Annotated in this window: 39 protein-coding genes and 3 pseudogenes (1 of these 42 running past the window's edge); 34 read left to right on the top strand and 8 right to left on the bottom strand. The window is 57.9% G+C overall.

Annotation, left to right across the window (positions count from 1 at the left end):
• The 7 genes in view from MHN28_RS09350 to MHN28_RS09320 are tightly spaced (at most 17 nt apart) and all read left to right on the top strand, a layout consistent with a single transcriptional unit that may run on beyond the window.
• Positions 1 to 763, top strand: partial view of an aldo/keto reductase gene (locus MHN28_RS09350; protein WP_239338294.1) — the 3' portion only. The gene continues 290 nt to the left of window position 1, outside the view; only the last 763 of its 1,053 coding nucleotides appear in the window; its start codon lies beyond the left edge, outside the window; its stop codon occupies positions 761 to 763.
• A complete protein-coding gene (locus MHN28_RS09345) occupies positions 753 to 1,181 on the top strand; it encodes an RbsD/FucU family protein (protein WP_239338292.1) in 429 nt (142 codons plus the stop codon). Before MHN28_RS09350 ends, MHN28_RS09345 begins: the two co-directional genes overlap by 11 nt.
• Positions 1,178 to 2,008 (top strand): amidohydrolase, encoded by an 831-nt coding sequence (locus tag MHN28_RS09340; protein WP_239338290.1) that lies wholly within the window; start codon positions 1,178 to 1,180, stop codon positions 2,006 to 2,008. Before MHN28_RS09345 ends, MHN28_RS09340 begins: the two co-directional genes overlap by 4 nt.
• Position 2,009: 1 nt before the next feature.
• Positions 2,010 to 3,122, top strand: coding sequence for a fumarylacetoacetate hydrolase family protein (locus MHN28_RS09335; protein ID WP_239338288.1), 1,113 nt, complete (start codon positions 2,010 to 2,012; stop codon positions 3,120 to 3,122).
• Positions 3,123 to 3,134: 12 nt separating this feature from the next.
• Positions 3,135 to 4,637, top strand: coding sequence for an aldehyde dehydrogenase (NADP(+)) (locus MHN28_RS09330; protein WP_239338286.1), 1,503 nt, complete (start codon positions 3,135 to 3,137; stop codon positions 4,635 to 4,637).
• 8 nt (positions 4,638 to 4,645) lie between these two features.
• On the top strand, positions 4,646 to 5,401 hold the full coding sequence (locus MHN28_RS09325; protein WP_239338284.1) for an SDR family oxidoreductase: 756 nt from the start codon (positions 4,646 to 4,648) through the stop codon (positions 5,399 to 5,401).
• A gap of 17 nt (positions 5,402 to 5,418) precedes the next feature.
• Positions 5,419 to 6,261 carry a fumarylacetoacetate hydrolase family protein gene (locus MHN28_RS09320; RefSeq protein WP_239338282.1) on the top strand — a complete coding sequence of 281 codons (843 nt, stop codon included), beginning with the start codon at positions 5,419 to 5,421 and terminating at the stop codon, positions 6,259 to 6,261.
• 24 nt (positions 6,262 to 6,285) lie between these two features.
• On the opposite strand, the gene phnY is transcribed toward MHN28_RS09320, so the two are convergent.
• Together phnY and MHN28_RS09310 are read right to left on the bottom strand one after the other, a co-directional pair.
• A complete protein-coding gene (gene phnY, locus MHN28_RS09315) occupies positions 6,286 to 7,734 on the bottom strand; it encodes a phosphonoacetaldehyde dehydrogenase (protein WP_239338280.1) in 1,449 nt (482 codons plus the stop codon).
• A gap of 14 nt (positions 7,735 to 7,748) precedes the next feature.
• On the bottom strand, positions 7,749 to 7,952 hold the full coding sequence (locus MHN28_RS09310) for a hypothetical protein (RefSeq protein WP_239338278.1): 204 nt from the start codon (positions 7,950 to 7,952) through the stop codon (positions 7,749 to 7,751).
• 84 nt (positions 7,953 to 8,036) lie between these two features.
• Here MHN28_RS09310 and MHN28_RS09305 point away from each other — a divergent pair.
• Positions 8,037 to 8,743 (top strand): annotated as a pseudogene (locus tag MHN28_RS09305) (IS6 family transposase); the annotation flags it as partial.
• A gap of 83 nt (positions 8,744 to 8,826) precedes the next feature.
• On the opposite strand, the gene MHN28_RS09300 reads toward MHN28_RS09305, so the two are convergent.
• Together MHN28_RS09300 and MHN28_RS09295 are read right to left on the bottom strand one after the other, a co-directional pair.
• Positions 8,827 to 11,703: a condensation domain-containing protein gene (locus MHN28_RS09300; RefSeq protein ID WP_239338276.1), complete on the bottom strand. Its 2,877-nt coding sequence runs from the start codon at positions 11,701 to 11,703 to the stop codon at positions 8,827 to 8,829.
• Between the two features lie 345 nt (positions 11,704 to 12,048).
• Positions 12,049 to 12,873 carry an IclR family transcriptional regulator gene (locus MHN28_RS09295; protein WP_239338274.1) on the bottom strand — a complete coding sequence of 275 codons (825 nt, stop codon included), beginning with the start codon at positions 12,871 to 12,873 and terminating at the stop codon, positions 12,049 to 12,051.
• 307 nt (positions 12,874 to 13,180) lie between these two features.
• On the opposite strand from MHN28_RS09295, the gene MHN28_RS09290 reads away from it, so the two are divergent.
• The gene (locus tag MHN28_RS09290; RefSeq protein ID WP_239338272.1) at positions 13,181 to 15,268 is read left to right on the top strand and encodes a TonB-dependent receptor; all 2,088 of its coding nucleotides are present in this window, start codon (positions 13,181 to 13,183) and stop codon (positions 15,266 to 15,268) included.
• 186 nt (positions 15,269 to 15,454) lie between these two features.
• Here MHN28_RS09290 and MHN28_RS24985 read toward each other — a convergent pair.
• Positions 15,455 to 15,967 (bottom strand): annotated as a pseudogene (locus MHN28_RS24985) (hypothetical protein).
• A 342-nt stretch (positions 15,968 to 16,309) separates the two neighbouring features.
• Here MHN28_RS24985 and MHN28_RS09275 point away from each other — a divergent pair.
• The 14 genes from MHN28_RS09275 (at position 16,310) to MHN28_RS09210 (ending at position 35,275) form a co-directional block, all read left to right on the top strand.
• A complete protein-coding gene (locus tag MHN28_RS09275; protein ID WP_239338268.1) occupies positions 16,310 to 17,254 on the top strand; it encodes a sigma-54-dependent Fis family transcriptional regulator in 945 nt (314 codons plus the stop codon).
• 167 nt (positions 17,255 to 17,421) lie between these two features.
• Complete coding sequence (locus tag MHN28_RS09270) at positions 17,422 to 17,796, top strand: DUF3467 domain-containing protein (protein ID WP_239338266.1); 375 nt, start codon at positions 17,422 to 17,424, stop codon at positions 17,794 to 17,796.
• Between the two features lie 5 nt (positions 17,797 to 17,801).
• Positions 17,802 to 22,361: a papain-like cysteine protease family protein gene (locus tag MHN28_RS09265; protein ID WP_239338264.1), complete on the top strand. Its 4,560-nt coding sequence runs from the start codon at positions 17,802 to 17,804 to the stop codon at positions 22,359 to 22,361.
• A gap of 12 nt (positions 22,362 to 22,373) precedes the next feature.
• The gene (locus MHN28_RS09260) at positions 22,374 to 23,462 is read left to right on the top strand and encodes a hypothetical protein (RefSeq protein ID WP_239338262.1); all 1,089 of its coding nucleotides are present in this window, start codon (positions 22,374 to 22,376) and stop codon (positions 23,460 to 23,462) included.
• Positions 23,459 to 23,710: a hypothetical protein gene (locus MHN28_RS09255; protein WP_239338260.1), complete on the top strand. Its 252-nt coding sequence runs from the start codon at positions 23,459 to 23,461 to the stop codon at positions 23,708 to 23,710. The genes MHN28_RS09260 and MHN28_RS09255 overlap by 4 nt, the downstream gene beginning before the upstream one ends.
• Positions 23,707 to 24,543, top strand: coding sequence for a hypothetical protein (locus MHN28_RS09250; RefSeq protein ID WP_239338258.1), 837 nt, complete (start codon positions 23,707 to 23,709; stop codon positions 24,541 to 24,543). Before MHN28_RS09255 ends, MHN28_RS09250 begins: the two co-directional genes overlap by 4 nt.
• The gene (locus tag MHN28_RS09245; RefSeq protein WP_239338256.1) at positions 24,540 to 25,988 is read left to right on the top strand and encodes a S8 family serine peptidase; all 1,449 of its coding nucleotides are present in this window, start codon (positions 24,540 to 24,542) and stop codon (positions 25,986 to 25,988) included. The genes MHN28_RS09250 and MHN28_RS09245 overlap by 4 nt, the downstream gene beginning before the upstream one ends.
• Before the next feature lie 56 nt (positions 25,989 to 26,044).
• Positions 26,045 to 27,796, top strand: a complete 1,752-nt coding sequence (locus MHN28_RS09240) for a hypothetical protein (protein ID WP_239338253.1) — start codon at positions 26,045 to 26,047, stop codon at positions 27,794 to 27,796.
• Positions 27,797 to 27,822: 26 nt separating this feature from the next.
• Positions 27,823 to 28,854 (top strand): hypothetical protein, encoded by a 1,032-nt coding sequence (locus tag MHN28_RS09235; RefSeq protein WP_239338251.1) that lies wholly within the window; start codon positions 27,823 to 27,825, stop codon positions 28,852 to 28,854.
• 17 nt (positions 28,855 to 28,871) lie between these two features.
• The gene (locus MHN28_RS09230; RefSeq protein ID WP_239338249.1) at positions 28,872 to 30,275 is read left to right on the top strand and encodes a hypothetical protein; all 1,404 of its coding nucleotides are present in this window, start codon (positions 28,872 to 28,874) and stop codon (positions 30,273 to 30,275) included.
• A gap of 11 nt (positions 30,276 to 30,286) precedes the next feature.
• Entirely contained in the window at positions 30,287 to 31,510 is a 1,224-nt protein-coding gene (locus MHN28_RS09225) for a hypothetical protein (protein WP_239338247.1), read from the top strand.
• Positions 31,510 to 32,547, top strand: coding sequence for a hypothetical protein (locus MHN28_RS09220; RefSeq protein WP_239338245.1), 1,038 nt, complete (start codon positions 31,510 to 31,512; stop codon positions 32,545 to 32,547). The genes MHN28_RS09225 and MHN28_RS09220 overlap by 1 nt, the downstream gene beginning before the upstream one ends.
• A 4-nt stretch (positions 32,548 to 32,551) precedes the next feature.
• Positions 32,552 to 33,982 (top strand): hypothetical protein, encoded by a 1,431-nt coding sequence (locus MHN28_RS09215; protein ID WP_239338243.1) that lies wholly within the window; start codon positions 32,552 to 32,554, stop codon positions 33,980 to 33,982.
• Between the two features lie 57 nt (positions 33,983 to 34,039).
• Positions 34,040 to 35,275: an RNA polymerase sigma-54 factor gene (locus tag MHN28_RS09210; protein ID WP_255732388.1), complete on the top strand. Its 1,236-nt coding sequence runs from the start codon at positions 34,040 to 34,042 to the stop codon at positions 35,273 to 35,275.
• Between the two features lie 148 nt (positions 35,276 to 35,423).
• On the opposite strand, the gene MHN28_RS09205 is transcribed toward MHN28_RS09210, so the two are convergent.
• A complete protein-coding gene (locus MHN28_RS09205) occupies positions 35,424 to 35,837 on the bottom strand; it encodes a hypothetical protein (RefSeq protein WP_239338239.1) in 414 nt (137 codons plus the stop codon).
• Positions 35,838 to 36,075: 238 nt separating this feature from the next.
• Between MHN28_RS09205 and MHN28_RS09200 the strand changes: the two genes are divergently transcribed.
• The 11 genes and pseudogenes from MHN28_RS09200 to MHN28_RS09150 all read left to right on the top strand — a co-directional run bounded on the left by MHN28_RS09200 (position 36,076) and on the right by MHN28_RS09150 (position 53,501).
• Positions 36,076 to 37,233: an NnrS family protein gene (locus MHN28_RS09200; protein WP_239338237.1), complete on the top strand. Its 1,158-nt coding sequence runs from the start codon at positions 36,076 to 36,078 to the stop codon at positions 37,231 to 37,233.
• A gap of 225 nt (positions 37,234 to 37,458) precedes the next feature.
• On the top strand, positions 37,459 to 39,993 hold the full coding sequence (locus MHN28_RS09195; RefSeq protein WP_239338235.1) for a cation:proton antiporter: 2,535 nt from the start codon (positions 37,459 to 37,461) through the stop codon (positions 39,991 to 39,993).
• A 435-nt stretch (positions 39,994 to 40,428) separates the two neighbouring features.
• A pseudogene (locus tag MHN28_RS09190) lies at positions 40,429 to 41,307 on the top strand (IS110 family transposase).
• A 550-nt stretch (positions 41,308 to 41,857) separates the two neighbouring features.
• Complete coding sequence (locus MHN28_RS09185; protein WP_239338233.1) at positions 41,858 to 42,442, top strand: ANTAR domain-containing response regulator; 585 nt, start codon at positions 41,858 to 41,860, stop codon at positions 42,440 to 42,442.
• Positions 42,439 to 43,608, top strand: a complete 1,170-nt coding sequence (locus MHN28_RS09180; RefSeq protein ID WP_239338231.1) for a CmpA/NrtA family ABC transporter substrate-binding protein — start codon at positions 42,439 to 42,441, stop codon at positions 43,606 to 43,608. The genes MHN28_RS09185 and MHN28_RS09180 overlap by 4 nt, the downstream gene beginning before the upstream one ends.
• A 270-nt stretch (positions 43,609 to 43,878) precedes the next feature.
• Positions 43,879 to 45,243: a CmpA/NrtA family ABC transporter substrate-binding protein gene (locus MHN28_RS09175; RefSeq protein WP_239338229.1), complete on the top strand. Its 1,365-nt coding sequence runs from the start codon at positions 43,879 to 43,881 to the stop codon at positions 45,241 to 45,243.
• 73 nt (positions 45,244 to 45,316) lie between these two features.
• Positions 45,317 to 46,399, top strand: coding sequence for an ABC transporter permease (locus MHN28_RS09170; RefSeq protein WP_239338227.1), 1,083 nt, complete (start codon positions 45,317 to 45,319; stop codon positions 46,397 to 46,399).
• A 5-nt stretch (positions 46,400 to 46,404) separates the two neighbouring features.
• Positions 46,405 to 48,084, top strand: a complete 1,680-nt coding sequence (locus MHN28_RS09165; RefSeq protein ID WP_239338225.1) for an ABC transporter ATP-binding protein — start codon at positions 46,405 to 46,407, stop codon at positions 48,082 to 48,084.
• Between the two features lie 4 nt (positions 48,085 to 48,088).
• Positions 48,089 to 50,524, top strand: coding sequence for a nitrite reductase large subunit NirB (gene nirB / locus MHN28_RS09160; RefSeq protein ID WP_239338223.1), 2,436 nt, complete (start codon positions 48,089 to 48,091; stop codon positions 50,522 to 50,524).
• Positions 50,521 to 50,853 carry a nitrite reductase small subunit NirD gene (nirD, locus tag MHN28_RS09155; protein WP_239338221.1) on the top strand — a complete coding sequence of 111 codons (333 nt, stop codon included), beginning with the start codon at positions 50,521 to 50,523 and terminating at the stop codon, positions 50,851 to 50,853. Before nirB ends, nirD begins: the two co-directional genes overlap by 4 nt.
• Positions 50,853 to 53,501, top strand: a complete 2,649-nt coding sequence (locus tag MHN28_RS09150) for a nitrate reductase (RefSeq protein WP_239338218.1) — start codon at positions 50,853 to 50,855, stop codon at positions 53,499 to 53,501. Before nirD ends, MHN28_RS09150 begins: the two co-directional genes overlap by 1 nt.
• A 316-nt stretch (positions 53,502 to 53,817) precedes the next feature.
• Here the strand turns inward: MHN28_RS09150 and MHN28_RS09145 are convergent, their stop codons facing one another.
• Together MHN28_RS09145 and MHN28_RS09140 are read right to left on the bottom strand one after the other, a co-directional pair.
• Positions 53,818 to 55,167, bottom strand: coding sequence for an aspartate ammonia-lyase (locus MHN28_RS09145; protein ID WP_239338215.1), 1,350 nt, complete (start codon positions 55,165 to 55,167; stop codon positions 53,818 to 53,820).
• Between the two features lie 54 nt (positions 55,168 to 55,221).
• Positions 55,222 to 57,468, bottom strand: a complete 2,247-nt coding sequence (locus MHN28_RS09140) for a DUF3604 domain-containing protein (protein WP_239338212.1) — start codon at positions 57,466 to 57,468, stop codon at positions 55,222 to 55,224.
• Between the last annotated feature and the right edge of the window lie 203 nt (positions 57,469 to 57,671).

Genomic DNA, 57,671 nt, shown 5'->3' with positions numbered 1-57,671 from the left:
GCCGCATGAAATTACGCCCGAGGCATTTGTCGACGTGCCGCAGAAACGCATTGTATTCGACTACACCTATGACGGTGTCATGCGATCCTATGAGGCCAGCCGAGATCGGCTGGGTGTGACCAACGCCGACATCCTTCTGGTGCACGACGTCTGCGTGTTCAGTCAGGGCAGTCAGGAAATGTCGGACGCTAAAGTGCGCGAGTTGTTTGATGCCGGTGGCTACAAGGCGCTGGTCGAACTGCGTGACGCAGGTGAGATTGCCGCCATCGGCGCAGGGGTGAACGAATGGCAGGTTTGCGAACGGTTGCTTGGGCTGGGGGACTTCGATGGGTTCCTTTTGGCCGGGCGCTACACGCTGCTGGAACAGGCGGCATTGGACAGCTTTTTACCGCTTTGTAAAAAGCGGGATGTGGGGATCATCCTTGGTGGCCCCTATAACTCGGGCATTCTGGCGACCGGCGCAGTTCCGGGCGCCAAGTACAACTATTCCGATGCTCCGGAGGAGATTTTAGATCGCGTCCGCAAAATTGAAGCGGTCTGCAAATCGCATAAAACACCCCTGATTGCTGCGGCTCTGCAATTTGTTCTTGGGCATCCCAGCGTCAAGACAGTAGTGCCCGGTGCAGTCAATGCAACTGAGGTAAAGGCTAACGTCGCGCTTTTGGAACACAAGATTCCGCCGGGCCTTTGGTCAGATCTTCGGGGCGAAGGCCTGATCCGCCCCGATGCGCCACTGCCTCAGGAGGCGGCAAATGCTGCATAACTTAGACCCGATCCTTTCACCTGAACTGCTGTACGCATTGCGGGCAATGGGGCATGGAGACGAAATCGTGATTGCCGATGCGAACTTCCCGGGCTCCAGCTGCGGACCGGGCTGTATTCGCGCTGATGGCTCGACTGCCAGCGAAATCCTGCGGGCAATATTGTCCGTCATGCCTCTGGACACATTCGTTTCAGATCCGGCGCTGACTATGCAGATGGTCGAGGATCCGGATAACATTCCCGAGGCGGTTGCTGATTTTCAGAACATCATTAACCAAGTAGCTGACAACCCAGCACAGATACAGAGGGCGGAACGCTTTGGCTTTTACGAGCGCGCATCTAATGCCTTTGCCATCGTACAAACCGGCGAGCGCAGGCTTTACGGCAATATTATTCTCAAAAAAGGCGTCATTGGATGAGGATCGACGCCCATCAGCATTTCTGGGCTTTATCCCGTGGTGACTACGGCTGGCTAACACCGGAACTGGCCCCGATTTACCGCGACTTTGCACCCGATGATCTTGCGCCGCTGCTGGTAGCGGCCGGGATTGAGGGGTCAATTCTGGTCCAGGCCGCCCCAACAGTAGCCGAGACAGAATTCATGCTGTCGCTGGCGGATCACACCCCATTCATCAAAGGTGTCGTTGGATGGGCTGACTTCGAAGCCGCCGATGCCCCTACGCGGATTAGGAATTTGACCGCGCATCCGGCGCTGGTTGGGCTGCGACCTATGATTCAAGACATCGCCGATCCGGAATGGATGATCGGTGATGCTTTGACCCCAGCATTTGAAGCGATCCAACAACACGATTTGACATTTGACGCGCTGACGTTGCCTCAACATCTTGGCGCTCTGAGACAGCTTCTCACGCGTCATCCTCGGATGCGCGTTGTCATCGACCACGGGTCCAAACCCCTAATCCGCGATGGTTTGATCGATGGCTGGGCGGAGGACATGGCAGCGCTGGCCCGAGAGACAGACGCCTGGTGCAAACTGTCCGGATTGGTAACCGAAGCCGCCCCGGGCTGGACCCTTGAAGATCTGCGCCCATATGTCGACCACTTGCTAAACACATTCGCTCCGTCCCGCCTGATTTGGGGCAGTGACTGGCCGGTTTGCACGCTGGCCTGCACATACGAACGCTGGCTTGAAACCACTGATGCTTTGCTGCACGACTTGACCAAGCCTGAACGACAGGCGGTTTTGGGCGGCAACGCTGCCCGGGCCTATAAACTCAGGGATTGAAATGATTTATCCAAAACTGGACTGCGATGGGGTATGGCTCGGCCGCGTGGAACGTGCAGGAATAGGCCCCTGCGTTGTGACGCTGCGCGACGGTCAGGTTGTTGATATCACATCCAAGATTGCCCCGACCGTACGCGACGTCCTCGAACGAGAGGATGCTGCAGAGTTTATCCATAAAGTCGACGGAACCGAGATCGGTGGAGTCGATTCCGAGCACGATTGGCTGGCCCCTTGTGATTTGCAGGCCATCAAGGCGTGCGGCGTCACTTTCGCCGGGTCCATGGTCGAGCGGGTCATCGAAGAGAAAGCCGCCGGAGACCCCGGCAGGGCACAAGCAATCCGGGCCCGTATCGGGGACAAGATTGGTAGCAGCCTCTCAAACATTACTCCGGGTTCCGACGCCGCCGCACACGTCAAACAGGCCCTGATCGCGGAAGACCTGTGGAGCCAGTACCTTGAGGTCGGTATCGGACCGGATGCTGAAGTCTTCACAAAGGCGCAAGTCCTGTCTTCGGTCGGATTCGGCGCGGATGTCGGCCTGCACCCGATCTCAACCTGGAACAATCCTGAACCCGAGGTCGTTTTGGCCGTGACCTCAACGGGCGTGATCAAGGGCGCGACGCTGGGCAATGACGTCAACTTGCGAGATGTCGAGGGGCGCTCGGCGCTTTTGCTTGGCAAGGCCAAGGACAACAACGCATCCTGTGCCATCGGGCCCATGATCCGCTTGTTCGACGACACCTATACGCTTGAGGATGTGCGAACGGCCGAGTTGTCTCTGACCGTGACCGGAATGGATGGCTTTGTTCTGAGCGGGCATTCCTCAATGTCGCAAATCAGCCGCGATCCAGCTGATCTGGTCACGCAAACAATTGGACGACATCATCAATACCCGGACGGGCTCATGCTGTTTTTGGGAACCCTCTTCGCACCGACACAAGACCGGGATACTGCGGGCGGTGGGTTTACTCACAAACTGGGCGACATCGTCACGATTGCAAACGATAAACTGGGCACACTCACAAACAATGTGCGCCTTTCAACGGAATGTCCCGAATGGCGGTTCGGGGTTTCTCATCTTATGCGAAACCTGGCTCAACGCGGCCTGCTTTAAGAAAGAACGAAGATGTTAATCGGAAAACACCTGATCGCCGGTGAATGGGTTGAAGGTGACACCACATTTACCTCTGCACCTGCGCATGGGTCATGCCACGACTTCGCAACCGGGACCGCGGCGCATGTCGACGCCGCTGTGCAGGCTGCTGAAGAGGCCTTTGTCACATACGGTTGGTCCTCGCGTACTGAAAGGGCCGCGTTGCTGCGCAAAATCGCAGAGGAGATTGACACTCGCGGCGACGCGATCACCGAGATCGGCAGTCAGGAAACAGGTCTTCCCGAGGCCCGCCTCCAAGGCGAACGCGGACGCACCGTCGGCCAGTTGCGCCTGTTCGCCGACTACATCGAAAAAGGCGATTACCTCGACCAACGCCACGATCCCGCGATGCCCGACCGCGCGCCACTGCCCCGGCCGGATTTGCGCATGATCCAGCGACCTCTCGGTCCGGTCGCCGTGTTTGGCGCATCGAATTTCCCGCTGGCCTTTTCGGTTGCGGGTGGGGACACGGCCGCGGCCCTGGCTGCGGGCTGCCCGGTGGTGGTGAAAGGCCACCCGGCCCATCCCGGAACCGGAGAAATCGTCGCGCAAGCCATCGATGCGGCCCTGAAGGCAACTGGCACGCCTGCGGGCGTGTTCTCATTGATTCAAAGCGATGGGATCGAAGTCGGAACCGCCTTGGCCCGCCACCCCTTGATCCGGGCAGTGGGATTCACCGGATCTCAGCGGGCTGGCCGCGCTCTGTTTGATCTATGCGCCGCTCGCCCCGAGCCAATCCCGTTTTTCGGAGAGCTGGGCTCGGTGAACCCCATGTTCCTGCTACCCGCGGCGTTGTCCGAACGCGCAGCAGATATCGGGAAGGGTTGGGCGGGATCCCTCACCATGGGCGCAGGGCAGTTCTGCACCAACCCCGGAATTGCGGTCGTCATAGACGGGCCGGACGCAGATGCATTTCAATCCGCTACGCAAGGAGCATTGGAACAGGTAGACGGGCAAACCATGCTGACCGATGGGATCTCGGATGCTTATCGACGAGGCGTTGCTCAAGCCGCGGCGCAATCCGATGTCGCGCAGATTGTGGTCAAGGACAGTGCCTCGCGCGGTGCAGCTCCAAATCTGTTTGTGGTCTCGGGTGACGATTGGCTGGGCAACGCCGCCCTGCATGAAGAGGTCTTTGGACCGATGGGTATCATCGTCAGGGTCCGCGATGCCGACCAAATGCTGCAGCTTGCCCGCTCTATCGAAGGGCAACTGACCTGCACGTTACATCTGGCGGACGATGACGCAGCACTGGCCCGGCAACTGGTTCCGGTGCTGGAGCGCAAAGCAGGAAGGTTGCTGGCCAACGGCTTTCCAACCGGGGTGGAGGTTTGCGACAGCATGGTTCACGGAGGTCCCTACCCGGCCTCAACGAATTTTGGCGCGACCTCGGTTGGAACGCTTTCAATCCGGCGGTTTCTGCGCCCCGTTTGTTATCAGGACATCCCGGCAGGCTTGCTGCCGGAACAGGAGTGAGGCCGCACATGACATCCCCGGAAAACACAGGTCGCTTGACCGGCAAAACGGCGTTGATCACGGCAGCCGGGCAAGGGATCGGCCGCGCTACGGCCGAACTGTTTGCCGCCGAGGGCGCCAAGGTCATTGCAAGCGACATAAACTCAGATGCTTTGGCCAAGCTGGAGAATATTGAAGGCATAACAACACTGAAACTGAACGTTACTGACGCTGAAGCGGTCCAGGCCGCGGCGGCGGACCTGCCTGCGCTGGATGTGCTGTTCAATTGTGCTGGCTATGTGGCAAACGGATCTGTTCTGGACTGCGAGGAGCGTGATTGGGACTTTAGTTTCGATCTCAACGTGAAGGCCATGTACCGCCTGACCCGACTGACGCTGCCTGCGATGTTGGCCAATGGTGGCGGGTCGATCATCAACATGTCTTCGGTGGCGTCATCGATGAAAGGCGTGCCGAACCGGTTTGCCTATTGCGCCTCTAAGGCGGCAGTAATCGGACTGACCAAATCGATCGCAGCGGATTTTGTGACCCAGGGCGTTCGTTGCAACGCGATCTGTCCAGGCACAGTCGACAGCCCAAGCTTACATGACCGGTTGCGAGCCACTGGTGACTACGAACAGGCCATGACGGATTTCATTGCGCGCCAACCGATGGGACGGATCGGCACGGCTGAGGAAATCGCAGAATTGGCGCTGTATCTGGCCAGCGACGCAAGCAAGTACACATCGGGACAGCCCTTTGCCATTGATGGCGGCTGGACAATCTGAGCAGGAAGGAAAACGCAATGAAACTGCTACGTTATGGCCCCAAGGGCGCTGAAAAACCCGGTGTATTGGTTGCGGATGGTGCAATTCGTGATTTGTCAGGTGTGGTCGATGACATCGCGGGCGATACGCTGAGTGACGAAACGCTTGCACGTTTGAATTCATTGGACGTTGCAAACCTTCCTTTGGTGGACGGCGACCCCCGCATTGGCCCTTGCGTGGGCAAAGTCGGCAAGTTCGTCTGCATCGGTCTGAACTACGCCGATCATGCTGCCGAAAGCGGGATGGAATTGCCCGAGGAACCAGTGATCTTTTTCAAGGCGACATCTGCCATTGTTGGCCCAAATGACAAGGTTGAAATCCCGCGCGGGTCGGTCAAAACCGACTGGGAAGTTGAATTGGGCGTGGTTATTGGAAAAGAGGCCAAGTATGTCTCTGAAGCCGACGCCATGGATCATGTAGCAGGATACTGCGTCATAAACGATCTGTCTGAGCGCGATTTCCAACTGCACCGCTCGGGCCAATGGGTCAAAGGGAAATCGGCAGATACGTTCGGCCCGATCGGTCCGTGGCTCGTCACTCGGGACGAGGTGCCTGATCCGCAAAACCTGCCGATGTACCTTGAAGTGAACGGCCACCGCTATCAGGACGGTTCGACCAAAACGATGCATTTTGGCGTCGCGACCGTGATTTCTCACTTGTCGCAATTTATGTCGCTTCAACCGGGTGACGTGATTTCAACCGGGACACCGCCGGGGGTTGGCATGGGGCAAGATCCGCAAACCTACCTGAAGCCCGGTGACCGAATGGAACTGGGCATCGAAGGGTTGGGCGTTCAGCGTCAGGATGTTGTGCAGGGGTGACCTGCACTCTACCGCCAAAAGGAGTTATCCCGGCCAGGGCAGCGAGTAAGTTTTGACGTTGGTGAAGAACTTCATCGCTTCGATGACACCTTCCTTGACGCCATTGCCGCTGTCCTTGATGCCGCCAAAGGGGGACATTTCGATCCGATAGCCCGGTTGCTCCCAGATATTGCAAGTGCCCACGTTCAGGCCGTTGATGTAAGCTATCGCACGGTTGAGGTCGTTGGTGCACACGCCCGCAGACAAACCAAACGCTGTTCCGTTCGAGATTTCCATAACTCGTGTATCGTCATCCGGAACACGGACGATGGGCACGATAGGGCCAAAAGTCTCTTCCATGACCAGTTCGCTGTCATGGGGCACTTTGTCGATCACAATCGGAGGCAATAATGCGCCTTTCCGGCCAGGATGGTAAAGGATCTCTGCGCCCATTTCAGCAGCCATGAACACGCGCTTTTCGAATAATTCTGCAGCTTGCTCGTGGATAACGCACCCCAGCTGCGTTTCCGGATCCTGAGGGTCTCCGAACCGGATCGCTTTCGCTTTTTCCAGAACCAGCGGCACAAACTTCTCGGCAACGCTTTCCTGCACCAGAATGCGCTTGATCGCAGTACATCGTTGTCCTGAATTTCCGGTGGCACCTGCCACGGCTATGGCGGCGGCCTGCTCAAGATCATCGTCGCTCAGGTCGTTGAGAACGATCAGAGGATCATTCCCGCCTAACTCCAAAGCTTGCCGTTTGTAGCCTGCTTTGGACGCGATCATCTTGCCCACCGGAACCCCGCCGGTGAAGGTAATGATGTCGATGTTTTCATTGGTGATCATCTCATCGCCAATGTCCTGCGGCCAACCGGTGACGACCTGAAACATCTCGGGCGGCAGCCCTGCCTCGTACAGGATGTCGGCCAGCGTCAGCGCCGTGAGCGGGGTCAGCTCAGTGGGCTTGCACACCATGCAATTGTTGGTCGCAATCGACGGCGCAATCTTGTGACTGACCATATTTAAGGGATGGTTGAACGGTGTGATCGCGCTGATCGCTTTGACTGGCTCGCGTTTGGTGAAAATCTTACGCTCTTTGCCATTATGTGTCAGATCGCACGAGAAAATCTCACCGTCATCCTTCAACGCTTCTGCGGCGGCAAATTGGAACACGTCCTGCGCGCGCTTGGTTTCATAAATCGAATGCTGGCGGCAAATGCCCAGTTCCAGCGTCAGCCACTTCGCAAGATACTCACGTTTTTCGCCGATCAGTTCACCGGCGCGTTGCAGGATTTGGCTGCGCTCAAAGCGGGTTAGTTTGGAGGAATAACTCGCTGCAATCTCAAAGGCTTTACGCGCGTGTTCGGCGGTGCCGGCAGGCACTGTGCCGACGACTTCGTTTGTATAGGGGTAATGCACCGGAACGGTGGCTTCGGTAAAGACGATCTCTCCACCAATGCGCATGCCTTCGTTGCGGATATCGGATGTGTTCATTGTACCGTCCATTTTCAAAGGGCCGCCGCTGTGGTCCCGTAGTAGAATGCATCGAAATTGCGCAGCTTTGGTTGCGATGGCAAATCGATCACGCGGTTAACGATAAAGGGAACTTCCTGCTCGGTCTCGCCACCATGGCTACGCAGAGGTTCATCCAGCGCAGCCAGATCGTGCCGATCTTCGGAGGTGCCGATACAGGTGTTTTCGCCTGAAACCATAACAATAACTCCGATCCGATCGCCGGGCAATTCAAACGGCATCGCCAACTTGTTTGCGCGCCCTTAACTGGTTTCGCGTCACGCGTGAAGATACCGTACAAGACGCCGCGCTTGAAGTGCTTTCGTTTTCCGCGTGAGATCATTGTTTATGCCGCTTGGGTATACCACCGCTTTGCGCTCAGCACCGCCGATGTTGGATATCTGCCAGGTGAGCGCGGAGTTTCGGCAAGCCGTGAAGCTATCCGACAATGGGTCAACCGCTTTGGCCGCCAATTCGCAAATTGCATCACGCGAGACCGGCCAAGGGTGGCCGATAAATGGCATTTGGATGAAGTGGTCATCCCGATCAACGGTCGGAAATGCTGGTTCTGGCAGGCGGTGGATGCGAACGGAGATGCCCTTGATATTCTCGCCCAACCACGGCGGAATGCCAAGACAGCCCGACGTTTTCTTAAGCGGTTGATTTCCCAATTCGGCGCACCCCGTGTCATGATCGCGGACAAGTTGCGCAGCTATATCAAGCCGATCCGCAATCTTGCGCCCGGCGCGGAACGCCGAGCACATAAAGGGGTAAACAGTCGGATTAAAGGATCACACAGACCCACTCGAAAGCGTGAGAAGATGATGGGCGCTTCAAACCGCCCAACCAAGCACAAAGGTTCCTTACGGCTCACGATCAGATCAACACCGTCTTTCGCCCCCGCCGTCATCATCTCTCCGCCGTCTCATTCCGTCACGCCAGAACCGATGCTTTTGGCCTCTGGAACGGTTACGCCCTCGAAGTGACCGCTTGGCGGACGCAGATCAGCCCGTTTTCAGGCGCGCAGACAAGCCGGCAATGTCCAGCTAGGCACTACTTCGTTGATGTTCCAGTTTAGTTGGCGAGCTCTGATAAAGCGCGGGCAGCCATGTCCGGATCGGCGAAACAGGTGAAAACATCGCTGAGTTTAGCGCGAATTTGTTCAACCCGTTCCGGCCCGTATCGGTCTGCGCGATAACTCATCATGACCCGGATGCCACGTTTGTCGCCCACCGTTTCCTCAAGCACTTCGAACTGAAGGCCCAGCAGAGTTTCGGATTTGTCCGGGTCGATTTGCCGGAACGCGATATCCTGGCCCTGCGCGCCTTTAAGTCTTCCATTCAGTTTGTTCTGTGCGTGAATTTGAATGAACGCTTCGAACATCGTTTCCATCGCTGGTGCTTCGCCACCGGTCAGTCGACGACCAACCAGATCCAGTGGGATTTCGCTATGCGGCAGCGACTCGGCGACTTCATCCCGAACGGTCTGGATCAGCGATGCCGCGCTTGTATCTGCGGCGATCTGGACCCGGTGAGCAACGACGGTTGTAAAGTAACCGACTGTGTCAAAAAACTCGGCCCGATTGCGCCCCGATGCCGACGTTCCGATGACCAGGTCTTGTTGTCCACTCAGGTGGCTCAAGCTCGTGGCAACGGCGGCGTAGACAACATTGAAAAGCGATGCTTCTTGTTCTTTGGCCAGGGAATACAACCCTTCGGCAACGTCGGGGTCCAACACCAGTTCAACCCACCCACCTTTCGGGGACCGTGGGGCGTCTTCGTCGATATCTTGCGGGAACAACGGTATAGCGCGTGGCGCCCCTGTAAGTCTGTCTGACCAATAAGACACATGTTCTTCATTAAGTCCCGCATCATTCTGAATTTGTGTGAATCGGTGGAAGGGCACTGGCTCTGTAGACCACTCTGGTGCCCGCCCTTCGGCACGGCAGCGATATGCGATGGCCAGTTCATCCATCAACAGGTTGACCGACCATTCATCCAGCACGACGTGGTGAAACAACATCGACAGTATTTGTTCATCGCTGTCAGGATCCGTCACGAACCGCAGCCGCAACGGTAGTTCGCGACCGAGGTCAAAGACATAATGAGCCTCGGCATGGCGGTCCGTTTCGCGGCTGTCCTCGCTGGACCAGAACCAACGATAATCGTCCAACTGATCGACAGGAACTACTTGATGTACCGGCTCTCCGTTTTCATCAGAATGAAGCGCGCGCAGGATTGGATGCCGTTCCATCAGATCGCGGAAGGCCTGGTGAATTACCTGTTCATCCACGCGGTCCAGAAACCGCAATGCGAATGGAATGTTGAAGATCGCGCCCTTGCCAAAAGCAGCGTAAGCGCGCCACAGCGATTGCTGTGCAAGAGAAAGCGGAAACGGCCCCTGATCCTTGTCATCTTCCCTGAACCGGGGCTCGACCATCGGTTCGGCCTCTACTCGATGCGCCCTTTCGGCCAACCGTCTGGCCGAGGCATGGCTGAACAGATCGGCGAACCGGATTTCCAGCCCGTGCTGGCTCAGCAAGCGGCCAATGACCCGGGTCGCGACAAGTGAGTGACCGCCGTGGTCAAAAAAGTCGTCATCCTCACTCATATCCGGGCTGGCCAGAGCATCACGGAACTCTGCCAGGATGGTTTGTGCAACCTCGTCGGAGGAGGCCGACTTGGGTCTATCGAGCTGCGCTGAACTTGTCCCAACTTCGGGGATCGGCTGCCGCCCCTGAAGAATAGCGACCAGGCGCTCAAGAATAATGGTGCCAGCACTGTCCGAGATCGTGCGGCCGGTGATAAGTTCGATGGTCAGCCTCTGCACGTCATCCAATCGCACGCCCAACGTCAAGTCAGGCAACAGCGCGGTCGTCGGCAAGAGTAAGGGTTTACAATGATCTCCGCCCAAGACCATGCCGGCTGGCTGTTTGGGCCGCGTTGCGATCGCAATCGGGGCCGCTGTTGCAGCTTCGGTTGTGGCCATGTCCGGAGATGCCATGCCAATGCGGAGGCTTTCATCATCATCAATAGCGCTGCGCCAATTCAGGGGTAACCGCGGCGAGGACGCGGCGGCGTGACCAAGATCGAATGCAGCGGCACCTTGGGTCAGATAGTCGATTGTCACATCCTGTTTGTCACTCATTTGACACAGCATGCGCAGCAGGATGTTCGTGATCCGGGCCAATTGCGCAGTTTCATCTTGATGGTTCCCGATCATCAGCGGCGCCGAGGAAATCGGCAGCGATATTTGATGATGATGCGCCAACGCACCGCGCCAGACATCGCTTAGACGCGGTTCAGTTGCCGTTGATGAAACCCCGGTAATCCGCATGTCGGATTGCAGACGCAGCCAGTCCAGCGGCGACTCTGCGTCACTTTCGTCAATCGTGCCGACGGAGACAGGCGCATTAAGGGCCGCTGCAGCGGCCACAAAGTCCCGGTCGTCGTAAATCGCCGAGATAGCGTCGAAGAGCACTGAAAACGGCAACGCATCTTCGGATACCCGGTGCCGCAGAATTGCCAGTACACGGAGATCGGCACCCAGCAGCAATCGCGCTGCGACCGGAGGTTGCTGGCTCAGGTCCCATTCCGCAGATTGCGCGCGCAACAGGGTGTCGGACAGCGCATTCGCGTCTCCGACGTGGTCGCAAGCGATCGGTATCTGGCCAAGCGGTGATTTCACAAGCTGCCCACTGTCGTCAAAAAGATAGCCAAACCCGGCTTCAGGCAGCAGATCCGCCAGATTCCGGAGCGCGCCTAACAAACGTTGAGTATCGACGGTTTCCGGCAATTCAACGGCCGCGACCTGAACCAGAGTTTCCTCCGGGCATTGCTGTTGGCGCAGCCAGATATGCTCTTGGTGGGCGGTTGGTTCCTTTAACGCCGCTGAGGCATCAAGCTGATGGTGTTCTACTCGGTTGAGCAGATCCTGAGATTCATGTGGCATGGGGGGTCTCGTTGATTAAGTACGAAAATGGTCAAACGCGCCGGACGAAGGCAAATGAGCGACGCAGGGGTCTGATAGATGTACGGATTGTTGGGTGCGGCCTTGGGTCGCCAACCTATGCATTTGGTGGGGGCTGTTCTTCCCGCTACGCGGGAGGGTCTCGGCCGCAAACATTGGACCGGGAAATCCACTGAATAAGAGCATACTTTGCTGATCCATAGATGCGCCGCGTGAAGCGACCGGACAACATGGCCCGCGGGCCATGCCTGCCAGAGATTCGGCCTTGCCGTGAATCAGCTGGGTCTGGCAGATTGAGCGGAACTTAAAAACGCGCGCAATTGGTTGTCAAGCAATGTCGGGGCGCTGGGAAAATTCGGCCCATCTGGTCGTTCCGGTTGCTTTAGCGACCGCATACCCGGCCTCTGCCAAAGCGCCGTCCGCGCTGGGGCCAATTGTGCTGCCCAAGTCGGCAACGATGGTCATCGCACAAACGATCTCATTTTGCGCATCGAAAACCGGCACGGCCTGCCCGGTCACTTCGGTTATCAGGTGGCTGCTCAATTCCGCCAGACCCGATGATCGTATGTCCTGAAGCACCTCGCGGCGCGGCGGCTTGCCCCGCGTTCTGGATGGTTGATTGCGACGCGCGACCTTAACCATTGCGGGCGGGAGGAATGCCTGAAACGCCAGACCACAGGCCGAGTTGTCGATGGGCAGCACATCCCCCAGGCTTAGCGAACTGATCGAAAAGTACGCGCCGCGATACCACCGAACTACGGTAGGGCCGCGTTCTGTCCAAACGACCACTCCTGCGCTGGCGGCAACGCGGCCTGCAAGCTCTTTCATTTGCCGCGCCGCGACCTCAATCGGGTCCAGACGTTGTAGCGCGGCAAGGCCGATGCCAAGTGCCGCTGGTCCAAGGTCATAGTGACCTGTTCCGGCCTCCTGCGTCGCGAGACCTTCCTGTTGCAGCGAACTCAGATATCTATGAGCGGTCGAACTGCCCGTTTCAGCGCGCCGCGCTATTTCACCAAGCGCCAGCGGACCTTCGGAGTTTGCCAGTATGGAAAGAAATCTCGCCGCGATCGACACCGATTGGATCGTGCCTTTTCGCGAGGGTCCGGACTCCGATGTTTTGTCCTGAGTGCGACCAAATTTCCGGTTCGTCATTCCTTGCTGGGTCCTTTGTTCGGGTGACTTGCACGTTGGGTCGGCAAAACAGATGCGTCAAGAATCCCCGTCCGATCCACATGGAGTTGATTGCGTCTATTTGGCACAATCTTGGGGCTGTGTATCACTTTGGATTCTTATTGCAATGCGGAATACATTCTGCCATGTGGAAGGCTCTGGTGGTAGTTCGACTCGCCAGTCCGCGCCAGATTCCGACGCGGACAGCCATGCAGAAACCGGCCAAACAATTCATCGACTGCAGCAAGTCTCAACCAGCCGGACAGTCCAAAAATAAAGGGACAGAAGAATGAAACCGCGCACATTCGGGCGGCTGTTAAGTCGTGCGAGCATTGCCGCTCTGGCAACGTGCTCAAGCGTGTCAGCGCAGGCTCAGGAGAGTTCGGAGCCGACCGAAGACACAGAAGTTTTCGAACTTCAGGATATCATCATCACTGGTGAGAAGGTGGATCGGACCATCCGAGAAACCGCAAGTTCGGTCTCGGTGATAACTTCCGAAGATCTGGAAGCAAAGCCTTCCGTGGCCGATGTGCGTGAAGCAGTCGAAGGCACGCCGAACGTGATCTACCCGGCAACAGTCGGCGCGCCGGTTATCCGGGGTCAGGAAGCACAGGGTCCAAACACCGGGGCTGGTGCGTTCTTTGGCGGCACCGTTCCCCGCGCGACTGTAAATCTGGACGGTCACTACCTGAGCTACAACGAGCTGGTCTTTGGTGCCAACTCGGTTTGGGATGTGGGAACGATTGAGGTGTTCCGCGGCCCGCAGACAACGTCGCAGGGTGCAAACAGCATCGCCGGTGCAATTATCGTCAACACTAAAGATCCGACCTTCTATAAAGAAGGCGCCGCGCAGTTGCAGTTCGGCAGTGATAACAGGAAACGGGCGTCATTGGCTTACTCAGCGCCGCTTTCCGAGCAGTTCGCGGCCAGAATCGCGCTGGATTACTACTCGCGGGATACGTTCATCGACTATACTAACCCGCGTTTCGCACACGGCGCTACCAATCAGGATTTTGAAAGCAAGAATGCGCGTGTGAAATTCCTTTGGTCGCCGACGGATATCCCCGGCCTGACGGCGAAATTCACCTATTCGTACACCGATACCAATCGCCCGACCACCGAAGCCGCCGACTCGCCGTTCAACGAGCCGATCAGCACCACGGCAAGCAACCCCAGCTGGGGGCAGCGCACCAACACCGCGATCGCCGATATCGGCTACGAATTCGCAAACGGCATAGCGATCGTTAATCAGCTTCAGTACACTGATCTTGATGTGGACCGCGTCTCGGAACCCGCGAATTTCGGTTCAGCCCAGATTGATCAAACCAATCTGTCAAACGAACTGCGGCTGACATTCGGATCCGAAAAGTCCGCCATCGATGGTGTAGTTGGCATCTATGCGGCCAGAACGGATTCCGATGAAGCCTTGCAGTTACGCGGAGATTCGATCTTTGACGACCGCAAAGACAACCTGGGTATCTTCACCGACATCACTTACAGGTTCGCTGAGCGGTGGTCGCTGACTGGGGGGCTGCGGTTCCAACAAGATAAGATCAAGCGCACTGGCACATCTAACCTTGCAAGGGATGCACTGGATTACAACGAGACCTTTTCCGACTGGTTGCCCAGACTTTCGCTTGCGTATGATATCACCGACACAGCTACTGTCGGCGCTTTGATCAGCAAGGGTTACAATCCCGGCGGCGTTTCCCTGAACTTCCGTTCCGGCGAATATGTCCCGTTCGAAAAAGAAACCGTCTGGAACTATGAACTGTTCGGTCGTGCACAACTGCTGGACAACAGCCTGTTCCTGACCGGTAACCTGTTCTACAGCGACTTTACGGACGCACAGCGCTTTGTTGTTGTCTCCATTCCCGGTCTTGTCGGCCAGGCGATGACCGTTAACGCGGAAAAAGCCAAGTCTTATGGTCTTGAGGTTGGTCTGGATTATCGCCCCATCGATACGTTGCGTCTGACCGGTGGTCTGGGTTTGCTGCGCACCGAAGTGACCGAATTCACCTCAGCCTCGGTTGATTTTCTGGGCAACGAGTTCAGCAACTCACCAAGCTATATGCTGACGCTGGGGGCCGATTGGGACTTTGCGCCTGACTGGACCCTGGGTGGTACGGTTCGCTTCACCGACGGGTATTTCTCGACCGACGACAACGACCCACAGCTGGCCGTCAGCAGCTACACCGTTGCCGATCTGCGGCTCAGCTACCGCCCCCGTGACGACATCGAAGTCTTTGGCTACGTCAACAACCTGTTCGACGAGCGTGGGCCGACCCTCAAGAGGACCAACCGAACTATCGGCGGCGTCGAAGGTGAGCTTCTTGAGCCTCGTTACTTCGGTTTCGGCGTACGAAAAACCTTCTGATTGTAAGCGATCGGAATGGGCCATGTCTCAGGGACTTAGCCCATTCTGCTTTAGGCTCAGGACCGATTGACTTTGGGCAGTTGCGCGGTTCACGGCTCAAAAAACCGTCCGGTCAGCCTGTCTGATCTTCTCTGGGGCATTGCCGACTTGTTTGCACGCGTCTGAAAACGGGTTCATCTGCGTCCGTCAGGCGGTCACTTCGAGGGCGTAACCGTTCCAGAGGCCAAAGGCATCGGTTCTGGCGTGACGGTATGAGACGGCGGGGCGAAAGACGGTGTTGATCTGATCGTGAGCCGTAAGGAACCTTTGTGCTTGGTTTGGCGATTTGAAGCGCCTCATCATCTTCTCACGCTGTCGAGTGGGTCTGTGTGATCCTTCAATCCGACGGTTCCTGATCGACGGCGCGGTACAGGTAGAGCCGAATACCGGTAATTTTCACGATCACGTTTCGGCAGACCATTTCGATTTTGAGTACGCCCGCATTCGCTGAACCCGTTTCCGCCGGATTTCTGGCGCGAACACCGGACCAAATCGGTACCACCAGAACCGTACTGTTTCATGGCTAACCTCAACCCTGCGATCATGCAGCATGTCGTCCACGTTTCGAAGTGAAGAAAGAAACCGAACGGACAGAATGACGGCCAGACGAACAACCTCGGGACTGGTTTTGAACCACTTGAATGGTGATCGCTTATTCATGCGCCGAGGCTACGGAAGCCCCCTGCCAGTCTCAACAGAACCCCTTCTGACAAGGCCCGCGCCAGGGTCATTTAGCAAACCGAACGACGCGGTGGTGAAAAAGTTCGAAGGGACCATGTTGAGCGAAGCTTTGCTGATCGCCCCAATTCCTTCGGCGGATTTTCGGCATTCTGAAGTGTTCGTGTTAAACTAGAGTTTCAAACTTTTGTTAAACCAGCAGCCTGCACCGCGACGTCTGCACAAAGAACTCTATGCGGCTGTCTGAACGAGTGCACGCTTGAAGCCGCAATTGTTTTTGCAAGGCTTGCCCCTTGCCCCAAAATTAATTTTGGAACCAGAAATATGGATACGCTGGCGACCATTAAGGGGGAAAGTAAGTGGGTGAACGAGTTGCGGGCATATCTTCCCAAGGTTGCTCGCTGTCAGGCCCCGGTCCTGATTACGGGCGAAACGGGAACGGGCAAGGAACGGATCGCGCAGGCGATACATGATCTGAGTCCGCGTCAGAGCCAGGAGTTCGTGACAGTCAACTGCGCCGCCCTGCCCGAGGGTTTGGTCGAATCCGAACTTTTTGGACACGAACGTGGGGCTTTTACCGGGGCCGTGGGGTGCTACGAGGGCCGTGCTGCGCAAGCGCATCGAGGCACGTTGTTTCTGGACGAGATCGGGGAACTAAGTCTGTTGGGTCAGGCAAAAATTTTGCGCTTTTTGGAAACCGGACAAGTTGACAGGATCGGCGCGACACGTGAAATCCTGGTCGATGTCAGGATTGTCGCCGCAACAAATCAGCTGCTTGAAGACCTGGTGGCGTCGAACCGCTTCCGTGCGGATTTGTATTATCGGCTGAATGTTGCGCGGATCGAGGTTGAACCACTGCGCATGCGGCCCGATGACATCCGGGTTCTGGCCGAGAGCTTTATCGCAGAGCTGAACGCGCGAGACGGACGCAGGGTGAGTGGGCCGGACCGGCAACTGGCGCGGCTTTTTGAAACCTATGACTGGCCGGGCAACGTGCGGGAATTGCGCAATGTGATCGAAGCAGTGTTCATTGATCCGCCGGTAGGTGAGGTGAGGGTGGCGGATTTGCCGCCGGTGTTCCGGGCCCTGGTCTCGGGCCATCGCCGGGTGATCTCGACCGAAAAAGACGATCTGATCGAGGCGCTGAACCGCACCCAATGGAACAAGGCAGAAGCGGCGCGGCTTCTAAACATGTCGCGGATGAGCGTCTATCGGAAGATCGAAAAGTACCGGATCGCACGCAGCCCGTTGACCCCGGGCGAACGCTGATCATCCGACAACTCTAATTGACCCGCGTGTCACAGAAGCCATGTCACAATGTGACGGTGGGTTGTGACACATGTGACAGCCGAAGATCGTCTAAGCCATTGATGATGCTGGGGTAGGCCCGTGGCACGTTTCTTGCATGTATAGGGGTAACAGCGGGAGACTTGCCGATGGCTGACGGTCTTACGCCTGCAGGAGACGGGCGCACCCTGATCGCAGGATATGCCAACTATTTTGAAGTTGGGCACAATCCTTACGAATTCCTGATCGATTTCGGTCAGGTGGACCCCCAACGAGGCTCGGCCACGGTCAACAGCCGTCTGGCCCTTGGTCCGACACATGCAAAGCTGCTGATGCGGATGCTCAAACGGGCCGTTGAGCAGTTCGAACGTGATTTCGGAGCCATCGCGGACGTCCATGAAGACGACCCGCTGGCCTCGATCCTGGACATCTCCCCTGAATTTGAACGCCGGGCGGAAGCCGCCAGAAGTAAGCCCCGATCCCGCCGGTCCGACACTTTCCCAGACGATCCCAACGACAGGTGACCCTCATGCGCGCAGAAATCAGCCCAAACCGAATATCGATCAGCGACCGGTACCCAATGTTGGGGTTCACGATCCGCTCGCATGGGCAACCGCAACTGGCCGAAGTGACGTTGGTCACCGACCCTGCCTTGCTCTCTGACAAGTCACGACGATCAACGGGCAACTTCTTTTCGACCGCGTCGATGGGACCGCTGCAGATCGCGGATGGCGAGGCGGTCTATATCGTACCGGCGGAAGTGCTGGCGCGGTTTGTGGGAAGCGAACGGCTCTATTTCGCCCTTGCAACCAAGACCGTGGATGGGACCGGGCCATGGGAGGCGCAGGTTTGGCCCGATGCCGACAGCGTTTTCATATCGCTGCAAGGGCTGACGGGGCGTAGCCTACGCCGAGTGAGGATGTTCCCCAATCGCAACGCTATCCGGACGCCGGGCTATGGCGCGGCGGGCGAGGCAGGGCTGGGTTGGGCCGGTGACAGTTTGGAAGTGCCGGGCTCGGATCCAGTGAACGCGCCGCCGGACCAGACGCCGTCCAATGGCAACTCTGGCGACCAGGTGCAGAATCTATCACCTGAAGCCCCTGCAACGCCTCCGGTGCCTTACAATGACGGGTTTGGAGAGCTGCCGCCATTGCCACAGGATGAAGAACAAGACAGCAACGCGTCGTCACCCAACGCTGCTCGGTTAGAGCTGAATGACCCACGTGATGAAGTTGAAACAGACGAGATCGGCAGCGACGGCGCGAATATGGCGAAAGCTGATGCTGCAATAGCGGCTTCGCTCGGGGTTAACCAGCCTGCGGTAAGGAACGTTCGCATTGGTGAAATGACCAGCGCGCAGGCTCCGGATACGGACAGCATGGGTACCGCGATGCGGATCGCGCTGGATGCGCTGATCGCCACTAACCCTGCCCTGACGACCACCGTGGCTGCGATCCGGTTGGCCAATGCGCGGGGCCTCTCGGTTGGAATTGGCCCGTCGGTTTCCGGCGGCTTCGCTGCAGGTGGCTCGCTTGGTGCGGGCGTCATCTTTGCACCGGACAACAAGCTGGGCATCTATGGTGTCGGAGAACTGGATCTGGGTGCAATCTTCTCGCTGAGCGCCACCATTCAAATGACGATTCTGGACGGCGGCATCGACGCGTTCGAAGGGATCACATTCGTCGCCGGCTTCTCAGCCGGAGAAGGTATCGTTGGTGGTGGCGTCGCCATCTTCGACAGTCAATCCAATTTCATTGGTGTATCGGTCGAGATCGGTTTGGGCGTGGGATCGCCACTGGAAGTCTATGCAGGCGTGCAACGCGGTGTGGCGGAAAGCTTGGGCTTTGCAACCGCCTTTGGCCACGATCCGGTTCGCGCCGCATCTCTCTTGGGTGTTAACTCCGATCCTTATACGGTCGAAGTGAAGTACCGCATGTTTATCCCGTCGCCCGCGATCTCAGGGCCATTCAGCGATGACTATGGCGGAGACGGACGCGGTTTTTCCTATAGCAGCGGGTCGAGCCGGGGCGAGATTGTGGCTCAGGTGGAACTAACACCAGGTATGGGCATTGATCGGGTCCGGGTGCAGCGCCGTCATTGGGGAGAATCAAAGGCCTATGACAGTGATGACACCCATGCGGTGCAAGGCAAGCCCGGCTGGTGGCTGGGTCTGCGACAGGGCGCGACACCGACAGAAAGCAAAACCCTGAGGGCCACCAATGACAATTTCAATGTAGTCGTTGGCACTTCGGGTCGTTTTGCGATTCAAGCGGTCCTGGAGAACGCCTCAGTGGTTAGCGTTAAGGCAGAGGGCGCGATGCCGCTATCGCGTGTGGCGCCTGATATCGACGCGGATATTGCGATCTTCTTCCGCAAGCGTGGCGGGCAAATTCAGGTCAAAGCAGTTGGCCGCCATGACGGCTTCCCCTGTCATGAGCTTTATGTGAACCGCAAAGCGATCTATCGCTACGATCCCGTTCAGGCAGGCAATGGCCCAAGCTCACTTGCGGGCTGGGGCGATACCGAAGTTGCCACGAACTGGGTTAATGTTGCCTCGACCGGCGGTGCACAATCGCTCGGCATCAATGAGAGCTTCACCATCAACTGGGACGATGTACAGCAGATTGCGCAGCCCACCAGCATGAGCTGCTGGGCCGCGGCCGCGGCGATGGTCGTTGGCTGGCGCGACCAGATGAGTTTGTCGCCCAATGTAATTGCAGAAATCGTGGACCGCCCGATCCAGAAAGGCCTGAACCTTGATGATTTCGACGACCTTGCCGAGGGTCTGGGCCTGACGACAGTAGCAGGTCAAAGCTTTACCCATGAAGGTTTCCGTGACCTGCTGGAAGACAACGGGCCGCTTTGGGTCGGAGTAGCCTTGCCAAATTCGCTTCACGCGATCGTGGTGACCGGTCTTTACAATGATGAGAACGGGGATCTGATGGTCCGGGTCACCGATCCCTGGGATCGGATCGTCGGCACGCCTGGCACCCCGGGCTCGCACAAGCCGACCCACCAGACTGGCAGCCGGTACATCATGACCTGGGACGCATTCGAAGCTGAATATGCGCGGATGGGGGCTACGACGTCGGCCACATTCCAGATCTTGCACGCAGGCGGCACTCATGGTCATGAGCTGAATCGGGGCACACAAACGCCACCGCCTGGATATGCGGCTAGCCTTGGAATCAACGAGAGCTTCACAAGCAACTGGGACGACGTGCAGAAAATCGCGCAACCGACCAATGCCAGCTGCTGGGCAGCGGCGGCGGCGATGGTGGTCGGCTGGCGCGACAAGATCAGCTTGTCACCGCGCACTTTGGCGGAAATCGTGAACCGACCGGTTTCGCAAGGCCTGGACCCAGATGATATTGATGATCTGGGTCAGGCGCTTGGGCTGATACCAGTCGCCGGTCAGAGCTTCACTCATGCCGGGTTCCGGGCGCTTCTGGAAGATAACGGCCCGATTTGGGTGGGTGTCGCGCTGCCGGGGTCGCTGCACGCGATCGTGGTGACGGGGCTCTATACCGACGAGGATGGCGACCTGATGGTTCGCATCACCGATCCTTGGGATCGGATCGTCGGGACACCTGGCAGTCCGGGATCGCACAAATCGACCCATCGTACCGGCAGCCGGTATATTATGACTTGGGACGCCTTCGAAGCACAGTATGCGCGAATGGGTGCGTCAACCTCGTCGCATTTCCAGATCCTGCATGCAGGCGGCCCCCATGGCCACCAGCTGAACCGCGGATCTGCCGCGCCACCCCCGGGATATGCCGCCGCATTGTCCGAGGCGCCCGCGCCAGCAACAAATGCACCCGCAGCCAATGGCGCTCCGATGGCGATCACGCTGTCACCCGAGACCGCCCCGATCGCCCCCGCAACAGTGCTACCAATGAGCGGCCCGAACGGTGTACCGACCGACGAGCGCTGGCAGGCTGCGGTAACCGAGGTTTTGGGTGCCGAACATGTCGCGCATCTTGTCTCTGTCCCGGCGCTAGCTGCCGAACGTCAGTGGACCGTTGCAATTGGTCTCGACGACCCGCAAGGCTATGGCGCGCCAGGTGTCGGAATCGCGCCGGGAGGAACGATCTTCCGTTATGGCACGGAACCCGCAGCGAAGCCCGCGCTGAAGGACGGCCCTGCTCAGCTGCTTGTTACCATTGCCGAAGGCGCGCCTGAGCTGTTCACCCAGTGGACGCGAGCCCGGGCCTTCTCGACCGGGGCAGGTGTTACAGGAGCTGTCCTGCTGAACGGATCGGAACTGCCATTGGCGCTGGCGATGCGGCTGATGCCCAGTGCAACGCTGGTCAGCGAAATCCAGGCCATAGCAGCGGCGGTGGCCGAGGTTTTTGCTCCCAGCGCAGACCCCATGCCTGCGGTACCAACCACGCCCGAACCGTTGCCGGTTGCACCGCAAGCGCCCGCGCAAAACGGCGCGGCGGCTGACGCGCCTTCAGCGATGCCCCCAACTGCAGCTTCTGCGCTTGCCTCGGTTCTGGAGCAGGTGAGTTCTGCGCCGCAGCCGGTCCCGATGCCGGGCGGTGACCTGCCTTCAGCCGGTAGCACGATGCCCCCGCAACCCGGTCCGCAACCGGACGGCGACTTTCCACCGCCGGGGGTGAGCATCCACCGGTCGAACGTGACCCGGAACGGGGTACAATATGATCTCTTTCTGATGGATGGCAGCGTGATGCCCGAAATGCCACCAGCGGTGCAGTCACCCCTGATACCGGGTCAACAGGTGGTGCTGGATGACTGGCCTTATCTTGATGGACCGTCGGGGCGCAGCAAGGGCGGCGTTGTCCTGGACTGGTCCTATGGCGGCGGTGCCGTTGCCAATGTACGTACAGCACCCGGCAGCCCTGCAGCGCGGGACGGCTGGGCAATCGCGGTTCACACCGATGTGGGTCCAGGGCCTGAAGACGCCAATGAGGCCAAGCTCAAGGTCACCGTCCGAACCACGTTCGCCAAAGAGGGCGAGCAACCACGCACCGGTGTTTGCTGCGTGATCCTCTGTGGCTCGGGAAAACACGAGGTCGAGCACAAGGACGAGAGCCCCGCCGCGCAAATGGCGATGACATAGGGAGCCGCGCACGTGACCCGCAAATATCATCAGGGCCTTCCGCCACCGCCCGCTGCGCCATTAGCAGCGGCGGGGGCGATTGCGGCACCCCTGGAGCGTGATATCTTCGGCAACCCGATCCCACCGCATCCGAGTCAACCACAAGCGGGCATGCCTTCCTTCGGTGATCAGCAGCAGGCCCAACCGCGGCCTCCGCGCGAAAAGGCGACAGATGCACTTGGTCGCCGCGCGGGAGCGCTGCTTGATGAAATCGACTTTCCATCATTTGTGGCATCTTTGGTGGATGGCACCTTCAACGGGATTACCGACAGTGCCATTCGGCAAATGGAGGCATATTCCGATCTGATCGCAGCGGTGGCCAAACCCCTTGATCAGTTCGCCCGGGAAAACGTGACACGCAATCAGGCCCGCGACTGGCTGGCCGAGCAATACCCAAGCGATGTCGACGTCGTGAATACCGGCGCGGAATACCAGTTGACCCCACGTGCAACAGATGAGGAGGAGTTTTCCGAACCACCTTCTTGGCTGGCGGATTTCGGGTTGGAAGGCAACGAATTGTCGGGCGAGTTTCTGGAGGAGACTCTGCTGCCGGCGGCGCGGGAACGGGTCGCACAACAACGCCTGTCCACGCTGGCCACCATGGTTCTGACCGGCATGAACCGAGTGGTGGTGAGGGACGGGACAATTGGCGCGCGACTTCGGTTCCGCGCAGCGGCCTCGGACAATGTTGCGCTGGATTTTGCAACATCCAACGATCCGTCAACCGGTCAGACCGAATGGGGTAGACGTGGCGCGCGCCGGGGCGCGGCGGTTACCAAAGTGTCGACCATTGATGTCAATGCCCAGTCCGACAGTGAGTTGGAGGCACGGCTTTATGGTGATGTGAAAATCAATTTCGCTTCGGAAACGCTGCCGCTGGACCGGTTCATGGATCAGGCTGAGATGGCAATCCTTGAACGGCATTCACGCAACCGCGCGGCGATCGCGCGTGCGCAGAAACCGACCGCGCAACAGCAACCCGCGCCACAACAATCTGTCGGCCCAGCTGAGCCCCCGACCGGTCTGCCGCCCGCCCCGAATCCGCAAGGGGGGACCGGATGATGCGCCATTTACGTCCCTTGGGCGATACCATTGCCGATCTCGCGGATGGCGTCATAGTGCAAATGAAGCCCGACGAAGCGTGCACGCCCGTGCGGGTTACGTCGCTGAACATTTCGATCCCGATTGATATCTCGATAGCGCCCGAGGACGGGGCGTTCTTGGGTGATCTGCCCTTGTTCCGTCGACGCACGGCGTTCGACCCGGAACCGTCGCACCTGACGATCACATTAGGGGAGGCGCCATCATGAATGCCCCCGCCACTCTTCCCCTTGAGAACTTCATTCAAGCGGTGCAGAGCCAGCTTGACAAGGCGCAGTCGGCCATGGCGGTTAAGGCCCGCAATCTGAACTTGCCGATGACCTTTGCGATCAAGGACATCAATCTCGATCTGCGGGCGCATGTTGAATTCACGGCGGGCGAAATACGTATTCGCCCCGCCGCGGCAGACGAATCCCAAGCGAGCGTGTTTCACATTGTCTTCACCGCCATCACCCGTCCAATGATCGAAGAAAACGCAGCCGCCCTGTCGACCGACCCACAGGATCAGACGCTTGACAGTTTGGAAGATGAGTTGACCGAAGAAGAGCGGCGCAAGCTGGAATGGGTGGGCGTTCGCACAGTAGGTAAACTACGTGAACTGGAGCGCGCAGGTGAGGGCAGCGAGATTGGGCGGGTGACTAACCTGCCGGTCGACCGATTGCGCAAGGCATTGCGACGGGCAGCGGCCCCGATGGTCGAGGATATCGTACCCGTGGACCGCGCACCTGATACGCCCGGTCGGCTGCGCCGGATCCTGAAGCTTCGTGGCCGCAATCTGACCGAAGAAGGTCAGACGCCGTCGGTCCGTATTGACGGACGACCGGCGCCCATCCTCAAAGCCACTCCTAATGAGATATTGCTGGCGCCCGAGCAGGATCAATGGGCGGGTCAGATCCACGTGGCGGCAGCGCCGGATCTGTCCACCACGATGAGTTTCGACTTGGCGGCCTTCGCCAATGCCACGCCTGTGGCTGGGGATGAGCCCCCATCTGAAGCGTCGGCCAACGGAGTCTTCCCTCCTGTACCGGAGGCGACATCATGAACCTTTTGATACCATGGGCTGACCCTAGTGACCGGGTGTATTCAACACCTACAAGTCTGTTAATCAAACTGCGACTGGGTGAAGCACCGGAACATGTCCCGGCGGCGCTGGACGTCCACGAATGCTGCCACGATCCAGCCCATTCTCTGGATGGCGGGCCCATCGACCGGATTATGCGGTGCCACGCGGGCGCGATGCGGGCGGCGCATCTGCATTGTGCCGCTCGAAACCAGCGGCGCAGGGGTCATCGGCATAACGGCTATGACGATGTCGAACAGGTCACCGGTGTGGCGCGGTCCTTTTTCATAAAAGTGCCGCGCGGCGCACCGATTGCGCAGATCTGTGACCGGTTGCGACAGATTTCCATCGTGGAATGGGTCAGCCCAAACTACCTGATCACGCAGACACTGGACAAAGAGCCGGGGCTGGAACGCCCGTTGCTCACCGATGATCTCGATGCCTGGGCCCCTCGACATCTGGTAGGACTGCCCGAAGCGCTGGCACATGAGCCCGGACAACCAACGGTATCGATCGGCTTGATTGACAGTGGCATCGCCCATGGTCACCCGGAAGTGAAGGGGCAGTTGCGCGACGACGGGTACGATACAGTGAACCTGCAACAGACCGACGTGGCTCCGGGCGTGCGCCTGTTGGGCGATTACACTGAAAATGACCCCAATCCTTACGATGATTTCGTGGGTCACGGCATGGGTTGCGCGGGCATCATGGCCGCCAAAGGAGTGCATATGCCGCCAGGCCTTGCAGGGGCCTGCCAAGTGTTGCCGATGCGGGCCCTGGGGGCGGCAAAACTGCCCGACAAGGTGTTGCCGGTCGGCCTTGGGGCACTATCCGATCTGGATCTGGCGATTACCCTAGCTGTGAACCAGGGCGCAAAGGTTTTGAACCTGAGCTTTGGCACCAGCGACGAGGCGCTGACACCGTCAAGCCCGCGCCCACATGCCGACACGATACGCTACGCTGCCGAGCGCGGCTGCATCCTGATCGCAGCATCGGGCAATTCCGGGGCCCACGAACGGTACTGGCCCGCAGCCCATCCCGAGGTGATAGCGGTAGGCGCGGTTGATGCTGCGGGTCAACCTGCCTCGTTTTCCACGAAAGGGGACCACGTCGCAATATCGGCTCCGGGCGCGCGTATCCTGACAACATCGCTTGGCAGCTACCAATATGCCACCGGCACCAGCTTTGCCGCGCCTTTTGTGGCGGCGGCCGCGGCGCTGTGTGTTTCGCGCGCCTCCCGCATGTCCCGGTCTGTGACCGGTCCCGAGATGCGTCAAATCCTGACACGCTCTGCCCGGCCGTTCCCGCACGGGACCCGACATTCCGGCGCAGGTGTGGGCATTCTTGATGCCGCAGCCGCGCTGACAACCCTGGACGAGATGATCGTTCAATCACCCGGACCGATGGGAGGGCAGCATGTGCAGTAAAATTGCCCGCACCAACGGCTCCATCCCGCCATCGAGCACAATCAAGGAGACTTGACATGGCCCTTCATAAAATCCGTTTCCGCGATATTGCATTGCGGGAGGAAAAGGAAAATCGCACCTTACGAAACCGCAAGGCGCAATTGGACAAGAAGGTGGCAGACAATCTGCCGCTTTCGCAGACCGAACGGGACGAGCTGGACCGGATCAACAAGGTCCTGCACACCGTCCAGACGTGCAGCAACCCCAGCGAGCTGACAGACGGCCTGTTTGTGGCACAGCGTTACCTGTCGCTTGACGAAGATTGCGACGACAAGGCAATCCTTGTCAGCCATGACGATGGGCAGCTGGTATTTTATCAACTGACGCCGGACAGCAGCGCGAAGTCCAAAAAGCTCAGCAAGGTCACAGCTCCAAAGGATGATGACATTGTGCTTGCTGCGTTGACCTACGGGCTGATGTCCATCGACGCAGTGCAGGCACCGCCCGTCTACGTCGCATCCCAACCTACGGTAGCAGGTTTTTCCATTCTGCCTGACCGTTCTGACAGCCGCTGGAACGCGCTTTCTCAAGCCTACTATTCCGCTTTGGGCGAAGCCAAAGGAATGGAAGATCTGGCACGGCTTGTACTGCCGATCCTGGCAGAAGAAGGAGACTCGGATGGAGCTGGCGGCAAGTCTCCCGTCGTACTGACGACCGATCTTGCCAAAGTGTTGCGCGATATGCGTCGGCGCGGGATTACAGCAGACGAAATTCAGCTGCGTCGGCGCGTCAACGAAGCGCTGAACCGCTTCCAGCATATTGATGAGACGGGTCCCTACACCCGGGTCATTACACGGGATAACGGTATCAACCCGCCCGATCTGGAATCTGTCGAACGATACAACCTGATGCCCGACAATATCCGTTTGATGGGCGTGATGATCGTGGCGGCCATGTTCGACGAAATTCGGGCACTGCAATCTCTGGATTACATCGTCGAGTCAAGTCAGCGCGGCGATCTGGTGCTTGGATCCTCGGATGTAGGCCAATGGCTGTTCAACTATTGGCGCGATGCGCCCAACCGGTTGTCCGATCTGGAGCGGCGAACATTCTGCGCGCAAACCATCGGTGTTCCCGGTGGCGAGCCGGGCACGCGGCGGAATTCAGATTTCCAGCCGTTGATGATGCATATGTGCTCGAACATCTCAAAGCTGATCAACATGCATCGCGATGCGGAAAACCCGTCCTATATCTTCCAGCAACGTGCCCGCAAATCCTGCCGGGATCTGGCTGCCAACTTGTCGTTGCACGGCTATGGCATGGCGTATTACGCGGCGGGCGAGCTGCAAAAGCAGCTGAACTTCGTGATCGATGTTCTGGGACATCCCGAAATCAAGGCCAATTTCGCAGCGCGCGACATGTGGCAGGTAGTCGATCAAATCAACACCCTGCATCTGCCGGGAGGACCAAAGAACACCCTGAAATATCAGACCCTTGCGACCTGCGGCACCATTATCACCGCATGGCTGGCGAACAATGCCCGCCACATCATGTCCTCAACAGGTCAGTTGCTTGATATGGGCGAGGTGCGCAATCCGTCCCCCTATCCACCGGGACAGAAGGCCATAACCCATCCCAACGATTTCGATTTCGTCAATGCCTGCGAGCTTTGGCTATCGGAAAGCGGCATCCCCGACACACGCACGCAAGAATATGCAGCAATGCGCGAAGCGCCCGAGCAAACCTCGCGGCCGATACAGATGCCGTCGGTGGTTCAGGACATGCTGGGCGATATCGGCGATCTGGGTGTGGGTCTCAACCGTCAATAGGGCTTTGCGCATAAGGAGGAAGTGTCATGTTTACGCAACCCCTGGCCAAACAGGTCACGCGTGAGTTGTCGCGATGGGCCAATCACCTGCACACGGCGGATCCGGCAGGAGATTTGGACCCGTTGATCCGTAAAACCTTCACCCGGGAAGATCCCGCATTTTACGCCCGAAATATGCTGATGCCGATGGCGTTGCCGGTTGAACCATCCTTTTCCGAAGATCAGCCGGATACGATGCGGGTAACCTTGCAACCTTTGCCGCCGGACGCTCCCGGAGTGGATCGCCGTGATGAAGTAACCTCTACCATGCGGCATTTCGTAGACGGGCTCGCCGGGCGCGAAGCCGTGCGGTGGTTCGACCGGATATCGGAACCGCATCGGGGCTTTCAACACAATACGGCCCTGAATTACGGCGCCTTTTTTGGCACCGCCCATGACCGCAACGGCTTGCACACATCCAAAGTCTACTACGAAACGCCCGAGGGGCGCGGCGCGATTGAGGGGTTACCGACCGAACTCGTGCGGGTAGTGATGACCGCGATGCAGGGCATTCCGGGTCTGACGCCCCTTTTCACCACTATTGCGGCCCGGCGCGACGCGGGCGAGCAGAAGCTGACCTTTGCATGCACCGCCCCCATCAAGCTGGCCGATCTGCAACCTACGCTGGATGTACTTGGCCTGGGTCATCGCCTTGGCGGCATCATGCAGACGCTGGGGTTGGTGCTGGGCGGACAATTTGAGCTGCCCGCGCACAGCGCATTGATGGCGTTTGGTCACGGCCCGCATGGCCCGGACTTCGAAATCTATGTGCTGCTGAGTGCCATTGACGATGTGCCGCCGAGCTTCCTCAGCTTGCTGACCATGGGGCTGAACGAACGGCCCCGGGCATTGCGGGCGCTGGAACGCTGGATGGGCGCATTGACGCCCGAAGATGACTATTGGCCCGGCCGGTTCTCGATCATTTCCCTGCGCACCAACCGGTCCAGCCCGCCGCGGGTGAGCCTTTATCTCCGTCCAGCCGAATTTGAACTTACGACGGCCGAGCAATCCGCCGCCTGAACCAAGGAGCGCGCGTTATGTTTAGCAATACTAAGGCCCCACCTGCTGCCGCAGCCGGCACAGAAACTCCTCCACCGGACCGTAGCGTACGTCAGGCGGTTCAGGAGCTGTTGGCGAAGTCCGAGGCGTTCCAGGCGCTGGAAGCTGGTGAGCAAATGCAATTTGCAAAAAACATGGTCAAAGTGGCTGACTTTCTTGCTCGGCCAATGGGGGTTGATGGCAGAAAGATCCCGGGAGGGTTTGGAACAACGGCGCAGCCCCTGGCTGATGGTGACAATCAAAACTTGTCGGCCCCTGAATCCACGTTCACGGAGCGCATGGAAGCAGTCAATGCAATCCAAGATGAACCGTTCAAGGCCGAGGCAGCGCGCGAAGGAGCCGCTGTTGCAGGCCTGTTGATGGACGAGGTTGATTTTCCGGAATTTGTCGGAGGATTGATTCAGGGCGTTTTCCAATCGATCGTGACGTCATCAATGGAACAGATGGACCAATACGGTGAGTTGATCGCATCCGTTTCAAAAAGCTTGGATAGCTTCATGGATGAAAACGTCTCGGAAAATCAGGGGCGCGATCACTTGGTCGACAAGTTTCCTGATCTGTTCGAGATAGGAATGGACGATTGGGGTGGCTTCGGAGACGAAAAGGCATCGCCCAAGCTGAAGCTCCGCAATGGCGTAGACGAGAGTGACGCCCTGCGACGGGTCAACAACTCGATTACTTTCGAAAATGGCGAGTTGAAGTCGCTGGATCTGAGCGACGAACAGGTCGAAAAAGCACTGGTGCACAACGCAAGACTGCAATTGGCGAAACAACGCCAGCAAATGATGGCTTCGCTCATATTGATGGGCATCAATCGGATTGTCGTAACGGACGGACGGATTTCCGCCAAGATCATGTATGACTTCAGATCCATCGACACACAAAGCACCAGACGCAGCGCAGTGGCGATGGATCACGCTCGCGATGCCGAAGGCAACGTGCAGATGGCGCGGTCAGGCGAAGGCAGTTTCGAAAGCGAGCGCGACGTGAGTTACGAAGGCGGCAGCAGTTCCGGCCGCGGACGGCGCCGCCGTTCCAAAGGCGCGCAATACGACGCCAGCTATTATTCCAAGGGAGAGTACAAGTACAAAAACAAGCCTATCATCACTGCCAAGGCCAGCGCGATGAGCGGCTCAGAAAGCCAGATCCAGACAAAGGTGCAATTGGCAGGCAACGTTTCGGTCAACTTCAAATCCGACTACCTGCCGCTTGAGAAGATGGCAACGCCGGGCATGATTGCGGCGATTCAAGGCAATTCGACCCCGGTTGATCCCAACGTTCTGCCCTCTGCCCGACAGGCGCCACAGACCGGAAGCGACGGCGCCAATACCGGACAGCAGACACCGCCAGCACCCGGCACGCTTCCCGCACCGACATCATAAGGGGGGCCGTGATGCAGCCCGCCACCAAAACTGACTGGACCAGCCCTGCCGCACTGGACGCGGCGCGGCGACAGACACGCGCCTTCTTGCAGGCCTTGCCCACCTTCGATGCGCTTAGCCAGGCAGAACGTCAGAAGATCGCTGGCGACACCGCGACGGTGCTCAGCTACATGACTGACCCGGACGGAGTGTTTTCCGAGCTGGACGAGAAGCAGGGTCAACCCACACCGCGTACTTCCGAAACCCCTCAGGCAGGGGCATTGTCTGACGCTGTCGACGCCACAAGGCAGGCATTGTCCGAAAGCCCCGGGTTTGCCGGGCAAGACTTTGTTGCCGGTGCGGTGGAACAGGGCGTCGAACAGTATGGCGAGTTGATCCAGAAGGTTGATTTTCCCAAATTTGTCGGCGGACTTATCACCAATGTATTTCAGGCAATGGTCGAAGCCAGCATCGAGCAGATGCGGGCTTATGGCGAACTGATCGCAAATGTCGCCAAGACAGTCGATCAGTTTATGGTCGACAACATCAGCCAAGGCGCGGGGCGCGACTATCTGGTCGATAAATATGCGGGCGATCTGGGGATCGGGATCACCTCCGGGGCCGACAGTTTCTTCGAAGGCGATGGCGCGGCTCAGACCCAGGCACGGTTGGAGACAAGGGGTGAAGAGCCCGAAGTTGCGCTGGCACGTATCAGCAAGGAAATGAACATCAATCCGCCGATTATGGACATTTCTGATTCCGATGCAGAGCTGAGGCTGGTCACTGCCGCACGCCTGGAAATGGCCAAAACGCGCCAACAATTACTCAGCTCGATGGTCATGCTTGGGATTAATCGGATTGTTGTGACCGATGGGTCCATCCGTGCCAAAGTGATCTTTGACATGCGTGCCGAGGACACTGCAAATCGGCGTTATACCGCCTCGATGCACGATCAAAAGACCGACCGCTCCTCGATGCACGCACGTGCGGGTTATGGCGCGTGGTATTCACCGGTATCGGGCTCGATCGGAGCCGAAAGCAGTTCCGAGCATGTGGCCACCGTGGGATCGGCCGTGGACGAGACATCGGAAAGCAAGGCCGAGGTCAAATCCCGGTTGTCGGGCGAAGTGAGGGTCAATTTCAAATCCGACTATCTGCCACTCGAAAAGATGGCAACACCGGGCATGATCTCGACCATTCAGGGCAATTCCACCCCGTTCAATCCCAATTCGGGACCAGCTGATGGAGGGCGCTGATGACGTGCAAACCATTGTTTAGCAGGGCGCTGGCGGAAGGGGTATCACCCGAAGACGCGCTTGAACGCCTTATTGCGGATGGCAGCCGCCACGCGGCTGCCGCGCAGGCCTCGGTCTTTGCGGTGGGGCTTGATGTTCTGGGCGACATCGATCTGCCCCCCAGCGCCGCGCTGCAAGTAGACCGGGCCCAGATGCGGGCGCTTGGAGCGCTGTATCTGGCGGCAGATCTGGAACCTGCCGGCATTATTTCGTCTGTTGAGGGACTTGCATCACTTACGGCCACCGGTGCCATTGGTCTTGATCTTGGGCCGGTGGCAGAGCCACTGCATGAGTTCTGGCGCAAGCGCAATCACCGACCCGATCCGCGCGAACGGTCGGCGTTCTATGCCCGCCTCTTTGGCTTGTCTTACGGACCAGTCCCGGCTGATGGCATCGCCAACGCCGCCTTTGAGGGGCTCATGCTGGAGATGTGCGAGGCGATTTACCGGCTTGACGAAAGGGCCGCCCGTTTTGGAGATCATGCCCCGTCGGCCAACACCGCACGAATCCGGTCTGCGGCCCGCAACCTGCTCGGCAACTTGTCTCGGGCCGGTGGCGGCGTGACCCCGTTTCTCGCAACCGAACTGATGGCCGCGCTCAACGAGGCGTTGGCGGTTCTGAAACACCCGCACATGCGTGGTCTGTTCGCGGCGCGCGATATCTGGGGGGTGATCGCGGGTATCCAAAGACGCATGCGCATCGCAAATGCCGATCCGCGCGTCTTTGTCGACCGAGGCCGAGCAGGCATGTCAGTCATCGTCTGGCTGGCCGACGCGGCCGAGCGCCTACGCACCTATGGTCAGCCCATTCTTGCACCCGGCGATCCGATCATCGCGTTTGCGGTGGACTGGCTGCAGGCCTCGCTGACCATCAGCGAACGCCATGCGCGCGCCTCGCCGCCCACGCCGCGGCCGCCTGCACAAGGCGGTTTGTGGCAGCCCCATCAGCCCGCAGGTGGCGGCGGCTATGCGTCGGATTGGTCGCATCTGGGATTCTGACGCCATGAATATGGACGCCAACATCACCGCCGCGCCAAATGGGCCCCGCGACGATGTGCGACAGAGCGTACGCGCGCTGTTGACAGCGGCGTCCGGGTTCGACCGGCTGGACCCTGACACGCAACGGCAAGTTGCGCAGTCGCTGGTGCGGATTTCATCGACGGCTTTGAACCTTGCGAAAGAAGCGGGTGCCAACCCACCCTCCCCCTTGCCGCGCAAGGTACGCACGCCTTTGGCGCAAGCACAAAGCGCGGCGGGCGCATTTTCCAATGCAGCCGTGGATCAGATCGCACCCCAGACCGAACGCATTTTGAACGCGGTATCGTTCCCGCGTTTTGTCGGCGAATTGATCACCGGCGTTTTCAAGGCTCTCAACGAATCCAACCAGCAGCAAATCGAAAGCTATGTGGAACTGATCCGTAATGTGGCTGCATCAACAGATGGGTTCGCGGATGCGAATGTTGGTGAAATGGGCGCGCGCCAATGGTTGGTGGAACGGTTTCCCGGCAGCTTCCGGATCGCAGGAGATGACGAGCCCGGGTTTGATGACCCCGCCGGGATGACAGCCGACGAACGCGCCGAATGGCAGGCAGAGCGCGCAGCCAACCAGCGTCTGGAACTGGCACCCGGTGCGGAAATGCCGACGGAAGCCGCGTTGCGGACCGCGCTTGGAGCGCCGCGCGGGGCTTCGCTGCCGACCGGCAATCCCGAAGCATTGGTCCGGCCCGTGCGGGCGCTATTGGCGCGCAATCGACAATCCATGTTGGCCAGTATGGTCATGATGGGAATGCAACGCATCGTGATCGACAGCGGAAGGCTGAATGCGTCGATGCGGTTTCACATAGACGCAACCAGCGCGGCCTCGGATGATCGCGGGTCGCGCTTTGATGTACGCAACGAGGTACAGGCCGGAGTGAAGGCACAATTTGGTCCCTGGGGAGCGTCGGCCAAAATGAAGAACACAATCGGCTACGTCTCGACCGAACGTACGCAGACCGAACAGGAACTGAATGCCGAACTGGATCTCGACAGCTCGGTCGAACTGATATTCCGCACCGACTATGTACCACTGGAACGGCTGGCTGGCACAGGGGATGTGAACCGTATCCGGGTCAATGCGCTGAACCCGACCGAGGAGGCGCGGATCGCGCAGGACCGTCGCGCCGCCCGCGAACAGCGCCGCACCAGCCAACGCAACAAGCGAGCGGAGGAGCTTAACAGAGGCTTACAGCCAACGGAATTGCCCGGCGATGACGAGGCATTGGACGTTCCCGATCCGACAGGTGCTCAGGACAGCACCGAAGAAGGTTCGAACGATGATCAGACCAGCGACGACGGCAGCGGTGGCGATGCCAACACGGACGAGTCGACCACCAACAGCACGACAGAGGGTCAGGGAGGAACAACAAATGAAGATGAGACAACCACCACATGATCCTCGACTGGAACAGATAGGAGGCCTAGCCTGTACTGGTCGATATGCGGTGACACAATGATTCAGCCGGCACTCCGACTTAAGACTTCCTCAGCGCTCCAGATCAGCGCTCAGCTTTGCAGGTCCGCAGAGTTGTTGCAGATGGACGGCGAGGCGCTGGCACGCCATCTTGTTCGCGCTGCCGCACGCAATCCGTTTCTGCGATTGCGCAACCCGAAACCTCCTAACAGGATAGCAGCGGAGAATGTCACGGCAACCGATAGCCTGTACGCCCATGTCTTGCAGCAGATCCGAACCGCGTTTCGCGATCCCTGCGAATTGCGCGTTGCCATCGCGCTGACCGAAGCGTTGGAACCGACTGGCTGGCTGGGCCGCGATCTGACCCGGATCGCCGACGAAACAAAAGTCACACTTGTCAAAGTTGAACAGGTTTTGACTCGCTGCCAGCAGCTTGAACCCACAGGGGTTTTTGCCCGCAACCTGGCCGAATGCTTGCGACTGCAATTGATTGAATTGGGCAAGTTACAGCCAAGGACCGAGCGGGTACTTCGCAATTTATCGGCAATTCTGGACGGGGGCGCTGATGCGCTGGCGCTGGCAACGGGCCTTGCGCCGGAACAGATCGAGGAAGCGCTTCGCGATATTCGTCTGTGCGATCCCAAGCCGGGTGCGTCCCTACAACCACCCGATCCGACGCTGCGGCGCCGCCCGGACGTGCTGGTGTTCAGAGACGGGGACAACTGGTTGATCGAACTCGATCGCGAGGCTCTGCCCCGGCTCAGCCTGTCGGAGTCGTCCGATGGCGAAGACCCGGCGTTTGTCCGATTGCAGGCAGATGCCCGATCCCTGATCGGTGCTGTCCGATTGCGCAACCAAATGACCTTGCGCGTGGCTCGGGCGGTCGTGTCCTCTCAGATCGGCTATCTTGAGCGGGGGACCGAGGGACTGACCCCTTTGCGTCGGTGCGACATCGCGCAACGGCTTGAAATCTCCGAAAGCACCGTCAGCCGAGTCGTCCGAGGCTTGCTCGTGCAGACCCCTCGCGGCCTGATAGATCTTGCACGCTTTTTTTCTCGTCCGCTCGGGCGCAGTGGCGGGCCAACTGAATCTCGCCGGCATCTACAAGAGCGGTTGCGCCACCTTATACTTACCGAGGATTCCAACCGACCGATGACCGATCAAGACCTTGCTCATGAACTTGCTCGGTCAGGTGCAAGAGTGTCCCGTCGCACGGTGGCGAAATACCGTCAACTTCTCGAGTTCCCTGGAGTCCACGAGCGATCGAGACCTTGAGAGTGCCGTCAGACGAATTCGAACCAGTCTCAGTTAGGCCAATAGGGCTGTCCTCTATATGCCCGTTGGCCAGCAAGTACATTGGAAGCCTTCGAGGCACGAGCGCAACACAGGTACACAGAAGATCTTTACTGCATCGTTGGTCACCTTAATCCAATCCACCCTGATTACATCGGCCAGAAGTTGGATGAGTATTTACTCTTTCAGCTGCAAGACGACGCTGGCTTGCGAGTTGAGCGAGGGCAAGCCAGTGGTCCTCTCCGGTTTCGAGGTGTTTCGCGTGCAGGTCGGTGGCTCTCTCCAGCACCCGCGCAATCTTCGCTTCGTTTGCCTGCTGATTGGATTGATTGCGGCAATCATAAACTTGCCCGTTGCAAAGACAAATGTAGTGCCGTAGCACGTTGATGCCCTGCTCAGCGCTCAACACAATGGGTAATTTCGCTATGTAGTTTCCGCCGGGGAGCAAGGCTACCGCCCCGGTCAAGGAATTCGCCGCAGCTTCGACCTTTTGCCGTGCCGGCACAACCAGGTAAAGGTTGCCCGCATAGATGATCAGATACACTTTTACTCGCAAAGAAACTAATCGATGAGCTTTCGAACCAAACAGAAGGGGAACCAAGGGACTTTTGGCGCAATTTGGTTGTCGGTCAGACCGAAGTTTGGCGGGATCGGGTTCGAATGGAGTTGAAACAGTACTCAAAGGCCGCGCGCACCAAAAAAAAAGCTTCTTTCACGGAGTGGCCGGACACCGTCGCATCATCAACTTCAATCCGGCAAAATCACGCGGTGGGGACTGCCCAATGGTGACGCCCCATCGACCCATGTTTCTGGCTGGCGCGGCCTGGGCGATCGTAGGGGTTGGCATTGTCGGCTGGGACACGGGTATTGATCTGACGCATTCGCCGCTTGGTAACCGGTGGGCATGGCACGGCCATGAGATGGTTTTTGGGTTCGCCGCAGCCATGTTTGCTGGCTACGCACTGACTGCGATGCCAAGCTGGTCCAGTGGCGCTCGTATGTCGTCCCGGAGTGTTGCTCTCCTTTTGATGCTTTGGCTCCTTGCCCGGCTGACTGCGGCAGGCGCATTTGGAACCGATCCCGCCTTGGTCGCGGTAGGAACTGCAGGCTTTATGGGCTTTGTGACGCTGACCCTTGCGTGTGCGGCATTGCGACCCCCATCCATCAAAGGCGCGGGTTTTGCGGCTTTTGCGCTGACGATGACCTGTATCCAGATCGCAGTGCTTCAAGGTAGAGCTATGCCGTTCCTCCCGGTACTGGGGTTTGCCGCCCTACTGTCGGTCGTCGGCGGCCGGATGGTTGCGGCCTTCACCTGGAACAGGCTGAGTTGCACTGCTCCTTACGCCAGGCGCTTCAATTTGGCGAAGCTGTTCGGATACGCTTCTGCTGCGGCACTCCTCGTTGCACTCATACTGGACACATTTGGAATCGCATCCAACTGGGTCTTTGCAGGTCTGGTAGTTGCTGCCACAACCGAGGCGGCCCGATTGTTGATTTGGCTTTCTACAGACACTTTCAGGGACTCTTTGCTAAACATGCTGAGACTGGCCTACTTTTGGCTGCCAATAGGTCTGTTGCTGGTGGCGCTGAGCAGGGCAGATTTCGGGGACCCGCCCGACAGCGCGGCCCTGCATGCGTTAACCGCTGGGGCGATCTCCTGTTCAATCTATGCAGTCGCTTCGCGTGCTGTGGCGCGACGCGACAATCAATTGCGGCCGCCTTTGATCGACCTAGTCGGTTTCGCGTTTTTATCTGTAGCTGCTGCTATGCGTGTATTCACCCCTAACGATGCGCAAGGGTACGCTGTGGTGCCCCTGATCTGGTGCATAGCCTGGGCCATTTTTTTGCTGCGGCATAGTGCGGCCTTACTCCACCCCGAACCCCGGCCAGTTTTCAGCGGTCCGAAACGATCCACCGATGGCGAGTCTGAAAGCGCGTGACCGCTGCATTTGCCCCGGTTAGCAGAGAATTACCTCACGCTATATAGATCGGAAGTGCCAAGCCGTTTACTAACCACGCAGGTGTCACACTGCGGCCCGTCCTTCCTGACATTCGCTGCAACTGCACAGTAAGAACGCCTGTAAGTTCAAACATTGATCCCACGTGGTTGATCCGGTTTGAAAAGGTGGATTCCATAAAATCGAGTTCTCGGGTAATACGTATTGATGGATATTGTCGTCATTACGACCATCATCACTTCTCTTTTTGTTGTAATCGGCGTGGCAGAACCACTGGCCGCCCGATTGCGCCTGCCTTACAGCGTCATCCTCGCCGTCCTGGGGATAGTGATTGGGCTTGGCGCGACATTCTTTCTCGACACTGATCTGACCGATGCGCTGAACCCGGGGGCGCAGGCGATTATTGATCTGCCGATCCGCTCTGACGTATTCCTCTATGTTTTCCTGCCAACGTTGCTCTTTCAGGCGACACTCGGCATGAACCTGCGCAGAATGCTGGACGACTGGATGCCCATCCTGATGATGGCCGTTGTGGCAGTGATTGTGGCGACACTTTCCATTGGCTATGCGCTTAGTTGGGCGAGTACGCTGCCGTTGGCCGCCTGCCTGTTGATCGGTGCTATTGTCTCGACAACCGATCCCTCGGCGGTTGTCAGCATTTTTCGATCGATCTCTGCACCGCGCAGGTTGTCGCGAATAATCGAAGGCGAAAGCCTCCTTAACGATGCTGCGGCGGTTGCTCTTTTCGGGCTATTCATGAGCTTTGTCATGCTCGGGCGCCCCGATCCATTACTAAGTGAAGCTGTGGGGCAATTCCCGCTGTTGATCGCAGGCGGTGCGCTCACCGGTTGGCTCATGGCGCGCATGGCGGTTTGGGTGATGGCTTTTGTAGACCGCTGGGAAATGGCGCAGATTTCAATTTCCATTGCGCTGCCCTACCTCGCCTATATCGTTGCGGAACAAAGCATCGGGGCTTCGGGTGTTATCGCGGTGGTTGTCACGGGTCTCACACTCAACCTTACGGGGCCTGGTCGTTTGTCACCGGCCGCTTGGACGAACCTGCAAGAAGTTTGGGATCTCTTGGCCCACTGGGCAGGAGCGCTGATCTTTATTCTAGCAGCCTTGCTGATACCACGATTACTGGAAGAGGCGCGACCGTCTGACTTCGGCCTGCTCGCAGTGGTGGTTCTTGCTGCAACATTTGCGCGAGCGGCGGTTCTGTTCGGGTTATTGCCTCTTCTCACCACAATCGGTCTGTCGCCAACTGTTGAGCGCCCCTATCGCACCGCAATATTGTGGGGTGGGTTGCGCGGCGCCGTGACGCTTGCGCTGGCACTGGCAGTCACCGAAAGCACGCATATCCCGCTCGAGACCAAGCGCCTTGTCGGCATTCTGGCCACCGGCTTTACGCTGTTTACACTGATTGTTCAGGGAACAACCTTGCGCACGGTGATCACAAAACTGGGGCTCGACAGGCTCTCCCCGCTTGATACGGCACTGTCGCGTCAGGTGGTCGCGGTCGCTTTACAATCAGTTCGCGAGGACGTGTCCCGCACCGCTGAAAACTACGACCTGACCCACGATATCGTCAGAAACGAAGCCAAACAGTTTAGCGAACGCCTCGACGAAGCTGTAAAGGCCGCCGAAGACAGCGCGCAGATCCTTGATCGTGACCGGGTCACGCTTGGCCTAATTGCGCTGGCCGGTGCGGAGCGAGACTCCGTGTTGGCCCGGATGCGAGAGCGAACCATGTCATCGGTTCTGAGTGAGAAGATTCTGTCCGACGCTGATCGGCTAATTGAAGGCGCACGGACCGGAGGGCGGATCGGTTATCAACGTGCGTCAAATCGGTCCGTCGTTTACGGCAAGTCTTTTCGGATCGCCGTGTTTTTGCACAACCGGCTTCGCATCTCGTTCCCACTCACGCGTATTACAACGGATCGGTTTGAAAGATTGCTCATGCAGCGTCTGATCCTGCGGGATCTCGATGGGTTCGTCCGTGGCCGCATACGCCGCATCCACGGCCGCCGGGTTGCGGAATTGCTTGATGATCTGTTGGCACGTCGATCCGAGGCCGTCGAAACAGCGCTTGACGGTCTGCGGCTGCAGTATCCAGGCTATGCCGAAAAGCTGGAACGGCGGTTCATCCAACGGACGGCGCTGCGGCTGGAGGAACGTGAATACGCGATCATGCGCGAGGACGGCCTGGTGGGCGAAGAACTTTATTCAGTGCTGATGCAGGAGGTGGCGGCGCGACGTGCACTATCTGAAGGGCGCCCGAAATTGGACATCGCCCTTAAAGGACGGGACCTGGTCAGACAGTTTCCACTATTCTCTGATCTCGACAAAGCTTCACTGAGGAGACTCAGCAGAGCGCTGCGAACCCGTTATGCCAACGCAGGTGATACCATCATTTCCAAAGATGAATTCGCCCGGAGTGTATTCTTTATTGCCTCTGGGGCAGTCGAAGTGGAGCTCGGCAGGCACACCACACGGTTAGGGCGTGGCGAAATGTTCGGGCAATTGGCAATGCTATTGAAACGGCCGCGTCACGTTAATGTTCGGGCGTTGGCCCCCTCGACACTGCTTATGCTTGACGAAGCACGTTTCCGACGATTGCTCCGGCGAAGTGAGGCTATGCGGAAATCTGTCAAGATGAGCGCAAGCAAGCGCAATATCGACCCTGCGGTTTTAGAACTGGATGAGCCCGCAGGATCTTCTGAACAACGGTCCAATTCTTGATAGGTCATCAACTGGAAAGAAACCGTGGCAACGATAGTGGCAATTTATGGGTGCCAATCGCGTTCGGTTTTGTAGATTGTCTGCTCCGCATCAAAGATGCTTGGGCACTCCAAACAGCCCTCATTACCCTCAACCTCTCGGGCAATCGTCCCAATTTCCGGCCTCTCAATTTAGGAGCGGCAATCAAGAAGTGCAGCTGCATGAAACCGCCGGGTCCACGATTTGCGATGTATCTCGGCCCTCACCAGTCATTTGTGCAAAACACAGCGCGTAACCGATGGCAGGCCAAAGCGGACGCGATCGGTACCGGTGTTTGACCTTCCCACACCCTGAGGGTCGGCGGGAGGCCGTTGGGGTGGATGGCTCCTGCTCCTACCGGCGTCGCGATGCGCCATAATGCAGGTGCCTAAGTCTGCTTTTGAGAGGAGCCACCCGATGCAAGTTACCACAATCGGCGTTGATCTGGCGAAGAACGTTTTCCAAGTTCACGGGATTACAGCAAGTGAGGAAGTGGTGTTCAACAAGCCCCTGCCACGGGCGCAGTTTTTGCCATTCTTTGCGAAGTTGGAGCCCTGCCTGATTGGCATGGAGTCCTGCAGCAGTGCCCATCACTGGGCGCGCGAACTTACTTCCCTGGGCCACGAGGTTCGGCTGATCCCACCGATGTCCGTGAAACCATACGTCAAGCGCGGGAAGTCTGACGCGATTGATGCCGAAGCAATCTGTGTGGCAGTGACCCGACCGACTATGCGCTTCGTGGCGATTAAGACCGTCGAGCAGCAGTCACTGCTTTCATTGCACCGGGCTCGTGACCTTCTTGTTCACCAAAGGACGCAATTGATCAATGGCTTGCGTGGTCTGGTCGCCGAGTTCGGCATCTACATCCCCAGAGGACTGGCCCGCGTGATCGGTTTTGCTGAGGATGTCACACTTGGCGAGGTTCTCGATTTGCCCGACATCGCCAAAGAAGTGATCCACAATTTGTGCGAACAACTTATGGCTTTGCATAATAGGGTCCGCTGGTACGAAGAACGCCTGAAGCAAGTGGCCAAAGAAGATGTGCGCGTCCGGTTGTTACGCACGATCCCGGGTGTCGGCGCGGTCACGGCTTCTGCGATCTTTGCTTGTTGTCGGTATGACATCTCTGGTCCGACAAACACGGTCTCACCCCGAACGTGCCAGCAAGTGACTGACATCACTGCTCGAACGCAAACCAGCCCTGTCGCAACTGTCGCCATGGCCAATAAGTCAGCTCAGATCGTCTGGGCTGTCCTAACCCGCAATGAACCTTACAGCCCAAGCGCTGCAGTCTGACTCGAAAGGAACAACGAGTTAGCAAGACCCGCGAGATGATGGTGCATAAGTCTACCGCCAATGCCAAGAGACTCCGCCGAATGGTGCGGGCATGATAGCCCGCAAAGCTGATAGGAACTTGGTTTGCGGAACTCATCAGGGCCAGCGGTCAAAACCGCGCAAACAGGCCGGACACATGACTGCTTCTGACAAAAGCACAACTCAGCTCAAAAAGTCTTGCTATGCAGGAGCCATCCACCCAAGTTATTCGCTGCGATAGCGGAACCACATTGTTCTAGCTGGCAAGCGGACATTCGATTTCGCGCCGTTGACAGAAATGAAATTGGACCTTCCAGACCCAAAGTGTGGCCCAGGTGTTAGATCCAAAGATTCGATCTGATGCGCCAAGGCAGCGCTCAAGGCAAATTCCCATGATGGCACGTAGAGAAACTGTGCAGACATTCCGCTTTACACAAAAGTAAGCTGATAAATTGGGCGAACCGACAGCCTGATGAAGAGTTTGATGACCTTGGAATTGCAGTCAATGAAGCTTGGGTTCACTTGAGACCCCATGAAACAACACCTGACTGTCGTTGTAGTTGAGCAAAACCAAGAACGCGTATTTCAGATTGTAGACGCCTTAGAGGAGTCCGGAGATGTAGACGTCTTTGTCGTAAGCGATGTTTCCGGGGTGGCACGTCAGATAGCGACGCATAGCCCGGACGTTGTGCTGATCGATATAGACAATCCCTCGCGCGATATGCTGGAAGAGTTGACCGTCGTTTCGGGCCCATTGGAACGCCCGGTGGCAATGTTTGTGTCTGGCGCGGCGGGTGGACTAGCCAAGGCCGCGGTTGAAGCTGGTATGTCTGCGTATGTCGTGGACGGGCTTCAGGCTGATCGAATCAAACCCGTCATGGATATCGCCATCACACGGTTTCAGATGCTGCGCCAGATGCGCGTGGAATTGGAAGAAACGCGACGCGCACTGGAGGAGCGCAAACTGATCGACAGGGCTAAAGGTTTGATTATGAGAGCAAAAGGCATCCAAGAGGATGAGGCCTATGCCCTGCTGCGCAAAACCGCGATGAACCAGAACCGGCGCGTGGCCGATGTCGCCGAAGCCCTTGTAACCGCCTCGGCGTTGCTCTCATGAAGACAGTAGCCCTTCCCGTGGCCTATATGCCCCTGGTCGATGCGGCACCCTTGATCGTCGCCCGTGAGATGGGGTTCGATCATGCTGAAGGTATCTCACTGGACCTCCAGCCCGCCCCTTCGTGGTCGTCCCTGCGGGACATGCTGGCCTTCGGGCATGTCGACGCAGCGCATCTTTTGTCTCCGGTTCCCGTAGCGATGGCCTTGGGCCTGGGTGGCATTGCGACGCCCCTCTCCGTGGTCTCCGTTCTCTCACTGAACGGCAATGTCATCGGTGTTGGAACCCAATTGGCGCGGCAACTGGGAGATCATGGCTACGGCTTTGACTTCATGAATGCGGCGACCGCCGGGTCAGCGTTGGCAAAGGTGGCCGGTGACGTTCTTACATTTGGAGTACCGTTTCCCTTTTCGATGCATGTCGAACTGCTGCGTTATTGGGTGGCAGGAACAGAACTCGCCTCGAAACAAGTCGAAATTCGCACGGTCCCGCCGCCACTCATGGCGCAGGCGCTGGCGGGCGGGGATATCGATGCCTTCTGCGTGGGCGAGCCCTGGGGGTCTTTCGCCGTAGACGATAACGTAGGTGCCTTGCTGCTGCCGGGCCAGGCGATCTGGACCTGCGCGCCGGAAAAGGTTTTGGCCGTCAGAAACGACTGGGCCGAAACCGAGCCCCATTTACTGGGCAGCCTCATGCGGGCGGTTTGGCGCGCAGGCCGGTGGCTGTCCAACCCGGAAAGCCGGACAACCGCATCCGAGATGCTATCGCGTAAATCCTACCTCAATGTCGCACCCGAGTTGATTGATCGCGCGCTTTTGGGCGAATTCACGATTTCCGCGCGCGGGGAACAGCGCCATGTGAACGGTTTTGTCGAGTTCTTTGACGGTGCGGCCACCTTTCCATGGCGCAGCCAGGCGAAATGGGTCGCGCATCAGTTGGCGAAACGAAACGGGCTGGACCCGGCGACAGCGGAACGTCAGGCGGCCAAGGTCTTTCGCAGCGACCTGTATCGCCGCGAATTGCAGGGATTGAGTGTTGAGACACCCGGCGCCTCGGAAAAACTGGAAGGGGCGATACCCGAGTCGACGGCTGTGGCCTCGGCGCCCGGCAGTCTGATTCTTCCTCGAAACGTGTTTTTCGACCGGCGCATTTTCGAGCCGACCGGGTAAGTTTGCACAAAATTTTTGCAGCGCAGCATTAAATCTCGCTGCATTGCAGAATTTTCGACGCCGAAATGTCAAAAACTGCTGACGCCTCGACATGCAACTGGCCTAATCAACTCATCGGCGGGCAACGAGGCCCACTGACGGAATTCGCCCGAAACTCTGGGCACCCAACAAGAGCAAAGCCGCTCGACCAACCGCCAACTCCTCCCGGCGGTTTGTGTCGGCGGCTTTTTTGTTTGCCCAAGGGGTTGGGCTGAACCGAAAGGGATCGAGATGAAAAAGCTACTTCTGAGCCTCGCGGCAACGACAGCGCTTGTGTCTCCGGCATTGGCCGAGCTGGAGCTTGAAAAGGACGAACTGACCTTTGGCTTTATCAAATTGACGGATATGGCGCCACTGGCTGTGGCCTATGAGCAAGGGTACTTTCTGGACGAAGGATTGTTCGTCACGCTTGAGGCTCAGGCCAACTGGAAGGTGCTTCTGGACGGCGTAATCGACGGGCAGCTGGACGGGGCACATATGTTGGCCGGACAACCTTTGGCCGCAACGATCGGTTACGGGACCGAGGCGCATATCATCACGCCTTTTTCGATGGACCTGAACGGCAACGGCATCACTGTTTCAAATGAAATCTGGGAAGAGATGAAGCCGAATATTCCGGTGATGGAGGACGGTCGTCCGCAACACCCGATCAGCGCCGAAGCACTGGCTCCGGTCGTCGAGAAATACAAGTCCGAGGGCAAGCCCTTCAACATGGGCATGGTCTTCCCTGTCTCCACGCACAATTACGAACTGCGCTACTGGCTGGCTGCTGGTGGTCTGCACCCAGGCTTTTACAGCCCCGAAAACGTCACCGGTCAGATCGGTGCGGATGTGTTCCTGTCCGTGACCCCTCCTCCGCAGATGCCTGCGACCTTGGAGGCGGGCACGATCTATGGCTACTGCGTGGGCGAGCCATGGAACCAACAGGCCGTATTCAAGGGCATAGGCGTTCCGGTAATCACTGACTATGAGCTGTGGAAGAACAACCCCGAAAAAGTCTTTGGCATCAACGCCGAGTTCGCCGAGAAATATCCGAACACCACGCTGGCCGTGACCAAAGCCTTGATCCGCGCCGCGATGTGGCTGGACGAGAACGACAATGCCAACCGACCCGAGGCGGTCGAAATCCTCAGCCGCCCGGAATACGTGGGCGCGGATTACGACGTCATCGCCAATTCGATGACCGGCACTTTTGAATACGAAAAGGGTGACAAGCGCGACGTCCCGGATTTCAATGTATTCTTCCGCTACAACGCGACTTACCCGTTCTACTCGGACGCCGTCTGGTACCTGACCCAGATGCGCCGCTGGGGTCAGATCGCCGATGCGAAACCGGACAGCTGGTATGACGAGGTCGCCAAGTCCGTCTACAAGCCCGAGATCTATCTGGAAGCCGCGCGCCTGCTGGTCGACGAAGGCTTGGCGAACGAAGCCGACTTCCCCTGGGACAGCGACGGTTACAAAGCTCCGACCCCGGCCGAGGATATCATCGACGGTATCGCCTATGACGGTCGCGCCCCCAACGCCTATCTCGAAAGCCTGTCCATCGGTCTGAAAGGCGATCAGAAGATCGTCGGCTCAGACGTGCAAGGCTAATCCCGCACAGCCGCGCCCGGCTTGAACCCGGCGTGGCCCCCACCAGTGCCCCGCCATCGCAAGGACACATCAAATGACAACGGTCGATCCAGAATTCAACGCAGACACCGCCCGAGAGGCACGTCGCGCCCGCCTTTTCACCCGCATCAGTGCTGCCGACAAATGGTTCCAAGTTTTGGGCCTCAGCTGGGCGACCCCGGTCCTGAAGGCCGCCGCCGGAGACAACCCGCGCGCCCAGATCATTGAGATCTGGCGGCTGCTGATTGTTCCCATTCTTTCGATCTGCGCCTTTCTGCTGTTGTGGGCGACTTTGGCCCCAAAAGTGCAGACCTCGCTGGGTGCAGTCCCCGGACCGGCTCAGGTCTGGGCGGAAATGGTCAACCTGAACGAAGACGCGCAAGCCAAGGCTGCGAAACGCGCCAAGTTCGAGGCGATGGTCGAGGAACGGAACCAAAAGCTGCTCGACGCAGGTCGCGCGGATGAGGTAAAGCAGGTCGCATACACGGGTGCACCGTCATACTACCAACAAATATGGACCTCAATCAAAACGGTGTTCTTCGGCTTTCTGATCGCCACAGTCGTTGCCGTGCCGCTTGGGATCGCCGCCGGCTTGTCACCAACGGCAAATGCCGCGTTGAACCCGCTGATTCAGATTTTCAAACCAGTCTCGCCGCTGGCCTGGCTGCCGATCGTGACCATGATTGTCTCGGCCGTTTACGTGACCAATGACGGCTGGTTCGCCAAGTCTTTCCTGATCTCGTCCATTACCGTGACCCTGTGTTCGCTTTGGCCGACGCTTATCAACACGTCGCTGGGTGTGGCGTCCATCGACAAGGATCTGGTGAACGTCTCCAAGGTCTTGAAAATGAACACTTACACCAAGATCACCAAACTGGTACTACCTTCAGCTCTGCCGTTGATATTCACCGGCCTGCGCCTCAGCTTGGGCGTTGGTTGGATGGTTCTGATCGCAGCCGAGATGCTGGCGCAGAACCCCGGACTAGGCAAATTTGTCTGGGATGAGTTCCAGAACGGTTCATCCAGTTCTCTGGCCAAGATCATGGTTGCGGTCTTCACCATCGGCATCATTGGCTTCCTGCTGGATCGCGTGATGTACGCGCTGCAATCCCTCTTTACCTTCACGAACAACCGGTGAGCGCAATGAGCATTATGAGCTTCAAAAACGCCTCTAAGTCCTTCGGTGAAGGCGCCGAGCGCACGGATGTGCTGAAGGGTATCGATCTAGACGTGCAAAAGGGCGAGTTTCTGGTGATCCTAGGCTTTTCGGGCACCGGAAAGACCACCCTGATTAACCTGATGGCGGGGCTGGACACCCCAACCGGTGGAGAGGTCACGTTCAAAGGCGCCCCGATCAAAGGGCCGGGCCCGGAACGGGGCGTGATTTTCCAGAACTACTCTCTGATGCCGTGGCTGACGGTTAGCGGCAATGTTGGACTAGCGGTTGATACGGTTTTCCCCGGCCTTAGTAAGGCCGAGAAGGCGGAAAAGGTCGCGCATTACGTACAGATGGTGGGCCTCAGCCATGCCGCGACACGCCGCCCGGCCGAACTATCCGGCGGGATGCGTCAGCGGGTTAATGTGGCGAGGGCTCTGTCGATGAACCCTGAGGTATTGCTGCTGGATGAGCCTCTGTCCGCACTCGACGCTTTGACCCGCGCCAATCTGGCGGATGAGATCGAACACATCTGGGAGGCTGACAAGAAGACCTGCGTGCTGATCACCAATGATGTGGACGAGGCAATAATTCTGGCCGACCGCATCATTGCTCTGAACCCGGATGGGACGCTCGGACACGAGTTCCGTGTAACGATCCCGCGACCGCGCGACCGGGGTGCCATGAATAACGACGAGACGTTCAAAAACCTGCGCGCGGACGTAACTAAGTACCTGATGGATGTAGGTATCGAAGCCAAGGTCGAAGGCTCGCGCATTCTGCCCGATGTCACGCCGATTCATGGCGTACCCACGGCAGTAATCGACGCGCAAAAGGGGATGATCGAGAACCGTTTCCTCGACTTCTCGCAACTTCACAAAGTTTACCCCACGCCCAAAGGCCCGCTGACCGTGGTCGAGGATTTCGATCTCAAGATCGACAAGGGCGAGTTCATCTCGCTGATCGGGCATTCCGGATGTGGCAAGTCCACGGTTCTGACCATGGCCGCCGGGTTGAACGAAATCTCGAAAGGCGCGATCAAACTGGATGGCCGCCATGTCGAAGGCGCTGACCCTGAACGCGCGGTGGTGTTCCAATCGCCGAACCTGTTCCCATGGCTGACCGCAAATGAGAATGTCGCAATTGGAGTCGACAAGGTTTATCCCAAGGCCAGCATGGCCGAACGGCAGGATGTCGTTGAATACTATCTGGAACGCGTTGGCCTGTCCGATGCGATGGATAAATCAGCGTCCGATCTGTCGAACGGCATGAAGCAACGCGTCGGTATCGCTCGCGCCTTTGCCTTGTCTCCTAAACTGCTGTTGTTGGATGAACCCTTCGGGATGCTGGACAGCCTGACGCGCTGGGAATTGCAGGAAGTGCTGATGGAGGTCTGGTCCCGCACCAAGGTCACTGCGATCTGCGTAACCCATGACGTGGACGAGGCGATCCTACTGGCCGACCGCGTTGTGATGATGACCAACGGCCCACAGGCAACCATCGGCAAGATCACCAAGGTCGACCTGCCGCGCCCGCGCACCCGCAAGGCTCTGCTGGAACATCCGGATTACTACGCCTACCGGCAGGAAGTCCACGATTTCCTTGAAGAATACGAACACGGCGCCAAACCAAAATCGCCCGCCCCCAAGGCGATTGCAGCGGAGTGAAATCATGAAGCAAAGACTTGTTGTCATCGGCGCAGGGATGGCCTCGGGCCGGGTGTTGGAACACCTGACCGACGCCGCTCCGGATGCGTTCGACATCACCCTTTTCAACGCCGAACCGCGCGGGAACTACAACCGTATCATGCTCAGCCCGGTTCTGTCCGGTGAGAAGACCTATCAAGAGATCGTCACCCATGATGCCGCCTGGTATGCCGAGCGCAGCATCGCATGCCGTTTCGGCGAGAAGGTCGAAAAGATCGACCGCGAAATGAAGGTGGTCGAAGGCGCGAACGGGCATGTACCCTACGACAAGCTGGTGATCGCGACAGGGTCAAACCCGTTCATTATCCCCCTGCCCGGTCATGATCTGGATGGCGTGATCGCCTATCGCGATCTGGAAGACACACAGCAGATGATGGGCATGGGCCCGGACAACAAAGTCGTCGTGATTGGCGGTGGGCTGCTGGGGCTTGAGGCCGCAGCGGGCATGGCCGCACACGGCGTTGACGTCACCGTGGTGCATATCATAGGTCACCTGATGGAACGGCAACTGGACGAAGCCGCCGGGTACCTACTGAAGAAGTCGCTTGAGGACAAAGGCATAAAGATTTGCCTGCAGGCGAACTCCAAGGAAGTTCTCGGACACGACGGCAAGATTCGCGCGCTGCTGCTGGATGACGGGACGGAATTGCCCTGTGATCTGCTGGTGATGGCCGTGGGTATCCGTCCCAATACGGCGTTGGCTCAAAAGGCGGGGCTGGCCACCGGACGCGGTGTCCATGTGGATGACCAGATGCTGACGTCGGACCCGGATGTCTATGCCGTGGGTGAATGCGTGGAGCATGACGGAGAGGTCTTTGGCCTTGTCGCGCCGCTTTACGATCAAGCGAAGGTGGCGGCGCAAGCGCTGTTGGAAGAGGAAGCTGCGTTTGCTCAGAAAACCCTCTCGACCAAACTGAAAGTCACCGGCTGCGACCTGTTCAGCGCGGGCGACTTCGCTGATGCGCCGGGGCGCGAGGATATCGTGTTCCGCGACCCCTCGCGCGGCGTCTACAAGCGCCTTGTCATTGAAGAAGATCGCCTGATTGGCGCTGTCATGTACGGCGACACCGCAGATGGCAGTTGGTTCTTCGGCCTGATTAAGGACGGCACCAATATCGACGAAATGCGCGAGACGCTGATTTTCGGCCCGGCATATCAGGGGGGCGACACCGCGGACCCTCTCTCAGCCGTTGCAGCATTGCCGCCTGAGGCGGAGATTTGCGGCTGCAACGGCGTATGCAAAGGTGACATTGTTGAGGCGATCAACGCTGGCGCCAACGATCTGGGCGCTGTTCGTGCCAGCACCAAAGCCAGCGCCTCCTGCGCGACATGCACCGGGCTTGTCGAACAGGTGCTGCAAGCCACTCTGGGCGACGCGTTCCAGATGCCAACCGCACAACCTATCTGCGGATGTACCGACCTGACGCATGAAGATGTGCGCCGTCTGATCCAGGGGCAAGAGCTGAAAAGCCAGGCCGCCGTCTGGCAGGAACTGGGCTGGAAAACGCCCAACGGTTGCCATGTCTGCCGCCCGGCGATCAACTATTACCTACTGGCCGATTGGCCGCTTGAGTATCAGGACGACCCACAAAGCCGGTTGGTGAACGAACGCAAGCACGCCAATATTCAGAAAGACGGCACGTTCAGCGTTGTGCCGCGTATGTGGGGCGGGATCACCACGCCTCAGGAGCTGCGTGCCATTGCGGATGCTGCTGACAAGTACGACGTGCCGACCGTCAAGGTCACCGGTGGTCAGCGGATCGATCTGCTGGGAGTGAAGGGTGAGGACCTACCCGCGATCTGGTCGGATCTTAACAATGCTGGGCTGGTCTCTGGTCATGCCTATTCGAAGGGGTTGAGGACGGTCAAAACCTGTGTCGGCACCGATCACTGCCGGTTCGGGACTCAGGACAGCACCGGTCTTGGGGTCAAGCTTGAGAAAATCCTGTGGGGGTCCTGGACGCCCCATAAACTAAAGCTGGCCGTATCCGGTTGCCCCCGCAACTGTGCCGAGGCGACTTGTAAGGATATCGGCGTCGTTTGTGTGGACTCCGGTTACCAGATCAGCATCGGCGGGGCCGCCGGTATGGATGTGAAAGAGACCGAGCTTCTTTGCCAGGTACCATCCGAAATCGAAGCTATTGAGGTCGTGATGGCCGTCACGCAAGCCTATCGCGAAAGCGGCAAGTATCTGGATCGGCTGTACAAATGGCTGGGAAAGGTCGGCATGGATTGGGTCAAGACTCAGGTCGTGGACGATCTTGAGAACCGTGCCGCACTGGTTGAACGGTTCGAACTGTCCCAAAGCATCTACCGCAAGGACCCCTGGGCTGAGCACGTGCGGGACAAGGCGCAGACCTATGCGCCAATTGCCGATTTCACCTTGGAGGCCGCGGAATGAGCTGGATCGACATCGGACATATCGACGAGGTGCCTCTTCGCGGTGCGCGTTTGGTGAAAACACATATCGGTTGCATCGCGGTCTTTCGCACAGCCGAGGCCGAGGTGTTTGCGGCCACCAATAGCTGCCCTCACAGGGGCGGGCCGCTGTCCGAAGGCATCGTGCATGGGCAATCAGTGACCTGCCCCCTGCACAATTGGGTCTTTGATCTGAACACAGGCGAAGCGCAGGGGGCAGACGACGGACGGATCACCACCTATCCTGTACGTCTGGAAGGTGGCCGTATCCTGCTGGACGACAGCGCTGTGGCCCAGCGGAGTGCAGCCTGATGGACGGAACCGGCCTGCCCGAGGTGCGATCGACCTGCGCATATTGCGGTGTCGGCTGCGGTGTCCTGCTGCGTCCAGATGGCGCCGGAGGATTGTCGGTTCGGGGCGACCCGGACCATCCTGCGAACTACGGGCGTTTGTGCTCCAAAGGTATGGCCTTAGGCGAAACAGTGGGGCTGGATCACCGTTTGCTGACCCCAAGAGCATTCGGCAAGGACGTTCAGTGGGATGAAGCTCTGCAATTGGTCGCGGACCGGTTTTCGTCCACCATCGAAGCGTACGGACCGGACAGTATTGGGTTTTATGTCTCCGGGCAGTTGTTGACCGAAGATTATTACGTCGCCAACAAACTGATGAAGGGCTTCATAGGTTCAGCCAATATCGACACCAATTCAAGGCTTTGCATGGCCTCAACCGTGGCGGGGCATAAACGTGCTTTCGGGACCGATACCGTTCCAGGGACCTATGAGGATCTGGATCAGGCCGATCTTGTGGTTCTGGTGGGCTCGAACCTCGCGTGGTGTCATCCGGTGCTCTATCAACGAGTGCTCGCGGCGCGGCAGGCGCGTGGAACGAAGATTGTTGTTATCGACCCGCGTCGAACGGCAAGTTGTGATCAGGCGGATCTCCATCTGGCGCTGAAGCCGGGTAGCGATGTCTCCTTGTTCAACCAATTGCTGAACAGAATTCACGCGGGCGGGCATTTCGATCGGACATTTCTAGATCGAACAGTCGGCTTCGCAGATGCCATAAGCACGGCAGAGCAGGACGATCCATCAGTAACTGGACTAAGTCGACATGAGATTGAGAAGTTCTGCGAACTCTGGATCAAAACCGAGCGTGTCGTAACGATCTTCAGCCAGGGCGTGAACCAGTCCTCCAGCGGAACAGACAAGGTTAATGCGATCCTGAATTGTCATCTGGCAACAGGCCGGATTGGGCGCGAGGGAATGGGTCCGTTTTCGGTCACCGGACAACCCAATGCCATGGGCGGTCGAGAGGTCGGCGGGCTGGCCAACACGCTGGCGTGCCATTTAGACATCGAAAATGAAGATCATCGCTTAGCGGTACAAAAATTCTGGAATGCACCATCCATGCCTCTAAAGCAGGGACTGAAAGCGGTCGACCTGTTTCGCGCCGTCGAGGACGGTCAGATCAAAGCCCTTTGGATCATTCACACCAACCCGGCAGTCACAATGCCCGACGCTGATCGCGTGAAGGATGCGATAACGCGCTGCCCATTCACAGTTGTTAGCGATCTGACAGCCAACACGGATACCGCGCGCCTCGCGGATGTGCTGTTACCAGCGGCGGGCTGGGCCGAAAAAAGCGGAACCGTAACCAATTCAGACCGCACGATCAGCAGACAACGTGCCGTTCTCGCACCTCCGGCGCAGGCGCGCGCGGATTGGGAAATCCTGGCCGAGGTGGGTCGCCGCATGGGTTGGACAGAAGCTTTCAGCTATGAGACGCCCGCGCAGATTTTTCGGGAATACGCGAATATGACATCGCTTGCCGTGTCATTTGGCAAGGACTTTGATATTATGGACTTTTCGGACATTGATGACGAAGAATATGAAACGCTAAGTCCAACACGGTGGCCAAGGATATCGCGCAAACCAGACGGCCGTTTCTTCGGCGATGGACATTTTTTTCATCCTGATGGCAAGGCGCGTTTTATTCCTGTCACCCATCGGCCACCAAAGACAACGACTTCTGCACAATATCCATTCTTATTGAATACGGGGCGAAATCGCGATCAATGGCACACTATGACCCGGTCTGGTTTGTCGCCTCGTTTATCAGCCCATCTTCCCGAACCACACTTAGAGGTTAACCCTGACGACGCTGGTCGATTGGGCCTCAGTACCGCTGATTTAGTCGAAATTACAAGCTCAGTTGGAAGCGGCATTTATCGCCTTCGTATCTCGGAATCTATCGCGCCAGGTCAAGTGTTTGCGCCTATCCATTGGACAGATGAAACCGCCCCATCCGCCCGTGTGGATGCACTTGTTCCAAGTGTGACTGATCCGATTTCAGGACAACCAGAAAGTAAATCAACAGCTGTGTCCGTACGGCGAATGAATGCCGCATGGTACGGTTTTGCCGTCTCAGTTGCTGCCGCGTCGCCCAACGCAGACTATCGGGCGACCGCCAGAACCGCCAACGGCTACAGGTTGGAGTTGGCCGGAAAACAGGTCATCGATGATTGGGAAAGTACCGCCCGAGAATGGTTTGGACTACACAAAGCCGTGGCCACCTCTGTAGAAGACGCAAAGAGCGGGTCTTTCAGGATTGCGCTGTCAGAAGGGCAGCGCATATTGGCGGTGCTCTTCGTATCCCGAAAGCCTGTCACACTGATGCGAGACTACTTGGCAACCTTGCCCGAGGTCGCGCTCCAACAGATTTTATCCGGTCGTTCATCTGTTGCTTCAGAAGATTGTGGACCAATTGTCTGTTCATGTTTCGGAGTCGGGCTTAGAACCATCATCCGCGCTATTAACGACAAGAGTTTGATCAGTGTGGATGATATCGGAGACGCTCTTCAGGCTGGAACGAACTGTGGTTCATGTCGGTCAGAGATAGCTGATTTGATCAATGAGCATTCGAAACCTTTGAAGAGACTTGAAAACTGCCCTCAGCAATAACTCAGGTAGTCTTATAGTTCTTGCTGAAAGTCGAGTTTTTGCTTTGATCGGCATTCATTGCAAGATTAGATTCTTTTCGCTCCATGTTTGAGATCCGTACACCGCTTATTCGCGTTACCGCCGCCGCACTTAGGGTCCATTCGCTGCGCTGACAGGCCATGGTTGGTGGGATATTACTCTTTCAATTGAAAGTGATCCCGGCTGGCAAAATGCCAGCCGGAGCCACGCAGATCCAAGAAGGGGAGAGGAGCTTGATTCCGCGCATATTGTGACACCCGAACTCATACGCCCAAAACTTCCGGCGGCATCCCGGCGTTCAGGTGGGTTTGGGCGCAAAGCCCAGTCTTTCTTGTGCCGCCTGAATTGTCGTTTTGTCTTTCAACGCCTGTTTGGCGATCCTGGCCGCCGCGTCGTATCCTAGAATCGGTGCCAGCGCAGTGGCCGAGACAAGACTGTTCGCCAGCAGATCTCGGCAGCGTTCCTCGTCGGCTTCGATGCCACGGACGCAACGTTCTGTCAGCGTATTCATTGAACGGCGCAGGATGCGAATGGAGTCAAGTAGCCGGAAAGTGACGATTGGTTCCATCGCGTTGAGCTGCAATTGACCGGATTCAGCGGCCATGGTGATGGTCAGATCGTTGCCGATAACCTGATAGGCGACCTGATTGACAACTTCGGGGATCACCGGGTTGACCTTGCCGGGCATGATCGAACTGCCCGCCTGCACTGGTGGCAAGCGAATTTCACCGAAACCGGCGCGCGGTCCGCTGGACAGCAACCTCAAATCGTTGCAAATTTTCGATATCTTGACTGCAACGCGTTTCAGGACACCGGAAAACATCACCAAACCACCCAAATCCGAAGAAGCTTCGATCAAGTCCTTGGCGGGCGTGAACGGGATTCCAGTCACTTCTGACAGGTGAGTTACCACAAGCTTCGCAAAACCCGCGGGAGCGTTTGCGCCCGTGCCAATTGCCGTGCCGCCCAGGTTTACCTCGGTCAGCAGCGCGGAAATCTGTCGGATGCGATCGATATCTTCTTCAACCGTATTGGCGAACGAGGCGAACTCTTGTCCCAAGGTCATGGGGACGGCGTCCTGCAACTGCGTCCGGCCAACCTTTTGGATATCCCTAAATGCCTGCGCGCGATCCCGAAACGCATCAACGAGCTCCTGCTGCGCCACGATCAACGGGTCGATCATACGCAGGACCGCGAGCCGGATCGCCGTCGGATACACGTCATTTGTGGATTGCGAGCGATTAACGTCATCATTCGGATGCAGGTACATATAGTCGCCGGGCTCGTGACCAAGTTTTTGCAAACCAAGATTTGCAATCACTTCGTTCGCGTTCATGTTGGTCGACGTTCCGGCCCCGCCCTGGATCATGTCAACAATGAAGTGTTCATGGTGCTGCCCGTCCAGGATTTCGTCGCATACATCCTCGATGACGCGCACCTTATCGGCATCCAGAACACCGGCTTCCAGATTTGCCCGTGCGGCGGCCTTTTTGACAAAAGCCAGCGCTTCGACAAGTCGCGGGAAATGATTGAGCGGGACGTCGGAAATCGGGAAGTTCTCCACCGCGCGGGCAGTCTGTATTCCGTAAAGCGCGTCAGCAGGCAGACTGATGCTGCCAAGGGAGTCTATTTCAGCTCGATTTATCATATTTCATATCCGAAAATGAGTTGCGGTGCCCTGAAGGCAGGGCACCGAATTGGTTTATTTGAAGCTGTAGATCGGGCTGGTCCATGCCACATGGCCATCTTCCAACACGACGCGCGCAAAGATGGCACTGTCACCTTTGCCTGGGATCGAAACTTCGCGGCGGACAGCCATCTGCGTCTCGGTCAGTTCTTCCGGCATGCGTTGCACCAGAAGGGTCTTGTCGATCCCACCACATGCAACCTCAGTGCCTTCAAGGCCGATATCCGACAGCGCAATTTCAAGATCACCCTGATTTGTCTTGATCACCAGCTTGGAGTCGGCTCCGGCGTCTTCGACCCACAGGTCAACCGATTGCGCCCCACCGGTGGTGACGCTGACCCATTCGACGCGGGTATCGGAAACCTGCGCTGGCTGGCGGTCGGGGTTGTAGAAGTTGATCGGTCGGATGCGGCGGATCTTGCCACCTTCCAGATCGGCGGACGCGGTCCATTTGACCAGACGTTGACGGCCGCGCGTTTCCTGACCCTTACAGGTTACCCGGTACCGGGCACCCAGATCGGCCTCGCCGTAGGGACGCAACCGGTCGATCATTTCCAATCCGTCAAACAGCTCAACCTTTTCAATCGGCACCTGAGCCGAGACCTCGAGATTGAAAGTTGCCTTGTCCTGATCGGTCTGGACGATGTCGCCCATGATCGCTGTGGTGGATTCTTCGAACTCGGTGTTGTCCAGAGTGGGATTGCGAACGAAAACCCGAGCTGGGCTGTCATATTCCATCTCGGCGGACATATACAGGCGGCAGCCGGTGGTCGCATAGTGGTGTCGGCGACGGAACTCCTCGAACAGCGCGTCCCGAGTCAATTCCGGCAAAAGATGGCAGGTCAAACCACCATAAGAGCCGAATTTGGCATCCCCCGGATAAGACGCTCCGGGGCGCCCCTTGTGACCATCCGAACCGGCCACGATACCAATGCGATACCCCATCTTGAGTGCGTCCTGCGCGATCCAGTCAAACGTGCCCCAGCTGGAATGCACCTCGACCGACGGCTCGACACTGGCGTCATGCGCGTAGGTTACATCGGCAAAACGACCACCTACGTGCGGCACAACCAGAACGTCTTCGCCGCGCAACGCCTCGAACAGCTCGGTCACATCGTGACAATCACTTTCAGGACGGGTTTTGTCCCGAACGATGGCCCGTGACGAGCGATAGATCGGACGGCCTTCGTTTCGGTACCAGATGTTGTGATCGCCACCCAGACCGGTGTTGCCGGACCATTCGTAACCGGGCAGCGCCAGGAACTTGCCCTCTTCGTTGAATTCGGCGGTCAGGCTGTTGATCTCATCCCAGAAGTTGTCGGAAATCTGGAAATCGTTGCCCTGATGGCCGGTGATGTCCACGAACGAACGGTGTTTGGCAAAGAAGAAGTAATCGCGCGCCGAACCCGAACCGATGGTTTCACCCGATTGGCCGTGCATGTCGGACCAGTAGTGGCCGAAACCGGTAGACGCACTGATGCGCATCGGGTTGGAATGCGCCACGACTTCACCATTGATCAATGCATCAACGGTATAGTCACCTTCGGCATCCGCCGTCAGATCATCCAGCACGACGGAGAATTCGCCAGCCTTGAACGCAACGGTTTCCGGCAGGCCATTGATCGGCTTGTTCGGGCGCAGCGTGATCTCGCCTTCGAACTTGTCCGACGGGTTGCCCCAGTTGTCCTCTGGCTTGACCACGAAACGGAACGGCTGGCCTGCTTTGCGCAGGGTCGGCAGGATCGCTTTCCACAGCTTGGGCGCGCCGGGGACGATCTTGATGAAGGGCTGCGCGTCATCTTCCAGCGGAGTGTAGTCGACGGTTGCAAAGGCATCGACCGTGATCCGGAACTGATGTTCTGCCTCGATATGGGTCTGGGTACGAACGCCGGGCGAACCCTGACGCTGGTCACCGATGCGAAAAATGATCTGGTCGCCGGGCTTCAGGAACTGCTTGCACAGAACGGTGATGCATAGGCCCCAGGGGCGCAGGTTGCGCTTATAGCTGAACTCGGCTTCGAACGGTGCCCCGTTCGACGTTTCGATGGTCAGATAGCCTGGCGCTTTGGGGTCATCCATCTGCAGAGGCGTCATGTCCGAGTGGGTCCGAAAGGCCACTTTCAAACCGCCCTGATCGTCGATACCGAATTTACCAGCGGTGTAAGTCAGGGTGTAGCTCTGCCACGAGCCCGCTTCGATCGGACCGGCAGGCGACAGCTCGGCGCTGCCCATGAGATCGGGACGATAGTCATGATTTGGCATGGTCGAATTCCTTGTTTTAAGGACGCGGCTACCCGGCACGCTCGCGGGTACGGCGCAGATGATAGTTAGGGTTTGATTGGCCCGCCTTTATCTGCGGGCCTTGGGGGAAGTTTTCAGGCGTCTTTCAACGACGCTTCTTTGGCCTGTTTGCTTAGCGACCTGGCCCGTGCGAACACGGCGATTACACCCAGCAGGAGGAAGCC

This window comes from Ruegeria sp. Ofav3-42, assembly GCF_022347725.1.
GTDB lineage: Bacteria > Pseudomonadota > Alphaproteobacteria > Rhodobacterales > Rhodobacteraceae > Ruegeria.
The sequence above is the reverse complement of the archived record's forward strand: the minus strand, read 5'-3'. Positions and strand labels throughout refer to the sequence as shown.

Coding starts and splice junctions, on each gene's coding strand:
- MHN28_RS09300 (WP_239338276.1), bottom strand. CDS start 11,703: ATGCCACATGAATCTCAGGATCTGCTCAACCGAGTAGAACACCATCAG.
- MHN28_RS09225 (WP_239338247.1), top strand. CDS start 30,287: ATGCAGCCCGCCACCAAAACTGACTGGACCAGCCCTGCCGCACTGGAC.
- MHN28_RS09335 (WP_239338288.1), top strand. CDS start 2,010: ATGATTTATCCAAAACTGGACTGCGATGGGGTATGGCTCGGCCGCGTG.
- MHN28_RS09175 (WP_239338229.1), top strand. CDS start 43,879: ATGAAAAAGCTACTTCTGAGCCTCGCGGCAACGACAGCGCTTGTGTCT.
- MHN28_RS09195 (WP_239338235.1), top strand. CDS start 37,459: ATGGATATTGTCGTCATTACGACCATCATCACTTCTCTTTTTGTTGTA.
- MHN28_RS09295 (WP_239338274.1), bottom strand. CDS start 12,873: ATGACGAACCGGAAATTTGGTCGCACTCAGGACAAAACATCGGAGTCC.
- MHN28_RS09185 (WP_239338233.1), top strand. CDS start 41,858: ATGAAACAACACCTGACTGTCGTTGTAGTTGAGCAAAACCAAGAACGC.
- MHN28_RS09230 (WP_239338249.1), top strand. CDS start 28,872: ATGTTTAGCAATACTAAGGCCCCACCTGCTGCCGCAGCCGGCACAGAA.
- MHN28_RS09290 (WP_239338272.1), top strand. CDS start 13,181: ATGAAACCGCGCACATTCGGGCGGCTGTTAAGTCGTGCGAGCATTGCC.
- MHN28_RS09345 (WP_239338292.1), top strand. CDS start 753: ATGCTGCATAACTTAGACCCGATCCTTTCACCTGAACTGCTGTACGCA.
- MHN28_RS09340 (WP_239338290.1), top strand. CDS start 1,178: ATGAGGATCGACGCCCATCAGCATTTCTGGGCTTTATCCCGTGGTGAC.
- MHN28_RS09255 (WP_239338260.1), top strand. CDS start 23,459: ATGATGCGCCATTTACGTCCCTTGGGCGATACCATTGCCGATCTCGCG.
- MHN28_RS09275 (WP_239338268.1), top strand. CDS start 16,310: ATGGATACGCTGGCGACCATTAAGGGGGAAAGTAAGTGGGTGAACGAG.
- MHN28_RS09325 (WP_239338284.1), top strand. CDS start 4,646: ATGACATCCCCGGAAAACACAGGTCGCTTGACCGGCAAAACGGCGTTG.
- MHN28_RS09330 (WP_239338286.1), top strand. CDS start 3,135: ATGTTAATCGGAAAACACCTGATCGCCGGTGAATGGGTTGAAGGTGAC.
- MHN28_RS09145 (WP_239338215.1), bottom strand. CDS start 55,167: ATGATAAATCGAGCTGAAATAGACTCCCTTGGCAGCATCAGTCTGCCT.
- MHN28_RS09220 (WP_239338245.1), top strand. CDS start 31,510: ATGACGTGCAAACCATTGTTTAGCAGGGCGCTGGCGGAAGGGGTATCA.
- MHN28_RS09250 (WP_239338258.1), top strand. CDS start 23,707: ATGAATGCCCCCGCCACTCTTCCCCTTGAGAACTTCATTCAAGCGGTG.
- MHN28_RS09235 (WP_239338251.1), top strand. CDS start 27,823: ATGTTTACGCAACCCCTGGCCAAACAGGTCACGCGTGAGTTGTCGCGA.
- MHN28_RS09240 (WP_239338253.1), top strand. CDS start 26,045: ATGGCCCTTCATAAAATCCGTTTCCGCGATATTGCATTGCGGGAGGAA.
- MHN28_RS09310 (WP_239338278.1), bottom strand. CDS start 7,952: ATGGTTTCAGGCGAAAACACCTGTATCGGCACCTCCGAAGATCGGCAC.
- MHN28_RS09320 (WP_239338282.1), top strand. CDS start 5,419: ATGAAACTGCTACGTTATGGCCCCAAGGGCGCTGAAAAACCCGGTGTA.
- MHN28_RS09140 (WP_239338212.1), bottom strand. CDS start 57,468: ATGCCAAATCATGACTATCGTCCCGATCTCATGGGCAGCGCCGAGCTG.
- MHN28_RS09150 (WP_239338218.1), top strand. CDS start 50,853: ATGGACGGAACCGGCCTGCCCGAGGTGCGATCGACCTGCGCATATTGC.
- MHN28_RS09200 (WP_239338237.1), top strand. CDS start 36,076: ATGGTGACGCCCCATCGACCCATGTTTCTGGCTGGCGCGGCCTGGGCG.
- nirD (WP_239338221.1), top strand. CDS start 50,521: ATGAGCTGGATCGACATCGGACATATCGACGAGGTGCCTCTTCGCGGT.
- MHN28_RS09265 (WP_239338264.1), top strand. CDS start 17,802: ATGCGCGCAGAAATCAGCCCAAACCGAATATCGATCAGCGACCGGTAC.
- MHN28_RS09165 (WP_239338225.1), top strand. CDS start 46,405: ATGAGCATTATGAGCTTCAAAAACGCCTCTAAGTCCTTCGGTGAAGGC.
- MHN28_RS09170 (WP_239338227.1), top strand. CDS start 45,317: ATGACAACGGTCGATCCAGAATTCAACGCAGACACCGCCCGAGAGGCA.
- MHN28_RS09270 (WP_239338266.1), top strand. CDS start 17,422: ATGGCTGACGGTCTTACGCCTGCAGGAGACGGGCGCACCCTGATCGCA.
- phnY (WP_239338280.1), bottom strand. CDS start 7,734: ATGAACACATCCGATATCCGCAACGAAGGCATGCGCATTGGTGGAGAG.
- nirB (WP_239338223.1), top strand. CDS start 48,089: ATGAAGCAAAGACTTGTTGTCATCGGCGCAGGGATGGCCTCGGGCCGG.
- MHN28_RS09180 (WP_239338231.1), top strand. CDS start 42,439: ATGAAGACAGTAGCCCTTCCCGTGGCCTATATGCCCCTGGTCGATGCG.
- MHN28_RS09210 (WP_255732388.1), top strand. CDS start 34,040: ATGATTCAGCCGGCACTCCGACTTAAGACTTCCTCAGCGCTCCAGATC.
- MHN28_RS09245 (WP_239338256.1), top strand. CDS start 24,540: ATGAACCTTTTGATACCATGGGCTGACCCTAGTGACCGGGTGTATTCA.
- MHN28_RS09215 (WP_239338243.1), top strand. CDS start 32,552: ATGAATATGGACGCCAACATCACCGCCGCGCCAAATGGGCCCCGCGAC.